58 protein-coding genes (1 of these 58 running past the window's edge) are annotated in these 57671 nt (G+C 39.9%); 30 read left to right on the top strand and 28 right to left on the bottom strand.

Annotation, left to right across the window (positions count from 1 at the left end; translation table 11 throughout):
- The 7 genes from ispD to rpoS all read left to right on the top strand — a co-directional run.
- Window positions 1–593, top strand: partial view of a 2-C-methyl-D-erythritol 4-phosphate cytidylyltransferase gene (gene ispD, locus ABJE44_RS16500; RefSeq protein WP_348112669.1) — the 3' portion only. It extends 118 nt beyond the left edge of the window; 593 of the gene's 711 nt are visible here — the last part of the coding sequence; its start codon lies beyond the left edge, outside the window; it ends in the stop codon at window positions 591–593.
- Window positions 594–617: 24 nt separating this feature from the next.
- Window positions 618–1109 (top strand): 2-C-methyl-D-erythritol 2,4-cyclodiphosphate synthase, encoded by a 492-nt coding sequence (ispF, locus tag ABJE44_RS16495; RefSeq protein ID WP_348112668.1) that lies wholly within the window; start codon window positions 618–620, stop codon window positions 1107–1109.
- Window positions 1109–2155, top strand: a complete 1047-nt coding sequence (locus ABJE44_RS16490) for a tRNA pseudouridine(13) synthase TruD (RefSeq protein ID WP_348112666.1) — start codon at window positions 1109–1111, stop codon at window positions 2153–2155. Before ispF ends, ABJE44_RS16490 begins: the two co-directional genes overlap by 1 nt.
- A gap of 145 nt (window positions 2156–2300) precedes the next feature.
- Complete coding sequence (locus ABJE44_RS16485; RefSeq protein ID WP_348112664.1) at window positions 2301–2939, top strand: protein-L-isoaspartate(D-aspartate) O-methyltransferase; 639 nt, start codon at window positions 2301–2303, stop codon at window positions 2937–2939.
- A 50-nt stretch (window positions 2940–2989) separates the two neighbouring features.
- The gene (locus ABJE44_RS16480) at window positions 2990–3874 is read left to right on the top strand and encodes a DUF368 domain-containing protein (protein ID WP_348112662.1); all 885 of its coding nucleotides are present in this window, start codon (window positions 2990–2992) and stop codon (window positions 3872–3874) included.
- Window positions 3875–3934: 60 nt separating this feature from the next.
- Window positions 3935–4729 carry a peptidoglycan DD-metalloendopeptidase family protein gene (locus ABJE44_RS16475; RefSeq protein ID WP_348112661.1) on the top strand — a complete coding sequence of 265 codons (795 nt, stop codon included), beginning with the start codon at window positions 3935–3937 and terminating at the stop codon, window positions 4727–4729.
- Window positions 4730–4791: 62 nt separating this feature from the next.
- The gene (rpoS, locus tag ABJE44_RS16470) at window positions 4792–5763 is read left to right on the top strand and encodes an RNA polymerase sigma factor RpoS (RefSeq protein ID WP_348112660.1); all 972 of its coding nucleotides are present in this window, start codon (window positions 4792–4794) and stop codon (window positions 5761–5763) included.
- Window positions 5764–5816: 53 nt separating this feature from the next.
- On the opposite strand, the gene tpx is transcribed toward rpoS, so the two are convergent.
- A complete protein-coding gene (tpx, locus tag ABJE44_RS16465) occupies window positions 5817–6311 on the bottom strand; it encodes a thiol peroxidase (RefSeq protein ID WP_348112659.1) in 495 nt (164 codons plus the stop codon).
- A gap of 121 nt (window positions 6312–6432) precedes the next feature.
- On the opposite strand from tpx, the gene ABJE44_RS16460 reads away from it, so the two are divergent.
- Window positions 6433–6963 carry a hypothetical protein gene (locus ABJE44_RS16460; RefSeq protein ID WP_348112658.1) on the top strand — a complete coding sequence of 177 codons (531 nt, stop codon included), beginning with the start codon at window positions 6433–6435 and terminating at the stop codon, window positions 6961–6963.
- Here the strand turns inward: ABJE44_RS16460 and folA are convergent.
- The 4 genes from folA to rplU all read right to left on the bottom strand — a co-directional run bounded on the left by folA (window position 6932) and on the right by rplU (window position 9440).
- Complete coding sequence (gene folA / locus ABJE44_RS16455) at window positions 6932–7444, bottom strand: type 3 dihydrofolate reductase (RefSeq protein ID WP_348120841.1); 513 nt, start codon at window positions 7442–7444, stop codon at window positions 6932–6934. The genes ABJE44_RS16460 and folA overlap by 32 nt on opposite strands.
- 102 nt (window positions 7445–7546) lie before the next feature.
- Window positions 7547–8716 (bottom strand): Obg family GTPase CgtA, encoded by a 1170-nt coding sequence (gene cgtA, locus ABJE44_RS16450; protein WP_348112656.1) that lies wholly within the window; start codon window positions 8714–8716, stop codon window positions 7547–7549.
- A gap of 139 nt (window positions 8717–8855) precedes the next feature.
- Complete coding sequence (gene rpmA / locus ABJE44_RS16445) at window positions 8856–9113, bottom strand: 50S ribosomal protein L27 (protein ID WP_133471404.1); 258 nt, start codon at window positions 9111–9113, stop codon at window positions 8856–8858.
- Window positions 9114–9128: 15 nt separating this feature from the next.
- Complete coding sequence (gene rplU / locus ABJE44_RS16440; RefSeq protein ID WP_133471403.1) at window positions 9129–9440, bottom strand: 50S ribosomal protein L21; 312 nt, start codon at window positions 9438–9440, stop codon at window positions 9129–9131.
- Between the two features lie 248 nt (window positions 9441–9688).
- Here rplU and ispB point away from each other — a divergent pair, with 248 nt between their 5' ends.
- Window positions 9689–10660, top strand: coding sequence for an octaprenyl diphosphate synthase (gene ispB, locus ABJE44_RS16435; RefSeq protein WP_348112655.1), 972 nt, complete (start codon window positions 9689–9691; stop codon window positions 10658–10660).
- A gap of 44 nt (window positions 10661–10704) precedes the next feature.
- On the opposite strand, the gene ABJE44_RS16430 is transcribed toward ispB, so the two are convergent.
- The 3 genes from ABJE44_RS16430 to ABJE44_RS16420 are packed head-to-tail and all read right to left on the bottom strand — an operon-like array spanning window position 10705 to window position 12742.
- Window positions 10705–11661 carry a DUF4097 family beta strand repeat-containing protein gene (locus ABJE44_RS16430; protein ID WP_348112654.1) on the bottom strand — a complete coding sequence of 319 codons (957 nt, stop codon included), beginning with the start codon at window positions 11659–11661 and terminating at the stop codon, window positions 10705–10707.
- Between the two features lie 24 nt (window positions 11662–11685).
- Window positions 11686–12183, bottom strand: a complete 498-nt coding sequence (locus tag ABJE44_RS16425; protein ID WP_348112653.1) for a hypothetical protein — start codon at window positions 12181–12183, stop codon at window positions 11686–11688.
- Complete coding sequence (locus tag ABJE44_RS16420) at window positions 12176–12742, bottom strand: RNA polymerase sigma factor (protein ID WP_348112652.1); 567 nt, start codon at window positions 12740–12742, stop codon at window positions 12176–12178. Before ABJE44_RS16420 ends, ABJE44_RS16425 begins: the two co-directional genes overlap by 8 nt.
- 163 nt (window positions 12743–12905) lie before the next feature.
- Here ABJE44_RS16420 and ABJE44_RS16415 point away from each other — a divergent pair, with 163 nt between their 5' ends.
- Entirely contained in the window at window positions 12906–13436 is a 531-nt protein-coding gene (locus ABJE44_RS16415) for a DUF5655 domain-containing protein (RefSeq protein ID WP_348112651.1), read from the top strand.
- Window positions 13437–13500: 64 nt separating this feature from the next.
- Window positions 13501–14133, top strand: a complete 633-nt coding sequence (locus tag ABJE44_RS16410) for an MOSC domain-containing protein (protein WP_348112650.1) — start codon at window positions 13501–13503, stop codon at window positions 14131–14133.
- A 72-nt stretch (window positions 14134–14205) separates the two neighbouring features.
- Here ABJE44_RS16410 and rplI read toward each other — a convergent pair whose 3' ends face one another.
- Genes rplI through rpsF form a run of 3 tightly spaced genes read right to left on the bottom strand, consistent with a single transcriptional unit; the run spans window position 14206 to window position 15314 of the window.
- Window positions 14206–14658, bottom strand: a complete 453-nt coding sequence (rplI, locus tag ABJE44_RS16405; RefSeq protein ID WP_348112649.1) for a 50S ribosomal protein L9 — start codon at window positions 14656–14658, stop codon at window positions 14206–14208.
- 15 nt (window positions 14659–14673) lie between these two features.
- The gene (rpsR, locus tag ABJE44_RS16400) at window positions 14674–14901 is read right to left on the bottom strand and encodes a 30S ribosomal protein S18 (protein ID WP_133471395.1); all 228 of its coding nucleotides are present in this window, start codon (window positions 14899–14901) and stop codon (window positions 14674–14676) included.
- Entirely contained in the window at window positions 14901–15314 is a 414-nt protein-coding gene (gene rpsF / locus ABJE44_RS16395) for a 30S ribosomal protein S6 (RefSeq protein ID WP_133471477.1), read from the bottom strand. The genes rpsR and rpsF overlap by 1 nt, the downstream gene beginning before the upstream one ends.
- A gap of 334 nt (window positions 15315–15648) precedes the next feature.
- Here rpsF and ABJE44_RS16390 point away from each other — a divergent pair, with 334 nt between their 5' ends.
- Complete coding sequence (locus ABJE44_RS16390; protein WP_348112725.1) at window positions 15649–16005, top strand: pyridoxamine 5'-phosphate oxidase family protein; 357 nt, start codon at window positions 15649–15651, stop codon at window positions 16003–16005.
- Window positions 16006–16116: 111 nt separating this feature from the next.
- Here ABJE44_RS16390 and ABJE44_RS16385 read toward each other — a convergent pair whose 3' ends face one another.
- The gene (locus tag ABJE44_RS16385; RefSeq protein WP_348112648.1) at window positions 16117–17241 is read right to left on the bottom strand and encodes a membrane dipeptidase; all 1125 of its coding nucleotides are present in this window, start codon (window positions 17239–17241) and stop codon (window positions 16117–16119) included.
- A 404-nt stretch (window positions 17242–17645) separates the two neighbouring features.
- Here ABJE44_RS16385 and ABJE44_RS16380 point away from each other — a divergent pair, with 404 nt between their 5' ends.
- The 4 genes from ABJE44_RS16380 (at window position 17646) to ABJE44_RS16365 (ending at window position 22638) form a co-directional block, all read left to right on the top strand.
- Entirely contained in the window at window positions 17646–19709 is a 2064-nt protein-coding gene (locus ABJE44_RS16380) for an amidohydrolase family protein (protein WP_348112647.1), read from the top strand.
- Between the two features lie 242 nt (window positions 19710–19951).
- Complete coding sequence (locus tag ABJE44_RS16375; protein WP_133471987.1) at window positions 19952–20503, top strand: RidA family protein; 552 nt, start codon at window positions 19952–19954, stop codon at window positions 20501–20503.
- 2 nt (window positions 20504–20505) lie between these two features.
- Complete coding sequence (locus ABJE44_RS16370; RefSeq protein WP_348112646.1) at window positions 20506–21450, top strand: MBL fold metallo-hydrolase; 945 nt, start codon at window positions 20506–20508, stop codon at window positions 21448–21450.
- Window positions 21451–21465: 15 nt separating this feature from the next.
- Window positions 21466–22638, top strand: a complete 1173-nt coding sequence (locus tag ABJE44_RS16365) for a VCBS repeat-containing protein (RefSeq protein ID WP_348112645.1) — start codon at window positions 21466–21468, stop codon at window positions 22636–22638.
- A 174-nt stretch (window positions 22639–22812) separates the two neighbouring features.
- Here ABJE44_RS16365 and ABJE44_RS16360 read toward each other — a convergent pair whose 3' ends face one another.
- The 3 genes from ABJE44_RS16360 to ABJE44_RS16350 form a co-directional block, all read right to left on the bottom strand.
- Entirely contained in the window at window positions 22813–24297 is a 1485-nt protein-coding gene (locus ABJE44_RS16360; protein ID WP_348112644.1) for a DASS family sodium-coupled anion symporter, read from the bottom strand.
- Between the two features lie 161 nt (window positions 24298–24458).
- On the bottom strand, window positions 24459–25505 hold the full coding sequence (locus tag ABJE44_RS16355) for a FecR domain-containing protein (RefSeq protein WP_348112643.1): 1047 nt from the start codon (window positions 25503–25505) through the stop codon (window positions 24459–24461).
- Complete coding sequence (locus ABJE44_RS16350) at window positions 25502–26059, bottom strand: sigma-70 family RNA polymerase sigma factor (protein ID WP_348112642.1); 558 nt, start codon at window positions 26057–26059, stop codon at window positions 25502–25504. Before ABJE44_RS16350 ends, ABJE44_RS16355 begins: the two co-directional genes overlap by 4 nt.
- A gap of 290 nt (window positions 26060–26349) precedes the next feature.
- Between ABJE44_RS16350 and ABJE44_RS16345 the strand changes: the two genes are divergently transcribed.
- Both ABJE44_RS16345 and ABJE44_RS16340 read left to right on the top strand, forming a co-directional pair.
- Window positions 26350–29268 (top strand): TonB-dependent receptor plug domain-containing protein, encoded by a 2919-nt coding sequence (locus ABJE44_RS16345; protein WP_348112641.1) that lies wholly within the window; start codon window positions 26350–26352, stop codon window positions 29266–29268.
- 570 nt (window positions 29269–29838) lie between these two features.
- Window positions 29839–30972 carry an AI-2E family transporter gene (locus ABJE44_RS16340; protein ID WP_348112640.1) on the top strand — a complete coding sequence of 378 codons (1134 nt, stop codon included), beginning with the start codon at window positions 29839–29841 and terminating at the stop codon, window positions 30970–30972.
- A gap of 69 nt (window positions 30973–31041) precedes the next feature.
- Here the strand turns inward: ABJE44_RS16340 and ABJE44_RS16335 are convergent, their stop codons facing one another.
- Window positions 31042–31617 carry a CBS domain-containing protein gene (locus ABJE44_RS16335; RefSeq protein ID WP_348112639.1) on the bottom strand — a complete coding sequence of 192 codons (576 nt, stop codon included), beginning with the start codon at window positions 31615–31617 and terminating at the stop codon, window positions 31042–31044.
- Between the two features lie 56 nt (window positions 31618–31673).
- Entirely contained in the window at window positions 31674–31991 is a 318-nt protein-coding gene (locus tag ABJE44_RS16330) for a hypothetical protein (RefSeq protein ID WP_348112638.1), read from the bottom strand.
- Between the two features lie 661 nt (window positions 31992–32652).
- Here ABJE44_RS16330 and ABJE44_RS16325 point away from each other — a divergent pair.
- Window positions 32653–32811 carry a hypothetical protein gene (locus tag ABJE44_RS16325; RefSeq protein ID WP_348112637.1) on the top strand — a complete coding sequence of 53 codons (159 nt, stop codon included), beginning with the start codon at window positions 32653–32655 and terminating at the stop codon, window positions 32809–32811.
- 267 nt (window positions 32812–33078) lie between these two features.
- Here the strand turns inward: ABJE44_RS16325 and ABJE44_RS16320 are convergent, their stop codons facing one another.
- The gene (locus tag ABJE44_RS16320) at window positions 33079–33945 is read right to left on the bottom strand and encodes a MipA/OmpV family protein (RefSeq protein ID WP_348112636.1); all 867 of its coding nucleotides are present in this window, start codon (window positions 33943–33945) and stop codon (window positions 33079–33081) included.
- Between the two features lie 310 nt (window positions 33946–34255).
- On the opposite strand from ABJE44_RS16320, the gene ABJE44_RS16315 reads away from it, so the two are divergent.
- On the top strand, window positions 34256–34546 hold the full coding sequence (locus ABJE44_RS16315) for a co-chaperone GroES (protein WP_348112635.1): 291 nt from the start codon (window positions 34256–34258) through the stop codon (window positions 34544–34546).
- Window positions 34547–34584: 38 nt separating this feature from the next.
- A complete protein-coding gene (gene groL, locus ABJE44_RS16310) occupies window positions 34585–36237 on the top strand; it encodes a chaperonin GroEL (protein ID WP_348112634.1) in 1653 nt (550 codons plus the stop codon).
- Window positions 36238–36503: 266 nt separating this feature from the next.
- Here groL and ABJE44_RS16305 read toward each other — a convergent pair whose 3' ends face one another.
- The 6 genes from ABJE44_RS16305 to ABJE44_RS16280 all read right to left on the bottom strand — a co-directional run bounded on the left by ABJE44_RS16305 (window position 36504) and on the right by ABJE44_RS16280 (window position 43448).
- Window positions 36504–37718, bottom strand: coding sequence for a Xaa-Pro peptidase family protein (locus tag ABJE44_RS16305; protein WP_348112633.1), 1215 nt, complete (start codon window positions 37716–37718; stop codon window positions 36504–36506).
- Between the two features lie 49 nt (window positions 37719–37767).
- On the bottom strand, window positions 37768–38385 hold the full coding sequence (locus ABJE44_RS16300) for a LysE family translocator (protein ID WP_348112632.1): 618 nt from the start codon (window positions 38383–38385) through the stop codon (window positions 37768–37770).
- 864 nt (window positions 38386–39249) lie between these two features.
- Window positions 39250–40134: a LysR family transcriptional regulator gene (locus ABJE44_RS16295; protein WP_348112631.1), complete on the bottom strand. Its 885-nt coding sequence runs from the start codon at window positions 40132–40134 to the stop codon at window positions 39250–39252.
- Between the two features lie 165 nt (window positions 40135–40299).
- A complete protein-coding gene (locus tag ABJE44_RS16290) occupies window positions 40300–41382 on the bottom strand; it encodes a methionine synthase (RefSeq protein ID WP_348112630.1) in 1083 nt (360 codons plus the stop codon).
- A gap of 55 nt (window positions 41383–41437) precedes the next feature.
- Window positions 41438–42415 carry a DUF1852 domain-containing protein gene (locus tag ABJE44_RS16285; RefSeq protein ID WP_348112629.1) on the bottom strand — a complete coding sequence of 326 codons (978 nt, stop codon included), beginning with the start codon at window positions 42413–42415 and terminating at the stop codon, window positions 41438–41440.
- A 283-nt stretch (window positions 42416–42698) separates the two neighbouring features.
- Window positions 42699–43448: an SDR family oxidoreductase gene (locus ABJE44_RS16280; RefSeq protein WP_348112628.1), complete on the bottom strand. Its 750-nt coding sequence runs from the start codon at window positions 43446–43448 to the stop codon at window positions 42699–42701.
- A gap of 122 nt (window positions 43449–43570) precedes the next feature.
- On the opposite strand from ABJE44_RS16280, the gene ABJE44_RS16275 reads away from it, so the two are divergent.
- Window positions 43571–44479, top strand: coding sequence for a LysR family transcriptional regulator (locus ABJE44_RS16275; protein ID WP_348112627.1), 909 nt, complete (start codon window positions 43571–43573; stop codon window positions 44477–44479).
- 42 nt (window positions 44480–44521) lie between these two features.
- Here ABJE44_RS16275 and ABJE44_RS16270 read toward each other — a convergent pair whose 3' ends face one another.
- Complete coding sequence (locus tag ABJE44_RS16270) at window positions 44522–45415, bottom strand: LysR family transcriptional regulator (RefSeq protein ID WP_348112626.1); 894 nt, start codon at window positions 45413–45415, stop codon at window positions 44522–44524.
- A gap of 123 nt (window positions 45416–45538) precedes the next feature.
- Here ABJE44_RS16270 and ABJE44_RS16265 point away from each other — a divergent pair, with 123 nt between their 5' ends.
- Both ABJE44_RS16265 and ABJE44_RS16260 read left to right on the top strand, forming a co-directional pair.
- A complete protein-coding gene (locus tag ABJE44_RS16265) occupies window positions 45539–46525 on the top strand; it encodes a zinc-dependent alcohol dehydrogenase family protein (RefSeq protein ID WP_348112624.1) in 987 nt (328 codons plus the stop codon).
- A gap of 67 nt (window positions 46526–46592) precedes the next feature.
- Window positions 46593–47420: an SDR family NAD(P)-dependent oxidoreductase gene (locus tag ABJE44_RS16260; protein WP_348112622.1), complete on the top strand. Its 828-nt coding sequence runs from the start codon at window positions 46593–46595 to the stop codon at window positions 47418–47420.
- 223 nt (window positions 47421–47643) lie between these two features.
- Here the strand turns inward: ABJE44_RS16260 and ABJE44_RS16255 are convergent, their stop codons facing one another.
- Entirely contained in the window at window positions 47644–48210 is a 567-nt protein-coding gene (locus ABJE44_RS16255; RefSeq protein WP_348112621.1) for an acyloxyacyl hydrolase, read from the bottom strand.
- Between the two features lie 98 nt (window positions 48211–48308).
- Window positions 48309–48569 carry a glutaredoxin 3 gene (grxC, locus tag ABJE44_RS16250; protein ID WP_348112619.1) on the bottom strand — a complete coding sequence of 87 codons (261 nt, stop codon included), beginning with the start codon at window positions 48567–48569 and terminating at the stop codon, window positions 48309–48311.
- 141 nt (window positions 48570–48710) lie between these two features.
- Between grxC and ABJE44_RS16245 the strand changes: the two genes are divergently transcribed.
- A complete protein-coding gene (locus tag ABJE44_RS16245) occupies window positions 48711–49571 on the top strand; it encodes an AraC family transcriptional regulator (protein ID WP_348112617.1) in 861 nt (286 codons plus the stop codon).
- 55 nt (window positions 49572–49626) lie between these two features.
- Here the strand turns inward: ABJE44_RS16245 and ABJE44_RS16240 are convergent, their stop codons facing one another.
- Window positions 49627–50511, bottom strand: a complete 885-nt coding sequence (locus ABJE44_RS16240; protein ID WP_348112615.1) for a LysR substrate-binding domain-containing protein — start codon at window positions 50509–50511, stop codon at window positions 49627–49629.
- 112 nt (window positions 50512–50623) lie between these two features.
- On the opposite strand from ABJE44_RS16240, the gene ABJE44_RS16235 reads away from it, so the two are divergent.
- The 5 genes from ABJE44_RS16235 to ABJE44_RS16215 form a co-directional block, all read left to right on the top strand.
- Entirely contained in the window at window positions 50624–51973 is a 1350-nt protein-coding gene (locus tag ABJE44_RS16235; protein ID WP_348112613.1) for an aminotransferase, read from the top strand.
- A 199-nt stretch (window positions 51974–52172) separates the two neighbouring features.
- Window positions 52173–52910: an ATP-binding cassette domain-containing protein gene (locus ABJE44_RS16230; RefSeq protein ID WP_348112611.1), complete on the top strand. Its 738-nt coding sequence runs from the start codon at window positions 52173–52175 to the stop codon at window positions 52908–52910.
- Window positions 52907–54355, top strand: coding sequence for a DUF3526 domain-containing protein (locus tag ABJE44_RS16225; protein WP_348112609.1), 1449 nt, complete (start codon window positions 52907–52909; stop codon window positions 54353–54355). Before ABJE44_RS16230 ends, ABJE44_RS16225 begins: the two co-directional genes overlap by 4 nt.
- On the top strand, window positions 54352–55656 hold the full coding sequence (locus tag ABJE44_RS16220; RefSeq protein WP_348112607.1) for a DUF3526 domain-containing protein: 1305 nt from the start codon (window positions 54352–54354) through the stop codon (window positions 55654–55656). Before ABJE44_RS16225 ends, ABJE44_RS16220 begins: the two co-directional genes overlap by 4 nt.
- A 35-nt stretch (window positions 55657–55691) precedes the next feature.
- The coding region (locus tag ABJE44_RS16215) for a TonB-dependent receptor (protein WP_348112605.1) at window positions 55692–57671 on the top strand (1980 nt) is incomplete at its 3' end.

The following is a 57671-nucleotide window of genomic DNA, read 5'->3' as shown; positions in this document are numbered from 1 at the left end:
CACTCGATAATTTATTATCTCATCCTCAAATAAAAAGCATAGTGGTAGTGTTAAACCCCGAGGATACAACTTTTAAAGAGTTGCCCATTTCCACACACCCACAACTTGATATAGTAATGGGGGGAAAAGAGCGATGCGATTCAGTTTTAGCTGGTTTGAATCACCTGTCAGCTACAGAGCAGTGGGTATTGGTTCATGATGCGGCTAGACCTTGTCTAGAGCATACTGATTTGAGTGCTTTGCTCAGTCTGGCTACAAGTGGTAAAGATGGCGGGATCTTAGCGGCACCGGTACGAGACACGATGAAAAGAGGCTCGGCTATAATCAATAAAAAACATAGCAGTGTGAAACATACCGAATCTAGAGATAATTTATGGCATGCCTTAACTCCTCAATTTTTCCCATTAACTTTACTAAAACACGCTCTTAACTTGGCTATAGATGAAGGGGCTGAAGTAACAGATGAAGCTTCAGCAATTGAGTATGTATCAGAGACAGTTATGTTAGTCGAAGGTAGCGCTTCCAACATAAAAGTGACACGACCAGAAGACCTGCTTTTAGCGGAATTCTATCTCTCACAAACAAAAGTTTAATCAAATGTTAACAAGGATCATTTAATGAATATGCGTATTGGTCATGGCTATGATGTCCATAAATTTGGCGGAGAAGGTCCAATTGTTATAGCTGGAGTTAACATTGATTACGAATTAGGGCTGATAGCTCACTCTGATGGAGATGTGGCCATACATGCATTGTGTGATGCATTACTTGGTGCCGTCGCTTTAGGAGACATTGGTAAACATTTTCCAGATACCGACCCTAGCTTTTCAGGTGTCGATAGTAGAGAGCTACTTAGGCATGTACAACAATTAGTTGCGGCAGAAGGCTATCACTTAGCAAACTTAGACATGACTATAGTTGCACAGGCCCCCAAAATGGCACCTCATATCCTTAAAATGAGAGAGAATTTAGCAGCTGATCTATCGGTAGACATTAATCAGGTAAATGTAAAAGCAACCACAACCGAAAAATTAGGATTTGCTGGGCGAAAAGAAGGGATAGCAGCCCACGCGGTAGTATTATTGACAGCAATAAAAGCTAGTTGCTAATGCAAATACATCATTGGAGCTATCAATACCCTAAGCTCAATATCAATGGGATATTTAAAAGTATACCCGAGGACTTTCAGGTTACAGAATTATTGGGCTACGCGCCTATTGGCGAAGGTGAGCACATTTATTTATGGGTTCGCAAAACTGGATTGAATACTGCTTTTCTAGCAGAGCAAATTGCTAAATATGCAAAACTTCCTTTACGTGCTGTAACCTATGCGGGCCGCAAGGACAAACACGCCCAGACTGAGCAATGGTTTGGTGTACACCTGCCAGGTAAAGAAGACATAGACTGGTCCAATTTTGCAGTGCAAGGCGCTGAAATACTTAAGTCAATTCGACATAATAAAAAACTTAGAACAGGTGTACTTAAAGCTAATCGATTTAAAATTACCATTAGAAACCTTAGTTCAACTGTTGGTTTGGAAAATAGATTACAGCAGATTGCGTCACTAGGAGTGCCAAATTACTTTGGTGAACAACGTTTTGGCGATACACGATACGATCCAAGGGGAGGCAATCTAGTCCTAGCTGAAAAGATGATAGCCGGTGAAGAAATTCGTAATCGTAATAAACGCTCAATGGCAATTTCTGCGTTACGCTCCTGGCTCTTTAACGAGGTGGTACACCATAAAGTCCAAAACAATACCCTAGATACACCACAACTAGGTGACGTAATGCAACTTGCGGGAAGTAATAGCTTTTTCTGTGTTGATGATATAGATAACAATCTAAGAACCAGATTAAAACAAAGAGATATATTTATTTCTGCGCCAATGTGGGGCTCAGGTCACTTATCAAGCAAACATACAGTATTAGAATTTGAAAAGGCCATCGCATCAAAACACAAAACTATAACTCAGACCCTTGAAAATATCGGATTAAAACAAGAGAGAAGAGCTGTTCACTTGTATCCTGCTGATTTGCATTGGTCAATAAGTAATAACAACTTAACCCTTAATTTTTCTCTACCTTCTGGAGCTTTTGCTACCTCAGTAGTGCGCGAGTTACTTAATATCCAAAAAAACAGTGTTACAAGTTAAATTTTGCTAGCACATTAAAACATGTCATTGATATGATAAATCAGACGCGATATCTATGAAGTAACTTGCTTACCAGCAATTAAGACATGTGCGGAAACAAACAAGAACAATATTAAAACCATATATTAATAAAAATAGGTAAGTTATGAGAGCAACCTCACGCAAAGGTGAAAACCTAGCTCAACTTTTACATCAAGAAGGCATAATAAACTCCAAAGTATTGACTGCTATCGCTAATATCCCCAGAGAAATATTCCTGCCAGATGCACTAAAACATAAAGCTTATCAAAATACAGCCTTACCGATAGGGCAAGGCCAAACCATTTCACAACCTTACATAGTGGCTAAAATGACAGAGTTATTGCTTGAATCTGACAATAATGCTGAAAATGTATTAGAAATAGGCACAGGTTCTGGTTATCAAACGGCCGTTTTGGCACAACTATTTAAACAGGTCTTCTCTGTAGAAAGAATTAAAACTTTACAATTTCAAGCTAAGCGTCGTATGAATCAATTGGATTTACACAATGTCAAAATGAAACATGGTGATGGGTGGCAAGGATGGTCTAGTAAAGGACCTTACGATGCAATAATTGTTACCGCGGCCGCCAGCTCCGTTCCTGAAAAGCTATACCAACAATTAAACGATGGGGGAAGATTGATTATTCCAGTTGGAGAGTCTAACCAACAGTTACATTGCATTACACGCCAACAAGATGAGTTTATTTCATCGATTATAGAAGCAGTACGGTTTGTGCCACTAGTGGCTGGAGATATAATTTGAAACCAAAAAACTCAAAATCTTATGTTGGGCTTACCCTAAAAGGAATGTTAATGGGTGCAGCAGATGCCGTTCCAGGAGTATCTGGCGGTACCATTGCATTCATGACAGGTATCTACGAAGAATTAATATATTCACTTAAACAGTGTGGGATTTCGGCTCTTCAAATACTTTTGAAGGAGGGCATAAAGGCGACGTGGCAACATATTAATGGCAACTTTTTATTAGCAGTTTTTGGTGGTATTTTACTCAGCCTATTGACCGTTTCACGGGTTGTTCTGTACCTTTTAGATAATCACCCAATACTATTATGGTCCTTCTTTTTTGGATTAATATTAGCAGCTGTATGGTCATTGATACGGCATATTGAAAAATGGAATTTATCTATTATTGCAATATTTATCACAGGTGCAGTAAGTGCTTACTATATTACTATAATGAGTCCTACAAGCATTGAATCTACACCACTCGTTGTTTTCATATCAGGAATGATTGCCATTTGTGCAATGATACTCCCTGGGATTTCCGGGAGCTTTATTTTACTTCTTTTGGGCATGTACGCGCCTATGTTAACGGCAATAAAAGAGCTTCAGTTTTTCACTTTAGCAATATTCGCGACAGGCTGTGCTACTGGACTTATCAGTTTTTCACATGTTTTGAGTTGGATGTTTAGGCACCACAAAACTAAGACTTTAGCCCTGCTTGGTGGATTTATGTTAGGTTCTTTAAATAAAGTATGGCCCTGGAAAGAAACAATAGAATCTATAATTGACCGCCATGGTAAAGAGGTACCGCTAGTCCAAGAAAATATTTCACCTATTGCCTTTGAATCATTAAATAGTCAACCTTCTTACCTGTGGTATGCAATATTCTTATCACTGTTTGGAATGTTTTTAGTTATTCTATTAGAGAAAATAGGCTCTGCAGATAACCATTAAGCGATGAAAAAAACTCCCACCAAACGTCGTACATACAGTTATGCCAATCTGGGATGTCTATTGCTTTTTGTTAGTATTTTTCTTTGGAGCTGCAGTAGCAGAAAAACACCCGCTCCTGTTGTAGAGTTATATCAAGGTAAAACCTACAAAGACTTTGAAAAACAAGGGTATGAAGGAAAATATTATAAAGTACAAACTGGCGACACCCTATTCTCTATCGCTTGGTATAGCGGCCAAGATTATAGAGATCTAGCGAAACTAAATAAAATAAGCTCACCCTACAATATATATCCAGGCCAACGATTGCGGTTAAGCAAGGGTAAAAAAACAAACCCTAACAAAATAACTAAAATAACGACTACTTCCCCACAAAAAATTAAGAAACAAGCTATTGACCCACCTAAAAAGCAAGCGTATGGTAAAAGTGAAGAAATTGTTAACAAAAGCTCAGCGCAAGTTTTAACAGGTAAGTTTCCTGACCAAGTTAAAAATTGGTCTTGGCCAACGAAAAGTATAATCTCTAGAGGCTTCTCTTCTAAAGATGAGGGCAATAAAGGCTTAGACTTTAGTGGCAAACGTGGTGCTTCTATTTTAGCGGCAGCTGATGGAAAAGTTGTTTACACTGGCGATGCTTTACGAGGTTTCGGGAAGTTAGTCATAATTAAACATTCTGAAGCTTATTTAACAGCCTACGCTCACAACGACACAATTTTGGTTAAAGAACAACAATGGATAAAATTAGGCGATAAAATCGCCACTATGGGTAAGAGCGGGACCGATAAGGTCAAGCTTCATTTTGAAGTGAGATACAAAGGAAAATCTGTTAATCCTTTGCGTTATCTACCCAAACGATAATAACTATAAATAATAATAATTGAAAAAAGGAGACCAAAACACAATATTGAGGAGTCAACATTATGAAACAAGATCAATTAGACACAGCTGAAGAAAGTGCAGTTAAAGATATAGAGCTCGAACTACCCGATGATATAAAAAGTAGTAAAGGGCAAGCGAAAGAAGAACTAGTTAACCTAGAAGATACCCCCAAAAACCTTGATGCTACCCAGCTATATTTAGGTGAAATTGGGTTCTCACCATTATTATCAGCTGAAGAAGAAGTCTACTTTTCAAGGAGAGCCTTGAAAGGTGATGAAGCAGCGCGAAAACGCATGATAGTCAGTAATTTACGATTAGTCGTTAAAATTTCAAGGCGTTACAACAATAGAGGATTAGCTCTCCTCGATCTCGTTGAAGAAGGTAACCTTGGTCTAATCCGCGCTGTTGAGAAGTTTGATCCAGAAAGAGGGTTTAGGTTTTCAACTTATGCTACTTGGTGGATTAGACAGACAATTGAACGGGCTATTATGAATCAAACTAGAACTATTCGATTACCCATTCACATTGTCAAAGAACTTAATGTTTACTTAAGAGCCGCTCGAGAGTTATCCCAGAAATTAGATCATGAACCTACCGCTGAAGAAATCGCAGAAGCGCTAGATAAACCAGTCAAAGATGTCACAAAAATGCTGCGTTTAAATGAAAGGATTACTTCTGTCGACTCACCCATTGGTGGAGAAAATGACAAGGCTTTGCTCGACCTCATAGCAGATGAAAAAGCAGATGGACCAGAAGAGTGTTTGCAAGATTCAGGAATGAAACTAAACATAGTTAAATGGTTGCAAGAACTTAACCCTAAACAAAGAGAAGTTTTAGCTAGGCGATTTGGATTATTAGGCTATGAGCCATCAACCCTAGAAAATGTAGGTTTAGAAATTGGCTTAACAAGAGAAAGAGTGCGTCAAATTCAAGTAGAAGCATTACGAAGACTAAAAGATATGCTGGGCCATCAAGGGTTAAACTTAGAAGCTATATTTAATAAGCTGACCTAACAAAAAGACAATAAAAAAGCCTCAAATGAGGCTTTTTTTATAACTAGAAAAAGCTATAGAACAGCTATTGCAGCTTCGTAATTTGGCTCTTCAGTAGTTTCAGAAACCTGCTCGGTATATAAAACCTTACCTTCCTCATCTATCACAACAACACTACGAGATAACAAACCACTTAATGGGCCAGTAGTAAAAGCCACTCCATAATCAGTACCAAAATCGCTTCTAAAGCTAGAAACAGTAGCAACATTTTCAATACCTTCAGCTCCGCAAAATCTAGCTCCAGCAAATGGTAAATCAGCAGAAACACACAGTACTTTGGTGCTATCTAACTCAGTCGCCTTTTCATTAAATGTACGAATTGATGTGGCACAAACACCCGTATCTACAGAGGGGAAAATGTTCAAAATCAATTTTGCCCCCGCATAATCTGCTAAGCTTGTTTCTGATAAATCAGTTTCTACCAAAGTAAAATTAGGGGCTTGTTCCCCCACTAAAGGCAGTTCACCAACTGTTTGAAAAACATTACCTTTTAAAGTCACATTAGCCATTTAGACACTCCAAGTTTATTATGAGCGAAAAGTGTAACGCAAAATGCAGTCATGTATCGTATTAGTTCACAAGTTTCCATTGTAAGATACTCACTTACTTCGAATAAGAGGCAATACATTAATGTCGTCCAATGTCCGATTAGCGCTTTCAGCCATCATATCTTTTGTATTTTATTTTGCATGGTCATATTGGGCAAATAGTTTAGTCACTGATAATGTAAATGTATTACTAAGGTCTGCCTTTGTGCAGGGCTCTCTGAGTGCAACTATCACTATTCTATTTACTTTTATTTTAGAAAAAACGGTAGGGAAATTTGAAAAGAGTTATGTTTCTTTAGTTTTTATCGTTCCAATAATCTGTACTGTCCATTCAAGAACAAAACAGAATATAGCTATATTTAAAACATTCAAAAGCATATTAGATAAGTCAGCAACCTATTTAAGCAATAATTCTTTACCGGGTGCTGCTTTCGCCCCCTTACTCCCCATAGGAATTCAAGGTGCGATTGCTATTACTGTCAATATAGCCAACCAAACACCTAATTTATGGCTAACAGTGGCGCCTAGTATAATCATTACAGCTATCTATGGTTACATTTACACGTTTACGTTATTGCTGTCTAAACCAGTTCAGCCTGTTTCACAAGATTAATGAAATGATGTGAATAAGGATTTTTATCATCACTGTCGAACGACTCTATACTCTCCTCTACCCATGAGTAATTAGCTCTATAGTCTGGGAAATAAGTATCTCCTGCGACCGCTAAGTCAATATGAGTTAAGTAAAGGCGATGACATAAAGGTAAAAAATGCTGATAAATGGTACCGCCACCTATAATCATTACTTCTGGGTTGGTTATCTCCTCAGCTTGACTATGACCCTTTGCCACTTCGATAGCTTGTTCACAACTATTCACGACAGTAGCGTCGGGTAAAGTAAAAACAGGATCTGAACTCACCACAATATTCAAACGCCCTGGTAATGCTTTTCCAATCGACTCATAAGTTTTTCTACCCATTACTATAGGTTTGCCCAGCGTCACTTTTTTGAAATGCTTAAGATCGGCGGGAAGATGCCAAGGCATAGTATTATTCAAACCTATCACTCGATCGTTAGCCATAGCGGCAATCATTGAAACTTGTATCATGAGTATTTTACACTTTTGAATTTATCAGGATAAAAGGGGTAAGTTATACATAAACTCCCCCCTTCTGCTCAAAGGGCTCGGTAGGAGTTATTCTTTAGTATAAATCACTTCGAAATCATCATCGCCATCGAAGTCATCGTCGTCATCATCAAAATCGTCTTCGTCACTTGCATAACCTGCTTCAAATGAATCCTTTTGCGGGGTGTCCCACTTAAAACCATCATCGGTTGGCGCTTCTTCTACTTCTTCAGGTAATGTATCAATAAAGTCCATTGCATGATGACATAGCTCTTGAGTTCCGAGTTTCTGAAACGCTGAAATTTGGTAATACTCGCCTTCCCAACCTATAGCCTTGGCTATACGCTCGCACTCGGCTTCAGCCTCATCTTCTAACATCAAGTCAACTTTATTGAAGACTAACCAACGAGGTTTAGCGGCCAATTTAGGGCTGTACTTTTCTAACTCAGCAACAATAGCCTTAGCGTTATCCACAGGGTCAGTACCATTGGCAGGCATTAAATCAACTAAATGTAACAATACTCGGCAACGCTCTAAATGTTTGAGAAATTGTATACCAAGCCCGGCACCTTCCGCCGCACCTTCAATTAGTCCTGGAATATCAGCAATAACAAAGCTACTCATTGCATCCAAACGTACCACACCTAAATTAGGTACTAAGGTTGTAAAAGGATAATCGGCTACTTTAGGTTTAGCAGCAGAAACACTTCGAATAAAAGTCGACTTACCCGCATTTGGCATACCTAATAAACCAACATCGGCCAACAGCATTAACTCTAATCTTAAGTTTCTGATTTCGCCTGGTGTACCATTTGTTTTTTGTCTAGGCGCTCGGTTAGTACTAGTTTTAAAGCGCGCATTACCTAAACCATGATACCCACCTTGAGCAACTTTCATGCGTTGCAAGTGTTTGGTCAAGTCACCTAAGACTTCACCAGTGTCACTGTCTGTAGCTCGTGTACCTACTGGGACCTTAACTTCTAAGTCAGAGCCACCTCTACCTGTACAATTCGCACTTTGACCGTTTTTACCTCGCTCAGCACGATGAAAACGCTCAAAACGGTAATCAATCAAAGTATTTAAGTTTTCGTCTGCGACTAAATAGACACTACCACCATCACCACCGTCACCGCCATCTGGACCACCATCAGGGACATATTTTTCTCGGCGAAAACCCACTACGCCATTGCCACCATCACCAGCTTCAACGCGGATATCAGCTTCATCTACAAATTTCATGACTTACTTAACACCTTGATAATCAAACTACCTAAACCAGTATTGTTGTAAAACTTTAAAGCAAGTTGAACACAATTTATACAATTCAAATAAAAAACCCCGCATAAAGCGGGGCTTTTAAAAATAATACACTTATTACTTATTCAGCAACAATGCTCACAAATTTGCGATTTTTTGGACCTTTAACTTCAAATTGAACTTTACCATCAGATAAAGCAAATAAAGTATGGTCTTTACCGATACCCATGTTGTTACCAGCGTGGAATTTAGTACCACGTTGACGAACAATAATGTTACCAGCTAATACAGACTCACCACCGTAACGCTTAACACCTAAACGTTTACTTTCTGAATCACGGCCGTTGTTAGTACTACCACCAGCTTTTTTATGTGCCATTTGTAATTACTCCTATTAAGCGCTAATGCCAGTGATTTTCACTTCTGTGAACCACTGACGGTGACCCATTTGGGTACGTGAATGCTTACGACGACGGAACTTAACGATTTTTACTTTTTCGCCACGTCCATGAGTTACTACTTCAGCAGTAACCTTTCCACCATTAACAAAAGGTGTACCAATCTTAATATCGTCACCATTGCTCACCATTAAAATATCATCGAATTCAACTGACTCACCAGGAGCCACTTCGATTTTTTCTAGGCGAACGGTTTGGCCTTCAGCCACACGGTGTTGTTTGCCACCACTTTGGAAAACCGCGTACATAATTAAACTCCGCTCTGTGTCTCTTGACACTATATATTCAAAAACAGGGCGCGAATTGTACGTGAAGCTATATCACCAAGCAAGTCCATTTTTTAATTAATTTGATTAAATAACAATCGTTTTACGTTTCCCCTGCATTATTGTGACATATATGTTTAAGTGTGACTGGATACCCTACTAAAATTCTGTAGAATCCTTTTGCGAATTTAACCGTATGGATACTTAAGCTTAATCAAAAAAGTGAAGGCATGAAATTAGAAGACATCAATAACCTAGCGCATCAAGATATGATGGCTGTAAATGAGTTAATTCAACAGCAAGTCAACTCTGATGTTTCACTGATCAATCAACTCGGATTCTACATAGTTAATAGTGGTGGAAAACGCTTACGGCCATTGATAACGGTACTTGCAGCAAATGCGGTTAACATTCCTAATCAACAACATCATACGTTAGCGACTATAATTGAGTTTATACACACTGCGACTTTACTCCATGACGATGTGGTTGATGAATCCACTATGCGCCGTGGTAAAGAAACCGCCAATGCAGTGTTTGGTAATCAAGCCAGTGTGCTGGTAGGAGACTTTTTATATACCCGCTCTTTTCAGATGATGGTCAGTCTAAAAAGAATTCGAGTAATGGAAATTTTATCGGATGCCACTAATGTGATTTCTGAAGGTGAAGTATTACAGTTAATGAACTGCAATGATCCAGACACCACAGAAGAAAATTACATGCAGGTTATATATAGTAAAACGGCACGCTTATTTGAAGCGGCGACTTTATTGGCCGCAGTACTAGCTGAGCAGCCCAAAGAAATTGAAATCGCTATGCAAAACTATGGCAAATACTTAGGTACAGCCTTTCAACTTATTGATGATGTACTTGACTACGATGCCGACCCAGATGAAATGGGTAAAAATGTGGGTGATGACCTAGCAGAAGGCAAGCCAACCTTGCCACTGTTACATGCAATGTGGAATGGCAACGATGCGCAAGCCAGTATGATAAAACAAGCCATTGAAACTGGTGATGGTATGCAACACTTTGATGAGATAATGGCGGCAATGCAACAAGCAGGCTCTTTAGAATATACTAAAAATTTAGCAGTTAAGGCATCAGAACAAGCTATTGATGCCTTACAGCCAGTTCCTGATTCTGATTATAAAGAAGCTCTGATAGGCCTCGCGAACATCTCTGTGCAGCGGTCAGCTTAAGAACAGCTCACCGCTAATAACCCACCCTTTATTAGTCGACTTAATTATTTTGTACTTAGTTTTACTCTGCCACTCACTGTAGAAATATCCACTGCACCATGGCCTCCATTCACAGAAAACTCTAACCAACGACTTGGGCCGTACTTAGCTTTCTGCATTTTGTCATCTGATAATAAATTACTAATAGACCCACCGGCATGGGCTTGGATATCAAACCTTGCTGAGACTTCTTTTTGAAAGTTTAAGTTAATTCCCCCACCAACCGAGTAAGCATCAATATCACCGTTCTTTTTCAGGCTGAGGCTGGCATCAATATCACCATTAACAGTACTTACATTTAATTGCGATATCTCCCCAAGATCCAATTTGATATCGCCATTAACGGTTCCTACATTAATTTCATGACTGCTACTTTTCACCTCAATATCACCATTCACTGAATCATACCGATCTTCCCTTCCATCTGAATTTGTAGAGTAGATATCACCATTAACAGTTTCTACATTAACGTCTCCAGCTAACTCTTTCGCAGTTACATCCCCATTGACCGATTGTAAGTGAATGCGCCCTGCTAACTTTGCAACCTCCATATTACCGTTAATAGTTTCTATAGAGACCCCCCCGCTTATGCTCTCTACATCTACATCTGCATTCATTGAGTTATATTTGATTCTACTTTGATAAGGCACAAAAATTTCAAGTTTGTCACCAGCATTTTCTTCCCATTTATTCCATCGTCTGAGGCTTTTAGCTTTAACTTTGACCTCAATCAAAACTTCATCATTATCATGCTTAAAAATAAATCGGTCAGTATGTTTGCTTAAGGTGCCTCTGACTAATACTTGGTTTTTATCCCAGCCTTTTATCGTTGCCTCACCATTAACATGCTCAATTTTTATAAATGCATCTTCATCTACATCTACAGTGCGGTCTACCAGCTCAGAAGCCCAAGCAGTTATGCTTAAGCAACAGACCATTACACCTATAATTAATTTATTCATTTATTACTCCTTAAACTTTACAGCTTAAATTTGTGACCATTTTGGCGAATGTACTCGCTCAATAAGACTAATTTGTTGTTGATGCACGCTTTGTAACATCTTTAATAGCGCCATATTATTTGGGTCGTTTTCTAACGCCAATTTAATCGCATTTGCCGCATCATCTAACTCTGCAAGTTGGTCTTGCCAATTCTCTGTCAACGCAGGCTGGCTTTGTAATTTTACTAGCAGTTCGTGTTTTTGTTGTTCGTGTTGTGCGCTTAACGAAGCAACCAAATCATCTCCAGTTAACAGCTCAACCTGTGGGCTAAACGTCAACCAGCCAACTAAACCTAAAAACGCTATACCTGCTACCCACTGAAACTGCTTTCGTCCACTATTTGTTTTAAATAAATCGCTTTCATGGGTTTCTTTAGAAATAGCTAACTCAATACCGGTCCATAAGTCTCTTTCGGGTTGCTTTTCTTTTTTAAGAGCATTAATTTGTTCTCCGAGGCTTTTGTCAAAATTAGCGTTATTCATTGCTCATCCACTCCTTTAGCAGTTGCTTAGCCCGATGAAACTGGGATTTACTCGAACCAACTGCCATATCAGTCATTGCTGCTATCTCTTCGTGGCGATAGCCTTCAATAGCATGTAATACAAATACAATTCGCGCTCGCTCAGGAAGCCTAACGACATAACTTTCTAAATCAACACTTGCACTTGACCCTTCAGCCTCTTCATTCATCGCGGCTGAATCTTCGATGTTAAACATCTTTTGTAACCAGCCTTTTTGCCTACGAATGTAAGAAATCGTGACGTTAGACGTCACTGTATGTAACCAAGTAGAAAACTTACTCTGCCCCCTAAAGTTACCTATTTTTCTCCACAACTGTATAAAGACCTCTTGGGCTGCATCTTCGGCCAAGGTTTTTTCACCGGTTAGTCGATAACATAACCCATACACTTGCCCAATATATTGGGAATATAAAGTGTTATAAGCCTGTTTATCGCCGTTCTGCACCGCCTTAATTAAGTCTGCCTCACTTTTAGAGGCGAACTTATGTTCGGCAGCAACAACGTTTCCTTGGTTAGTCAATGTAAGGTATTACTCTTGTTTAGTTGACAGATTAGTCGCAGAGTAAAGCCTAAAAGTTTAAAACGCCAAATAAAAAATACGCTAGTATTCTAGAGCACTCGACTTGGCAGCTAACCATGAAACTCGTTACTTACTCTCTATAAAACTTAAGATAGGCATAATCATGGAACAAAACTTATTAGAAAAGACTGGTAAAACCTTAGAGCAGTGGAAAACTTTATTGGCAACACAATCCTTTAGCAAACATGGAGAGTTTATGAACTTCTTAAAAAAGGAACATAATGTTACCCATGGCTTTGCAAACTTTATTACCTTGAAATATCGTGAAGCTGATGCAGCCTCATTCAGTACTGGGGATTTAATTACTAACCAATATTTAGGAAAAGACAGTCTAAAAGCTGTCTTTAACCAGCTCAACCAAACAATACAAAAATTTGGACCTGATGTGACTATTGCCCCCAAAAAGTCAGCGGTCAGCTATAAAGTACAACGGCAATTTGCTTTGATTAAACCCAGCACTAAAACACGGATAGACCTCGGCTTAAAGTTTAATGACAAAGCACATACACAAAGGTTAGAAACATCGGGACCATTTGGAGCGATGTGCACCCATAGAGTTCAAATAACTGATATAAAACAGGTAGATGATGAACTCGTAAACTGGCTTAAAGATGCCTATCAAGAAGCAAAATAAATAAAGGTTCGAGAGACTGAACTTCACACCCAATCCATATCAATCATTTTAAATAAGGGTAGTAATGAAAGTTATTGGTTTATACAAGGCGCAACTTAAAAGAATTGGGCCAAGAAGTGAATTAACGGGGATCTACAAATACCCTACTACCTCTGTAATCGTCAATAAGCTAGGTATTGAAGGTGATATACAGGTAGATAAGCGGTTTCATGGTGGCCCCGAAAGAGCCTTGCACCAATACGCCCTAAGTAGTTATGAAAAAATAATAAAGCACTACCCATTATTATATAGAAAAGCCAATGTCGGCTCTATTGGCGAAAATATCAGTATAACCACCATGAACGAGACGAATGTTTGTATTGGCGATACATACCAAATTGGCACGGTCACTATACAAGTATCCGGCCCTAGAATGCCTTGTTTTAAAATTTCCGAAAAATTCAGTACGCCTGGATTAGATAAATTTGTCGCTAAGCATGGCATTCATGGTTGGTATTACCGTGTACTAAATGAAGGCTCGTTTTCAATCGACGATGACGTTTTACTTGTCTCCAGAGAGAACCCTAGTGTGAGTATTGCAACGTTCTTAAAAGTAGTACAAGGCAAAACAACAGCAGAAGACATCATAAAGAATGCAATAAATGCCGAGGGATTAGATCCCGAATGGAAAGAAAAACTTGAAAAGAAATATCAATAATTCATGAATATCAGACATAAAAAAACACCGCTAATTTAGCGGTGTTTTTATAAGTGTTACAACAAGTAGCAATTAAGCTTCTTGAATGATAACCAACTTGATAACAGCAGTAACGTCTGTGTGAATTTGCAAATCGATATCGAATTCGCCAGTTTCACGTAAAGTACCTACAGGTAATTTAACTTCAGATTTAGTTACTTCAACACCAGCAGCAGTAATTGCATCAGCAATGTCGCGAGTACCGACAGAACCAAACAATTTACCTTCATCACCAGCTGGAGAAGCGATAGTCACTTCACCTAAAGCAGCGATTTTATCTGCACGAGCTTGAGCTGCAGCGTGTTGTTCAGCGATTTTCGCTTCCAACTCAGCACGGCGCTGTTCAAATTTCTCTACATTTACTTTAGTAGCGGGAACTGCTTTACCTTGTGGGAACAAGAAGTTACGCGCGTAACCTGATTTTACAGTGACTTTGTCACCCAAGCCGCCTAGGTTAGCGATCTTGTCTAATAGTATAATATCCATCTCTGCTACCTACGATTACTTGTGAGAATCAGTATATGGAAGCAACGCCAAGAAGCGCGCACGCTTGATAGCAGTTGACAACTGACGCTGATATTTCGCGCTAGTTCCAGTGATACGGCTAGGTACAATTTTACCACTTTCAGTGATGTAATTTTTTAACATAGCGATGTCTTTATAATCGATTTCAGCAGCACCTTCTGCAGAAAAACGACAAAACTTACGACGTCTAAAAAAACGAGCCATTATGCGTCTCCTTTTTCTTCTGCAGCTGGAGCTTCTGTAGCAGGAGCAGCGGCAGCAGGTTTGTCATATGATTTTTCTTCACGCTTTTCACGACGTTCTTCTTTAGCCATAGGCGACTGTTCAGTAACAGCAGCTTTGGTACGCATAACAAGGTTACGCAAAACAACATCATTAAAACGGAAAGCAGTCTCTAGTTCTTCAACAGCTTCAGCAGTTGCTTCAGCATTGATCAAAACATAGTGTGCTTTATGAAGTTTATCGATAGGGTAAGCCAACTGGCGACGGCCCCAATCTTCTAAACGATGAATTTGACCACCCTCTTGGGTAAGAATTCCGGTATAACGCTCGATCATACCTGGAACTTGTTCACTCTGGTCAGGGTGAACCATGAATACGATTTCGTAATGACGCATCATATTGCTCCTCACGGTTGTAGTCTCGATAGCACAGTCAAGCTATATAGAGACAAGGAACTAAAGTTAGTGACTGTTTTAAGCGGCGCGGATTGTATATAAACTGGGCGCTAGGCACAAGGTTTATTTAGGTTCTAGCCTAAAAAATGTCATTTCATGACGAAAAGCTTAAAACTCAAAGAAAGGCATCGCTACGGCAATGAGCATTCGCTTCGTTCACAACAATTGTGACAACGTCACTTTTGAATCAATTGGGGTCGTAATAAAGTTACTCTAGCGTTATCAATGTAAGAACTAATTTTGATGTCAGGTACTGAGTCAATAAAGGGCTTTCATTTGTAAGTCGTCCTTTAGGGCGTCAATTTTTTACACCAAAACCGATAATAGAATTGCTGAAAGTGGCCCAGCTATGGCGCAGTTCTCTAGCTTAGACCATAACTTTCTTGCTTGTATTTCTGGCTTACTGGTTAAAGAAACCAACCAAGAGGTTATTAACCGCTATTGGTCAAAACCTGTTGAAACATGGTATGAGAAAGGTCGAGATGACCGCTCATTACTGATGATGCGCTTTGAACTAAAATCAGCTGAAATGTGGGCAGTTGCCCCCGGCGTAGTAGAAATGCTCAAGCTAACCTCAGGCTCTACTATCTCTCCTGCAGAAATGGGCGGTCATCAAAAGATTGCATTTTAACGTTTAGCCTGTAGTTTTAGGTTTATATGGCCCAGAGGCTTGGGCCAATCCATTAGCCATTTCGGAACATAAAACTAGCATGCAAGAAGCCACACATATAGTTACGTCTTACTATTTTAAAACCTCATCAAAATAGCGTAGCCAGTTTAGACCTAATATCTTTTCAATATCGCCAGTGCTATAGCCTCTTCTATCTAGAGCTTTAGCTACATTTAAGAACCTTTCTGGTTCGTCTAGTTCAGGGATCCATGCGGGCCACTGAACTTTATAAGAAGGTTTAAAGCGAGTTAGCCTCGGGGTATACCAATTTTCTTTAGTCGCACCTGTTGCTTCGAGCCCTTGAATAGCGAAATCCGAAGCAACACCTACGTGGTCAATCCCACCCACCTTAACTGCATGATCAATATGATCGATATAGGTTTCCAATGTAGTCTCTTTTCTTACCTTTGGCCCAAGCATATAACCCAACGAAATAATTCCAACCACTCCACCTTTATCAGCTAATGCCTTAATTTGCTTATCTGTTTTAGCTCGGGGGTGATTTCTGTGAAGCGCCTCGCACATTGTGTGATTGCATGAAGCCGGAGCTTTACTAAAATGAATCCCGTCGTCAGTGGTTTTTGGCCCACAATGCGATAAATCAACAATAATACCTAGTTCATTCATTCTCTCCACCGCTTCAATTCCAAAATCGGAAAGCCCTGAGTTGGTTCTTTCAGTAGAGCCATCTCCTAGCAAGTTTCGCTGGTTATAAGTTAACTGAATCCATCTGGTGCCTTTTTCATAAAGAAGATTTATGTTGTCGATAGACCTTTCAATCATGGTTGAGTTTTGGAAGCCAAACAATACCGCGGTTTTATTCTCTTTTTTTGCCTTAATAAAATCTGCTGCAGTTGTTGCTAAAAGTAATTTATTTGGATTGTCCTCAATTCTTTGATGCCACTCATTTATAGAGTTTAAAGCAAGTTTTAGGTTGTAAGACGTAAGTGAAGTAGCGAACCCTGTATACCCTGATTTGGGCAATGCCTCAAAAGAATCTTGATTCCAGCCCTTTGGTATAACTAATCCATCAATAACTATCGATTTTCTGAATAGCTCTTCTATGTGTTTTTGATTTGAAGAATCAACACCTGATAAGGCCTTTCCTGCAGAGCTTGCGAAAACATTGCTTATCTGACTTTGGGCAAGTGCACCTATGGATAACATTTTTAAAATACTTCTGCGTTCATTATTCATTGTTTACTTTATATCCCATCTATTTAATTTAAAAATTAGGTAACCCATTAACTATATGCACACGCCAACTTGTTGATAAACTAACGGTTTCAGTAACAACATTTGCGCAAATCTTCTGCAGTAAATGAATATTAAGAATTACAATTTTTCGAAAATATACTTTGTACCCCTGCCCATTCAGTTGTTAGACACTTTAGCTTTAGAAATCCCCCCTTGTCATAGAATAAATTTTTATCATTGTTACTTACTAATATGATTGATTTTGATTACGGAGGGGGGATAAACAGGTTTCAAGTGTCAATGCATTATAATTTACTAAATTGATGTGTATTCGTTTTGTTAAAGTCTTTTGGCTAAATACTCAGAACGGCTACCTGTCACCTAACAATAATAAGAGGCTATTTGTGAAATTTTTGTTGAAAAATAAACTGAGTTTATTAGTTACTAAATTAGTTCTAATACTCATACCACTAGGATTAGTTAGTTGTGCTAATGATTCTAAAGAAAAGGCTTGGCAAAACATTAACGAAGAGTCTTCATTTCAAATTTATAGGAGACAGTCACTTATAGGTGAAGAGACTTACAAGATAATTTCTGATCAAGAAAAAATAATTGTTACGTCCTTACAAGGAGAAAATGAAAGAGGTCGAGTATCTGGAACCATTAGCGAGCTATATCTTACTAATACACTTGAGCCCTTATTTTATTCAAGTAAAAGAGTGAGAGGAGAGCAAAGCCAGCCTATATTTATTTTCAATGGAAAGTCTGAATCAGTCACTTTTACTGAGAAAAATTTTGACTCAGTTACAGTTAAGAAACCCGAGTTGTTTTTTCCTGTTCATAGCAACATTTCCGCAGCCGCAGAGATGATGTTGTATCACTACTTTTTAGAAAAAGGCAAACCTAAAACCATTCAAACATTTCCCCGAGGTGAGGTTTCCGTCACGTTTTCAAAGCAAGATGAAGTGGTTGTTAATGGTAAAAAGGAAATGCTCGATAGATATGTTGTTACAGGAATAAATTGGGGAGGCAGAACAATATGGTTAAACCAACAAGGCGATTTGGTGGCGCTGGTAAAAGCCAACACTCAAATAAGAGAGATGGTACGCAAAGGGTATGAAGATGCTTTACAGACTTTCATTGATGGAAATGTAGAAGAGCAAATCAAGCAATTAGTGGCATACACTAAAGAAACTAAGACAGAAACAGCTCCATTAACTGCATTAGTTGGTGCGGATATAGTTACCGGCCTTAGTGAAGACGTCATGAAAGACATGACTTTAATTTATCAAGGCAAAAAAATAATCGATATTGGCAAACGCAACCAAGTAGTCATTCCTAGCCATGCTAAAACGATAAACCTAGAAGGTAAAACTTTAATTCCAGGGCTTTGGGATATGCATGCTCATTCGAATCAAGTTCAGTGGGCGCCAGCATATTTAGCCGCGGGAGTAACAACCATACGTGACAACGGCAATGAAGTAGAATTTGCGACTGCATTTAGAGATGCTGTTGCCGGGGGCCTTGTTGGACCAGATATATTACTAGCAGGGATGACAGATGGAGCAGGTAAAAGAGGGAATGGCGTGATTAGAGCTAGATCACCTGAAGAGGCTCGAAGTGTTGCCCAAATGTACCATTCAAAAGGGTACAAGCAGATAAAAATATATAGCTCAATGGATCCAGATATAGCAAAAATATTGATAGATGAAGCTAAGAAATTAGGCTTGACTATTACCGGCCATATTCCAACCAAAATGCCAAGTATTCGTGCTGGAATTGAGATGGGAATGAATCACTTAAGCCATCATAGTATCTTTTTGAAAATTCTTTACCCAGACAGAGAACCATCATCATTAAAAAGGCCCTATCTGGTAGACAATGAGTTTACACAAGAGGATCTCGCAAGTGCCACTGAGTTCTTGTTAGAACATAATGTCGCCCTTGAGCCAACGGTTGCCTTAGATGTGGCGAGGACAATGGAATGGGGGGCAAAAATTGAAGAGTTAGAACCAGATGCTTATAGGATTGCTTATGAACTATGGGAAAGCAAACGCCTCAGAAGCGGTCTTTCTCCAGAAGCAACGGAAAAAGGGATTAAGAATTATAAGATCGCTATGGATATAATTGGGCACTTCCATCGAGCCGGGATTCCTATAATTGCAGGCACGGATAACGTCGTACCCGTTTTTAGTCTTTGGCTTGAACTAGAGTCATTTCATAAATTGGCTAAAATGTCAGCATTAGACACTATCCGAGCCGCGACTATTGTTCCTGCACAATTGATGGGAATGGATAAACTAACGGGTACCCTAGAAGTAGGAAAAGAGGCGGATATAGCAATACTAGACAAAAATCCATTAGATAAAATTGAAAATTTACGTTCAGTATCTGCTGTTATAACCAATGGAAATTATTATCAAAGTAAGCCTCTTTTTAAAGCGGCAGATTTTAAACCTACAAGGTAGTAAACCTCAAAAGGTAAGTTAATTCTTGTTAACTTACCTTTTTCATTTTTGTATTCACATCTAGCTTTAAATTTCTAACTTTAGTTATTTTCTTCTCGTCACGTTAAAAATTATTCAGCGTCTTTAGAATAATTATTTGTGGGGGGATCTTAAGCCTAGAGTGTCTATTATTCTGAACTACTTCAATTGTGTTTGATTACGAATACATTGAGGTTAATTATAAAACAATGAAAGGATAGCCCATGAGAAACTCAAAATTTTTAAAGTCCCTAATTACAGGAACTTTTATTACTATTATAGGGCTCAGCGGTAGTGTTAACGCTCAACAAAAATATGATCCAGAAGCACGATTGAAAGAACTGAAAATAACATTACCTCCAGCGCCAAATCCAGTTGCGAATTACGTAAATGGGGTGAGGACAGGCGACTTAATCTTTCTTGCAGGCAAAGGGCCTTACTACCCAGATGGCACAGAGCTGAGAGGGAAAGTAGGAAAAGATGTGTCAATCGAACAAGCATACGAAGGTGCTCGCCAAACCGCCATCAATCAAATGGCGGTATTGAAAGAAATGTTAGGTGACTTGGACAAGGTGGTTCGCGTGGTGAAGGTTTTAGGAATGGTTAACTGTGAACCCGACTTTATTCAACAACCCGCGGTAATTAATGGCTTTTCGGATCTCATAGTAGAAGTGTTTGGCGAAAAGGGAAAGCACGCCCGGGCAGCAGTAGGAATGGCTACATTGCCTCGTGGCCAATCTGTTGAAATTGAAATGATTGTAGAAGTGAGAGACTAAGTATGAAAGTTAATAATCTGTTTCACCGTTTTATTTTCTCTTTCGCATTGGTATTTATAACAAGTGCTGGGGCAGTTGAAGAAAAGACAAATACCCCCTCGTTAGAGATGACTTACTTAGGGACTGCTGGATGGATTATTAAGGATGGAGATATTACCGTTCTTCTTGATCCTTATGTATCTCGCTTGCAGCTTAAAGGTCGCGAGCTTGATGGAGATGACCGTAAAGTTTATTCAGGTGACGATGTAGGCCCAATAGATAAGACGCAGGTAGACAAACTTATTACTGATGCTGACTATATATTAATACATCACAGTCACCATGACCACTTAGGCGACGTGCCCTATATTGCAAAAAAGACCGGAGCCAAAATAATAGGCACAGAGACAACACAAAGGATCTTGTTAGCTTATGGAGTACCAAAAGAGCAAATATATGTGGTTGTCGGAGGAGAAGATTATCAATTTGAGAACTTTTCTGTGCGTGTTATGCCGTCAATTCACTCTGCTCTAAACAATAAGCTATATCATGATTCAAGCAGGTATGATGGTAATACTGAATTGAAAGCCCCACTTACAATAAACCAATTTGTAGAAGGTGGTTCACTTATGTTTCTCGCAAGGTTCAAGAATAAAACAGTGTTAACTATGGGCTCAATGAACTTCTTACAGCGTGAAATGACAGACCTAACCCCTGATATTCTGTTAGCAGGAGTGAATGGTTCTAGACTAAATATTTACAATTATGATGAGCGACTAATCGAGTTAACTGGGAAGCCCCCTGTTGTGATCCCAACCCATTGGGACTCCTTTAGTTGGCCTTATGGGGTTTCCCAAGAGGTAAATGTGAATAAAAAGCTCATTCCATTTAGAGAAAATGTTCTTAAAGTCGCACCTAAAACTGATGTTATTTTCCCGATACACTTAAAAACGATAGTTATAGACTAATCAACAGGATATTTTATGAACTTAAATAGACTCAATCTAGGTTTGGTATTTCTAGCCAGTACGTTAAATTTACTCTCTTTCTATAGCAGTGCTGCAGACAGTAAAATTAGTTATCCTAAAAGAGGAGGGGCATACCCCATTTCTGTGGAAAACTTTTTCACCGGCGGCGTAGCTTTAGGTGACTTAGACAATGATGGGGATATTGACTTAGTTGAGTCTAATGGCCGTCATTGGGCACAGGCAAACTATGTTTATTTAAATGCTGATAATAGAGGGTTTAGTAGTAGAGTTAAGCTCGGAGATATCGACACGACATCCTATAGAGCAATTCTAGCAGACATTGACTCTGATGGTGATTTAGACATTATTCAACCCAATGATAGGCTTGAAAATCAGATATATTTTAATGACGGCAGTGGCAATTTCAACGTTATTAAAAGCTTCGGCAGTGTTCACTCAGCCACTCGAAGTATTACCGTCGCAGATATAGATGGGGATAATGATTTAGATGTTCTAGAAAATTGTAGAGGTACACCCAATCTTATTTTCTTAAATGATGGCAAAGGTAATTTATCTTCAAGATCTAAAAATAATGAACAATTAACCTATGGTAATTTAAAGGATAGAACACTGGCGGTTGTGGTTCATGATATGAATGACGATGGTTTTGTTGATCTAGTCCAAGCTAATCGAAACGGCGACCAAAATAAAATATTGCTAAACGATGGAAGTTTAAATTTCGTTAAATCCATAGACTTTGGATCTGGTGAGGATGATACCCGAGGCGTCGCGGTTGCCGACATGAATAATGACGGTTTACCGGATATTGTGACGGCTAACATTGGTGAAAAAAATACTGTAATTTTAAATAAAGGGAATGGGAACTTTACGATTTCTCAGTCTTTTAGTTATGAAAAAAGCAGGAGTTATGCGGTTTTAATTCACGATCTCGATAAGGATGGGGACAGTGACGTGGTTATCGCTAATGACTTAGATTACAACCAAGTATTTTTGAACAACGGCTCAGGAAAACTAACATTGCTTGCAGAAATTGGCGAAAAAGAAGATAAAACCTACGCACTTGCCGTAGGAGATATTAATGGCGATTCGCTTCCAGATATCGTTGCAGGTAATTCAGGTTCGGCTAATTATATGTATCGCCAAAAGTTAGTAACATCAAAGAAATAAACTGCTACTTCCCTTGCAATTGCCACCTCAAAAATGGGACCTAAACCTGTATTTAGATCCCATTTTGTATCTATCTTCTACTCCTGTCCTTTCACCTAACGTAGAATAGAACACCTGAATTCAAATAATCTGTATAAGTGTCTTTACACACCTTACTTTTTAAATATTTGGCAACTAGCCCCAAATATGAGGCACCCAATAAATTGATAATAATGTCAGTAACAACACTCCGATAATATTCATAAGGATGCCTGCCTTAGCCATTTGAGGTATTTTAATAAAGCCTGACGAAAAAACAATAGCGTTAGGTGGTGTTGCAACAGGTAACATAAAGGCACAACTTGCTGCCATGGCAATTGGCACACAAAGCATTAGCGGGTCTATGCCTGCCTCTATAGCAATTGCTCCCATAATCGGTAATAGAGTCGCGGTTGTTGCTAAGTTACTAGTTAACTCCGTAAGAAGCACAACTAAAAGTACTGACGCTAAGACCAACATAGAAACCCCCAATGTACCTAGAGGAGCTAAACTATGACCTAACCATAACGCCAAACCACTATCGGCAACAGCTGCAGCCAAGGATAAACCGCCACCAAACAAGAGCAACACTCCCCACGGTAACCTTCCTGCTTCGTGCCAAGTCATAAGCTGTGGTTGATGTCTATTACCACTAGGAATGATAAATAAGAGTATGGCAGCAGCCATCACAATTCCTGGGTCAGATAGTCCCGGAATATCCCAAAAAATAGCGATTGGCTTTCGCAGCATCCAAGCGACGACAACCACTGAAAATATTATGGCCACGCGTTTTTCTGCTAAAGTCATTGGTCCAAGCTCATCTCTAAGCTTTTGTAAGTAAGCCGAGGTTTCTTTGCTTTCTGGAATATTTACTGGATATAAGAGTTTAGTTAAGGTTAGCCAAGCAATAGGTAGCAATATCATTGACACTGGAAGACCAACAGCCATCCACTCCAAAAAGCTAATTTCATAGTCATAATTTTCATTCATAAATCCAACCAACAACGCATTAGGTGGCGTGCCTACCAAAGTAGCAAGACCACCTATAGTTGCTGAGTACGCTAACCCGAGTAGCATAGCAATCTGAAAATTACTTTTTTGTTTTTCAGTTAGGTCAGGCTGATTGTCGAGTATCGTTCCCACCACAGATAGCGCGATAGGCAAAAGCATCAAGGTGGTACTTGTGTTTGTCATCCACATAGATAAAAACGCGCTAGCTAGCATAAAACCACCGATAAGCTTTACGCCATCGGTTCCGGTTAAAGATAAAAGAAACAAAGCAACCCTACGATGCAAATTCCACCTTTCAACGGCTAATGCCAATAAAAAACCGCCTAAGTATAAGTAAATAATAGGGTTGGAGTAAGGTTCCGCCGCTTCTCTTAAAGACTTGATACCAAGAGGTTCAAATACAACTATTGGAAGACAAGCAGTAACTGATACAGGTAATGCTTCTGTCGCCCACCATGCAGCCATCCACAGACTTATAGCTGCAGTTTTCCAAGCCACGGGCTCCATTATGGTTTGGGAGCCTGAAAACAACATCATTAACGCAAATAATGCTGGGCCAAGGGCTAATCCAACATTTTGATAGGTAGGCCGCTCTTCGGTTATTGCTGATGCTTGTGGATTACTATTCATAATTCTATATTTCTCTGCTTGAACCCTGTTTTACGAAGTTACTCATCTATTAACCTTTACCTTTAATAGCACTATCTTATCTATACGAATCACATAGGCCGCACATTGACTATTTAGAGCAAATATTACTTCTCTGATATAGTTTGACACTTGCATATCAGTTATTCCCCATTACTCTGTATTTTTTTACTTCTTAATATATATCTGCCAGGGCGATACTCGTTTGCTTGAATACCTTGCTTTTGCAACATATCAATAAATGTTTTCACGTCACCAATTTCTATGGTTCCACTAAGATAAACATTGGGTAAATTGGTTGATGCGATTAGAAATCCCCCTTCAACATATCTGCTGAACTCTTCAACAGCTAGGGAGAGAGGTACCTGCTTCCAAACAAGAACCCCTTTGGTCCACGTAGGCTTTGTATTTAGATTGGGGGCCTGTTGTTCTGGATATACTTGCCCTGCGACTAACTCAAACCCTTTACCTTCAATAACGTGATTAGCTTTATAGTCATACTCTGAAAGAATGGCTTTGGCGACGGGTGGAATAACCTCTATCTGACCTGAGTATACTTGGATTTTTTTTGATGAAGGCAAATCTGCTATGCGAAAAGTAGTATGTGTTGAATGAATACTCCCGAAGCTAGTATTAACATTGAAGGGACGCGCGTCATTTGAAACATCAAAAATAGCTTCACCTTTTAACAGTGTTAGTTGACGAATGTCATCGGTCATGCGTACTTCTATAAGACTATCAGTGTTCAGAGTAACGGTGGATTGATCAGAAAGCGTTATGGTTTTTTGCTCTCCTTTTACCGTAAAGTAAACATCGGGTTTTGGTTCAAAGAATATAAGTGCTAAGAATCCAATTATTAAGAAACATAAGGTCGCTTTAATACTCCAACCTGGTGCACTCCCCCTTGCACCTATTGTAGATTCAATTGTTAGTGTTTTAGCTTGAAATAAAGGAATAATATCTTCGTGATCTACTAGATCTTTGAGCTCACTCAAAGTACTTAACCTAGCCCAAACCGGGGTAAGCTCTTCATAAGCTTTAGCATTTATGGGATCACTCTGGAGCCATTTAGCAAAATCACGATGGTTTTTTTTAGTTACTTCTTCTGAGTCTAATCTGGCAATCCATAGTGCTGCTTCATCAAGCTTGTCGTCTGGGATGTTATCTACAACCCATTCGTATATTGTCATGAAGCCGTTTTCTTGATCGTCGTTTCGGTATCGCTACCTTTCTTAATAGACTTAAATAGTAGGTGTGTGTAGCGAACTCCTTTGGCTAAATGCTTTTCAACGGTCCCTATAGAAACTTGTTGGCGTTCTGCGATTTCTTTATAAGAGAGCTGTTCAACATGCCGCAATATGAAAGTTTCTCGACATTTTGGAGGGAGGGTATTAATAGCTTCAAGTACCTGCTGAAGATCTTGCTGAGCTTCAATTGCGTTTTCTATATTAGCAGGCTGACCTTGGCCTTCTTGAACCTTTATGGTATCGATGGCTTTTTGCTTATTTTTATTACGTCTAAACTCATTTAACGTAATATTTTTCGCAGTACTGTACATATAAGCTTTGAGATTAATCACATTATTAATCTTATCTGTAGATTGTGCTCGTATTAACCTTTCACAGGTATCTTGAACAACATCTTCGGCTTCAGCCGCATTTAATGACATTCCACGCAAAAACCTGAATAGTCCAGGTAACGCCTCTATGATGAGTTTATCAAATTTATTATTTTTATTAAGCATGACAACTGTTTTATTTTTATACCGCAACTAGCGGACTATTTTTCAAGCAAGGACTCTAAGCGCAGTATTTTTACTGGATATTAAAAGTAAATTCAAGAATAACTTTAAAATTAAAATCAAATTCAATGCAAACAAAAATTTCTAATTTATTTTTTTATAGGTGGGGGGTAAGCCTTTCACATGTGTCTTACTTATGCATGTTAATTGAATTTTTATGCACTTACTGAGGCATATAAAACCTTTCAACTGTTTAGGTTAAATAAAAATAATAAGTTCTGGAGGCACATAAAGTGGTATTTAAAAAAAGTTTACTCTGTAAAAGTATATTAGTAGGAATGTCTTTAACGGCATTTCAACTGAAAGCGGCTGAAACCTCTAATGGGGAAGAAGTTGGTAACACTGAAAAAATTGAAGTTACAGGCTCTAGAATAAAACGAACAGAATTTTCTTTACCTGTACCGGCACAATCTCTCACCATAGATGATTTAGAAGCAATCGGCGCGAACGAACTTAGCGAGGCAATCACAGAGATTCCAGCGGTAAGCCCAGGTATCACTACTGAAACATCACAAAGTAGTGCCCAAGACAGTGGCCTTTCAACCATTTCATTAAGAAACCTTGGTTCAGAGAGAACCTTGACCTTAATTGATGGTAGAAGAACCGTAGGTAATACTTCAACTGGAAGTACGGTTAGCTTATCGACTATTCCTGATGCATTTGTTGAGCGAATAGAAGTCATTTCTGGAGGAGCTTCTGCGCTATATGGCTCAGATGCGGTTACTGGTGTGGTTAATATTATCACGAAGCGCAATTTTGAAGGGCTCACCTTTGACTATCGCTATGGTACATCCGAAGAAGGCGGAAATGATGAAAAAGGCATAGAGATTGCTGCTGGTGCCAATTTTAATGATGACCGCGGCAACCTGATGTTTGCTTTTGAATGGGATGAAGAAACAGCTATCTACGAACATCAACGTAGTAAAATGATAGATCCCCGTACAGTATCAACGTCTTCTGATAGCCCCGATGAGTTTACAGAAACCCTGAGCACTCATATTTTAGGTGGCCTTTTTCCTGGTAACTCTGGAACAGCAGCAGATCCTAGCAGTGATTCACAATATTGGTTCTATGATAACGGTGGTACCGGAGAGCTAACTGAAGATTTTAATCGTTCGGAAGATGGGTATTTTGCTCTAGGGCCAGAAACTGCATCAATTCCTAGAGAGCGATTTTTATTGGCAAGTCACTTAACATTTGACTTGACTGACGACGTTGAGTTTTTTGCTAATGCCCATTATTCAACTGTCTACACTTACTCAAATCGTACTCCTGATACAGCAACCTCAACTCGACTGTTTGAAGACTTTCCGCTTTATTTATCAGACGGGGTCACTCCGCACCCTTATGTTCCGCAAGAAATCTTTGATGATGCTCTTGAACTTGGTAATGACTCCATCGCTTTTCGTCGCAGATGGGCAGAGCTAGGCAATCGTTATCGTGACGCCGACAATGACACATTACGAATGTGGACAGGTTTAAGGGGATACTTTGCTGATACATGGTCATGGGAATTAAACTATGGCTATGGCGAATGGCGTCGGTCCCAAACCAAAGCCGGCGATTTACTTGTGGCAAACTACCAACAGTCTATCGATGTTGAATATGTCGATGCGACCGACACTTCACTAGGACTGCAATGTGCGAATGAGTTTGCCAGAGATTCTGGTTGTGTAGCCTTGGATATATTCGGTTTAGGCGCGGTAACAGATGATGCTGTTGATTGGCTTAAATTAACAGATAAGTTATTAGCAAAAAATGAAACAACTACGGTTAGTGGCTGGTTAACTGGTGACCTAGTTGATTTATGGGCTGGTCCTTTATCTATGGCAACAGGTTTTGATTACCGTGAAGAAAAAAGTCAAACCCGTTGGGATAACATTAGTACTTCAGGCGGAAGTACAGCCACTCAACAAGTAGACCAAACAGGGCAACAAGAAGTTACTGAAGTATTTGTAGAGTTAATCATGCCGTTGGTTGAAGATACCTTTTTTGCAGACTATATTTCGGTTGAAGGCGCTTACAGGGTAAGTGATTATTCAACGGTTGGTAGCATAAGCAGTTGGAAATTTGGTGGTTCATGGGTCCTAAATGATCAACTTACATTCCGTTCTGTTATTGCCGAAGCAAATAGAGCGCCGAACAACATCGAATTATTTAGCGTAGGCTTGGGTAGTCAAGGTGGTCTAGATGACCCTTGTGATTTAGTAACAGCGACGTCAACTCAGTCTTATGCAGATACTTGTCGACAAGATCCAAACGTCGCCTCAATTATCGCATCAGAAGGCATATTCGAAGATGACTCTAACCAAGTGCAACAACCAACATTTGGTAATGAAGGCTTAGGTGTAGAAACGGGTAAAACCTTCACTGCAGGAGTTGTTTACTCTCCTGACTTTATTCCAAACTTAACTGTCGCGCTAGATTATTATGATATTAGAATCGAGAATGCTATCAGTGAAATAGAAGCAGAAGATATTTTACAGCTTTGTTATTCATCAGGAGATTTTAATTCAACTGAGAGCTGCAGTATTCCAGTAAGAGATGTTACTACAGGCCAACTTACAGAAGTTTCACAAACATCTTTGAATACCGATGAGTTGAGAACCAAAGGTTATGATGCAACCTTCTCATATAACTTTGACGGTGAAGATATTGGTCTGCCGGGCTCTTTTAAAGTTTCGGGAACTTATAATATTATTAAAGAACTAGAAGAGGAGTCACCTGTACCAGGTACTACTGAAACTTTCATTAATGACGAGCTTGGCTTATTAGGTTCCCCTGATAGAACAGGACGATTCTCTGTCAGCTGGAAAGATGGGCCACTAAAAGTATCATGGAGAACCCTATATATTGGCAGTATGTTAAATGACAATTATGCTAGAGACCGTCTTAACGCTTGTCATGAGTATAGTAACTGTAGTGATAAAATAAATCTGTTTATCAGAGACGTGACGACTCATAACTTACGTATTTCTTATAAAATAGAAGACGTTTTGGGTGGCGATCATAATTTGTACTTTGGTATAAATAATATCACCAATGACCAGGGCCCTAATTTATTCGGAGATGGGAATGTTGGTGAAAACCATAGCTCATTGCATGATTTGACAGGTCGGTTCTATTATGGCGGTATCAAAATAACTTTCTAAGTAATAAGCCAATTTAATACTTTATTTAACATAAAGTTTAAAAGAAACTAATCTTTTTTATTAAAGCCCTTTTTTAAAAGGGCTTCTTTATGTAATAAAGTAGGTGAAGCTCATCAACTTGATGAATAATCCACGAATATCAGTATAACAACCGACCAATTTACTTTTTTCACTCGGCGGGTTGACTCACTTTATTAAGTTAAAAATGATTTGTGCCCACTTCAATACATTAGTTTTTCTATACAATCTTACAATGTAAATTTTACACCACCTTCCATCTAGAACGCATATTTAGAAAACTAGAATACAAATAGTTCTTTTAAATACAGAAACTTAACTTCATTCACACTAACGGCTTAGTAGTTGCAACTGTCTTATTTGTAATATTATCTCAATCAAAAAGGAGTAACAGATGTCTAGTGCTCAAGCTAACCTCAGGCTCTACTATCTCGCCTGCAGAAATGGGCGGTCATCAAAAGATTGCATTTTAACGTTTAGCCTGTAGTTTTAGGTTTATATGGCCCAGAGGCTTGGGCCAATCCATTAGCCATTTCGGAACATAAAACTAGCATGCAAGAAACAACAACCAGTAATCACAGCGATAAAAACTCAAGTAACGCTAGGTTAATAAATATTCCTAATATTCAGTGGATATTAGTTTTAGCAGTTATCTATACCTTGTACTTTGCTCAAAGCCTTATTATTCCTCTAGTTCTAACTGTTTTAGTTGCCTTATTGCTAAGCCCTTTGGTTTCACTTTTACAAAATTTCTTTATACCCCGAGCAATTTCATCTATCGCGCTTTTGGCTATGTTAGCCACTCCTTTTACCTTGGTAGGAGTTGAATTAGTGGAACCCGCTCAAAGGTGGGCAAAGCTAATTCCACAATTATCTGTGCAAGTAACTAAACAGGTTGAGTCCATAAGCAGTGCCTTTGATGAACAAACTAAAGCGCAACCTACTAAAAAATCGAGCATCTTCGATTGGTTTTCAAATAGTAAAACTTCAAGACCTACAGAAAAAAAATCGGCAACTGTGGTCACAGATCGAATAAAACAAAATAGTATGGAATTACTTGTTGATGCATTGGGTGCCGCCCCGCTATTTTTTGCACAATTACTGGCGAGTGTAATTTTAATATTGTTTTTACTGATATTTGGGCCTGGACTATTTGAGGCTTTCGTCAAAGAAATGCCAACACCAGAGCAGCAGAAAAAGGCTAAACGTTTAGTCACCATGACTCAAAAGCAACTTTCCAAATATATCATCACAGTGAGTGTCATTAATTTAGGTTTAGGCTTAACAACTGCCAGTGCTCTGCATTTCATAGGTTTAGAAGATGCATTGTTGTGGGGGGTCATAGTGGGGCTGCTTAATTTTATTCCCTATGCTGGGTCTGTGATTGGTTTAGTCATTCTCTCTTTAGCTGGAGTTGTACAATATGGTGTAACCCTTGCTGTATTGTTTCCGGTAGGGGCTTACCTTGTATTAAATCTATTAGAGTCACAATTTATCACCCCAACCGTTATGGGTAAACATATGCTAATAAACCCCTTAGTTATTATGGTGTGGTTATTAATATGTGGATGGATATGGGGGTTAGTTGGGGTACTTCTATCCGTCCCGATTTTGGTATGTATTAAGCTAGTATTGTCAGAACTTAATATTTGGAAGAATTGGTTGCGTATCATTGAAGCGGCTTGATAACTGAAACCTTAGGTCCTTAAGAAACACTGCCATGCCCTAGTTTGAGTCTAGGGCATGGGTAAATCTTTACCTACCTGCCACGGCTAGCATTACATCTTTAAAGTTTTTAGGCTTAGGTGTAATTTGAATAGGCATGTGTAGCGTTTTAGCTATATCAATAGCTGAGATCATACCGATAATTTCTTTACTCACACCAGAAATGACTAATAAGTATAAAGTACCTACCTCTTCCATGGTTTCTAACACATCACCTATAGTTGAAGTCATGACACTTTGTAACTGCAACCCAGTGCATCCTACTTTAGGCGTCATTAAGTGGGCTACAGTTAACTCACTTCTGGGCACGCCAAGTTGATTAGCCGTACTTAAGACTCGCGAGCTCTGTAAATCAGCTAGAGTAATCATACCTAAAAATTGCTCTTGGTCGTTTCTCACTAAAGCTTTGCTCATATGGGTATTTTTAAGCAAGCTTGTAGCCTGCTCCACAGACATATCATCAAACAACATTAATGCTGTGTTGTTTGAAAAATTAGCCATAATCTCAATGGCTGGGCTATCTAATTGTAATGGGGTGGTTAAAGATTTTCGGCTAATTTCATAACCATCCAAACTACATACAGGTAATTTTTTGTAAGTTGACATTGTGTGTCCCTCTTAAAACTAAAATAAAGAATATAAAATATATAAATTTCAATGGTTTAGTTTAAAGGCGGAGCACGGGCCTCGGTAAAGTGACGGTGTTGGAAAACACTCGTATCAAAGAAGTAGATAACAGCTTTATTTTCAACAATATCAAAGTCGATATTATTATCATAAAATAAAGATGGATCTGAAGAGTCGTTATCATCTAACCCAACTTCGACACTATTAAACTCAAGATTAACAACACCAGCAATCGCACTAGTGTGCGTCTCGTTTATTGCAAAACTTTTAGTAGAAAAAAGACAAATCAAACACATCACTAAGACGCTATATAGCGACTTATGTATGTATGAATTTTCTTTTAAGTTTTCCATGGGTTCAATGTTTAAATATCTTATTGTTAAAAGTTACGACACAGAAACTAACTATAAGTTTCAATTTTTTTGAGTCACCAAATCGGGCAACAGCAACTAGCGAACTTTAAAGTGAAATAAATAACTCTATTTATGCACCACCGGCAATTAAAGAGTTTTTATATTGTCGCTCTAGATTTCATGAAAGCGTTGATAAAAGACGATAACATTTAAATTATATCCTTCCCTTTACTAAATCTAGCTTTATCAATCGAAGTCTGGCTAACACTCTAGCTATTAGTGACTAAGTATTATCGCTATTTGTTAAATGATGTGTCAAAAGGCTGGTTACTACAACTGTCGTAACATTAATACACGCTAAATTACATATTTAGCTGCCATCATTTGAGGCAGCTACAACAAGGCAAGACGTATTCAAATTTGATCAAGCAACTAGAATAGGAGCCACCGCAGTTAGAAACAAGAATTATGACAAAGCTTATAAACATCTTGAGGAAGCTTCAAAACTTGGAGACAAAGTATCTCAGTACACTCTAGCTTTATTATATATGGAAGGATTAGGTGTTGAACAAGATTATGGAAAAGCTTACTTATGGCTCAATGTCGCAGCAGAAGCTAAAGAAAAAAATGGCGTAATGCAAGGGATCAAATTAAAAATGCAATGTCTAAAGAACAACGCGCTGCTTTTCAGCCTTTAGTTGATGAGTATATCGAAAAATATGGATCTTTTACCCAAGGTGTTATTTGTTTTAAACAAACAGTTGAAGCAAGCAAACGCAAAGTGATGAAGTGTTCAAAAGAAATTAAGTCTGGGCGCTAAAAATTTCATATTATTGAAAGGAATCAAGTAAATTCCCCTTGATCCCTTACCTAACCTCAACTTTGGATAAGCTATATTGAAAAGTTAATTTTCAAAATTCATGCTGTTACCTAACATTCAACTTGGCAAAACCTTTAACGCAGAAACAATAGCAGAAATTTTTGTTCCTATATGGGCTTCTAATTGTGCACTAACCTTTTAGAGCAAACCATATAGGCACAAAAGGACTATTTTGATGGCGTTACTCGGTACTGAGGTTACCCAATTTTACCTGCCAGCTACTTTTTCTTCGCTCTCCCATAAACGCCAGACCATACCTACACCAATTGAATAAGTGCTGTTTTCTATAAATAGCGGACTATCTTCGTTAGCACTACCATTATGAATCGATGTACTGGCTCCTAAAAATATTCTTAAATCATCAGTCGCATTAAACGACACGCTCACTAATAAGCGCGTACCTAAGTATCCAGCCTTAGCGTCAAATTCGTTACGTTGCTCGGTTACAAACCTTTGGTCTACCTGATAAAAGTAATCATGTAACTTTTCGCTAGCCCAAGTAGGTGAAAGGCTAATTGATAACGCGGTTTTTTCGCTAAGCCAGCCTCTTTGCCTGTATCTCAAGTCTGGCTGAAATACATATCCTCTATGATCAATTCCAGAAAAATCAGTAGAAAATACCGCTCGGGTTTGCAGATTAAGAAACAACTCTCCTTTACCATGATCGTCAAATTCAAACTTTGATAAACGCAGTCTCAATTGCGGCCCAAGTTCAAAATTAAAGTCTAAGTCCGGCATACCGGCTCGAGCTTCATTATCTTCTGAATTTGCCCCAAATGATGCAGCCAAAGACAGATCTAACTCATACCAACTTTTATCTACAGCCACAGCTCTGGCAATAGAACCATCACCTATCCGCAGGGTTTTACCACGATATATAAAATAGGGTGCTGGTACCACATTGGTATTACTTTGATTTGACGCTGGATACTCAGGCGCATTAAATACACCTAAAAATGTACCGGCCTCCCATACTGGACGCATGTCATCCTCTAAAGTGATTTCTTCTTGAGCGACAGCTTCTAATGATAAAACCATTAACATTAATAATAGATAGCGAACATTAACTTTCATTATTTTTCTTATTTTCAAAATTACGTTTTCAACAAAAATAGTCGTTCATTGTAAGGTTAAAACAACTTGTCTTAGTAACGAAGACACTGCAGTAAATTGATTTTGCTTTGTTATAACAGAAATAAACAGCAAATTTTCTAACAAATTTCTTTCAATACCCTTGATCTCAAATCTGTAAACCCCATCTCTGGACGCAGAACACAGTTCTATTAACAGAATTCTGGCTTGTCGCAAATTCGGCAACTCAAAAACCGCCTAATACGATTAGGCACTAATAATATTAACATTGGAATTTTCAGGAGATTTGAAAATGGCAATTCGTCCTTTAAACGATCGCGTGATCGTTAAACGTCAAGAACAAGAAAGCAAATCTGCAGGTGGCATTGTATTAACAGGCTCTGCAGCAGAAAAATCTACTCGCGGTGAAGTCGTAGCAGTAGGTAATGGTCGAGTACTAGACAACGGCGAGCTTAAAGCTGTTGACGTTAAAATCGGCGATATCGTTATTTTTAACGATGGATATGGCGTAAAAACTGAAAAGCTAGACGGCGAAGAAGTGCTTATCCTTGGTGAAAGCGACATCCTAGCAGTAGTTGAATAAATCCAATCCATTAACAGAATTTTAGAGGAAACATTATCATGGCAGCAAAAGAAGTTCGTTTTTCTGATGACGCACGCGTCAAAATGCTTGCAGGCGTTAACGTTCTAGCTAACGCAGTAAAAGTTACTTTAGGCCCTAAAGGTCGTAACGTAGTTTTAGACAAATCATTCGGTGCACCTACCATCACTAAAGATGGTGTATCAGTAGCCAAAGAAATCGAATTAGAAGATAAATTCGAAAACATGGGCGCACAAATGGTTAAAGAAGTGGCGTCTAAAGCGAATGACGAAGCTGGTGACGGAACAACTACAGCAACTGTACTTGCTCAAGCTATCGTAACTGAAGGTTTAAAATCAGTTGCAGCAGGTATGAACCCAATGGATCTTAAACGTGGTATCGACAAAGCTGTTGTTGCTGCCGTTGAAGAACTAAAAGCACTATCTGTACCTTGTGCAGACAGCAAAGCTATCGCCCAAGTAGGGACTATCTCTGCTAACTCTGATTCAGAAGTAGGCGACCTTATCGCTGAAGCAATGGACAAAGTAGGTAAAGAAGGTGTTATCACTGTTGAAGAAGGCCAATCTCTACAAAACGAATTAGACGTTGTAGAAGGTATGCAATTCGACCGTGGTTACCTATCTCCTTACTTCATGAACAACCAAGAAAACGGCACAGTTGAATTAGACAGCCCATTCATTCTTTTGGTTGACAAAAAAGTATCTAACATCCGTGAATTACTACCTACTCTTGAAGCGGTAGCAAAAGCGTCTAAGCCTTTGCTTATCATTGCTGAAGACGTTGAAGGTGAAGCACTAGCAACACTAGTAGTGAACAACATGCGTGGCATCGTTAAAGTTGCAGCTGTTAAAGCTCCTGGTTTTGGTGACCGTCGTAAAGCTATGCTTCAAGACATCGCTACACTAACTGGTGGTACTGTAATTTCTGAAGAAATTGGTCTAGAGCTAGAAAAAGTAGCACTAGAAGACCTAGGTACAGCTAAGCGCGTTGTTATCAACAAAGACAACACAACCGTTGTTGACGGTGCGGGTGAAGAAGACATGATCCAAGGTCGTGTCGCGCAAATCCGTGCACAAATCGAAGAATCTACTTCTGACTACGACAAAGAAAAACTTCAAGAGCGTCTAGCTAAGCTAGCTGGCGGTGTTGCAGTCATCAAAGTAGGTGCTGCTACTGAAGTTGAAATGAAAGAGAAAAAAGACCGTGTTGAAGATGCACTTCACGCAACACGTGCTGCAGTAGAAGAAGGCGTAGTAGCCGGTGGTGGTGTTGCTCTAGTACGTGCAGCGTCTAAAGTTAACGACCTTACTGGCGAAAACGAAGACCAAACTCACGGTATTAAATTAGCACTACGTGCTATGGAAGCGCCACTTCGTCAAATCGCAGCTAACGCCGGTGCTGAAGCATCAGTAGTAACAAACGCTGTTAAAAATGGTGAAGCTAACTTCGGTTATAACGCAGGTAACGACACTTACGGCGACATGATCGAAATGGGTATCCTAGATCCAACTAAAGTAACGCGCTCTGCACTACAATTTGCAGCATCAATCGCAAGCTTAATGATCACCACAGAAGCTATGATAGCTGACGCACCTGCTGACGACGCAGCAGCACCTGCAATGCCTGATATGGGCGGCATGGGTGGAATGGGCGGCATGGGTGGAATGATGTAATTTTACTGGTCTAAAACGTTGATTACGGCGTTGTTATATTGCTCACGTACAAACAACCGTACGCTACGCTCATAACGCCTTGTACTAAACGTTTTACTCTGCGTAAAACATCACGCTTCACTCAAAGCTTTGCTTTGAAATAATAAAAAACCCGCTTTATGCGGGTTTTTTATTGTCTTAATTTTAATGGACTGTGACCCGTTATCCGCTGCGCTTTAAACAAAAAACTAACTGGCCTTAATTTCAGCGTGTTTAACGTTTGCCCATTACAACCCAAACGGATTATCAATGCTTTCGCTGGGCTCGGTAAACCAGCGGGGGCCTTTGTCGGTCATGTAAAAATGGTCTTCTAAACGAATACCAAATTCATCGGGTATTACCAGCATGGGTTCGTTACTAAAACACATGCCTTTGGCAAGTGGAGTTTTGTTACCACCCACTAAATAGGGCCATTCGTGAATGTCTAACCCAATACCGTGGCCTGTACGATGGGGGCAACCCGGTGTTTGATATTCTGGGCCTAAGCCTTGTGTGGCTAGGTATTGGCGGGCAGCTTTATCCACATTTTCACAAGGTTCGCCAATTTTAGCGGCGTTAAAGGCTGCTTGTTGCGCGGCTTTTTCGGTATCCCAAAACAGCCGTTGCCTAGCAGTTGGCTCTCCAAATACATAGGTACGGGTAATATCTGATATGTAGTCATGCACTTTGCAGCCAGTATCAATTAATACCACATTGCCAGCTTTTAAAGTTTGCGGGTCTTTAACCCCATGTGGGAATGATGTCGCCACCCCAAACAAAACAATACAAAAATAGTTACCGGGCGCGCCCACTTTTTGGTGAGCTTGCTTGATAAAGGCTTCGACTTCTGTGGTGGTGATACCCGCATATAACATGCTTGCGGTGGCTTGATGTACAGCCAATGTCATATCCATGGCTGCCTGCATGAGTGCTATTTCGTTATCAGACTTATGCATTCTGCAGTGGGCTGTTACCTCTTGTGCATTAATTATATTTAGCCCTGTTTGGGCTTTATTGATACCGTCAAATATAAAAAATTGGGCACTCTCATCAATGCCGATTGTGGCGGTAGCCGCTATGTTTAATTGATTTAAAACCTCAACAAATAAACGATAAGGGTTTTCATGTTCTTGCCAGCCATGTATGGGGCCGTCTATGACTTTAAACCCGTTCAAGCTACCAATTTCAAAATAAGGGGCTATATATTGCACCTCACCTTTAGCAGGTAATATTGCCCCTACCATACGTTCACTGGCATGCCATTTCATTCCGGTAAAGTAAGTTAGGTTAGTACCCGCATTAAGGTAAATTGCATCTATATTGTGAGATTGCATATAAGCCTGAGCCTTAGCCATTCTCGCTAAGTGCTCTTGGGGCTGAATAGGCTCAAGATTATTGGTCATATCACTTAATGTCGCTAACGCTTGTTCTGGCGTTTGCGTACCAATACCAATAGCTGTCATGTTTTCTCCAAATTGTTAAAACTTTATAGTGCTGCGTACAATTGGGCCGCTAGCTTAAGGCCAACCAAATACCCACAGCAATTAATAAGGTGCCAGAAATAGCATTCATCCAGCGAATGTTGTTACCTTTGTTCAGTAAGGTTTTTAACCCCCTGCCACCACTTGCATAAATTAACATACAAGCAAATTCGCTTAGCATAATAATTGCCACCAGCACCAAAAGTTGAAATGTAATTGGTCGGTTTGTATCAATAAAAGGTGGCAAAATCGATAACATAAAGGCCCAGCCCTTGGGATTTGCTATAGCAGTAATAAACCCCTGTGACATCAGCGCATAACGACTAAGGGTTACATCAGCCTCAGAGTTCAGGCTTAGGTGCCTGCCTGCCCAATACATTTTTAGCCCTAAATAAATAAGATATAAGCCCCCTATCCATTTGAACCAAGTAAATAGCGATGGATAATTTAGCATAAGCGTGGCGGCACCCATCACTGCAGAGACAGAAACCACAGCCACGCCAAATACCTCTCCAAGCATCATCCATAGTGCTCTTCGTAGGCCAATTTTTAGGCCCAATGTCATAGCCAAGGTCATACACATACCTGGCGTTATTGAGATAAAAAACATAGTGGGGATAAATACGGCTAGGGTGGCTAAAGTTGGCATAGGCTGCTCTTATAATTATTTAATGGGGACTTTACAATGCAGTGAATACTTTTTGAAACAAAATACATTATTAAATTGAAACTGCTGCTTTAAGCGACTACGAGTAATGTAGTTACAGCTCAGAGACGAAAAAATCTTACTTTATTCACTTAGTTATGATGTTTTATGAAGTGAGAGGTGTATTGATTTTATGGGTAGTATCCATTATTTTTGTGTTCTCCTTTGGGTTACCAGCAAATACACTGAAATTCATTTAATTTGACTACTTACCCAGTATTAATAGGAAGTCTGCATGATTGATCAAGTTTCCCCCAGTATCAACTTTCGTCATGAACTATTCTGGCTAATACGTGAGGTGCCATTTTCACCTTACCAACATGGCATAGGAGCTTATGAATGAAATACTGCAGAGACGCTAGGCTTTAATGCCAGCTTTGAAGTTATCGATGATTATTTATTTTTAAAAACACTCATCACTACTCATGATGACAAGTATGTCGCCAGGCTTCACGAAACACCCAATCAAACTAACGAAATACCTGCAAAAACTAATATCAATGACCCCTTCAGTCTTGCTGTAAATACAGCTAAATCCGGCCCTCCTCCTATCTTAAACAATCTAAAACCGCAAAAAATTGATGGCCAACAATGGGCTTATGAAAATATAAATATGCCTCTAAATTACACAGGCTCTTTACTACTTTCTTCCCGAGAGATGACTGAATCTACTTATTATGACGAGTCTTTTCAGGCACCCGATGGGTGGTTGTTAACGTGTAACAATGGGCAAATTACCAAGCTCACTAAAATAGAAAATATCGATACATTTTTTGTTAGTCAGTCATGATAGCAATGGCTCTTTCATCACTTGGTATTTTTAGCTTGCTGTATAAAATCCCTTAAGTAATCAATATTCTGTTCGTTGTTACGAATACCCACAAAGATTTGTTTACTAATTCCCTTTTTACCAAAACGGAGACTTTTAATGGGTAGTGATTTTGAATGCTCATCCACAAGCCAACCAGGTAAAGCGCATATCCCTCGTCCTGCTGCCACCATCTGTAACATGATCTCTGTAGTTTCGATATTCTTATGTTTCTTCACTGAGCATTTTGCTGGGTTCAGAAATTGGCTAAAAATATCTAGCCGCATCGATTCTACTGGATAACTAAACAACACCTCATTACTAAGTTGCTCGGGTAACACAAAATCTTGATCTGCCAATTTATGGGACTCAGCCACCACCAGCCTGTGTTCGTAGTCAAAAACGGGGATATAGTCAATTTGTGGCTTAAAAAGCGGGTCGGGAGTAATCAGTACATCTATTTCGTAACTAAGTAAGGCACCTAAGGCACCAAACTGAAACTCTTGCTTTACGTCCATATCAATATCTGGCCACTGCTCTAAATAAGGCTGAATAACCCTAAGTAACCATTGATAACAGGGGTGACATTCCATACCAATCCGTAGCGATCCCATTTCACCTTTGGCAATTTGACTAAGCACTAATTCGGTATGGGAAAACTGCGGTAATACTCTATTGGCCAAGGTCTGAATACGCTCTCCAGCGGCAGTAAGGCGCAGGTTTCGACCGTCTTTCTGCCAAATCTGAGTGGCTAGTTGGCCTTCTAACTTTTTGATACTGTGACTCAATGCTGACTGGGATAAATGCAACGAGTCAGCGGCTTTGGTCAAGGTGCCATGCTCTTTGATTGCAGTGAGTATTTCTAAATGGATCCTCTCTAGCACCTGTTAACTCCTAACTTAAGTTTCATTCATGAATTAAATTCATCAGTATGCAAGGTTAAATCATTTTTGTTCATTAATAAAATGGCTTATCGCAATGGGAGTTAAGTCCCACTGCGTAACTCAATAAGCACCTAAACTAGCGGCATTTTATAGATTACTTACTGCTTATAGTTTACTTGCAGATAACTCTCTGCGAATAATTTCAGCGCCGGCACTTAAAGCATTCAGTTTGCCTCTAGCAACATCACGAGATAAAGGGGCCATACCGCAATTTGTGCAGGGGTAAAGCTTATCCGCATCAACATACTTAAGGGCTTCTCTTAAAGTATTGGCGACTTCTTCTGGGGTCTCAATGGTATCGGTTGCCACATCAATGGCCCCTACCATGACTTTTTTGCCGCGAATAAGTTCTAACAACTCAATTGGCACATGAGAGTTGTGACACTCTAATGAAATAATATCGATATTCGATTTTTGCAGCTTAGGGAAGGTTTCTTCGTACTGACGCCACTGTGAGCCCAGTGTCTTTTTCCAATCAGTATTGGCCTTAATGCCATAGCCATAACAAATATGTACTGCGGTTTCGCACTTAAGTCCTTCAATGGCTCTTTCTAAACACGCAATCCCCCAATCATTTACGTCATCAAAAAACACATTAAATGCAGGCTCATCAAATTGAATAATATCCACCCCAGCAGCCTCTAACTCTTTGGCTTCTTGATTAAGAATTTTGGCAAATTCCCACGCCAGTTTTTCACGACTTTTATAGTGGTCATCAAACAAGGTATCTATCATTGTCATAGGACCTGGCAAGGCCCATTTTATTGGCTTATCAGTTTGCTGCCTCAAAATTTTAGCGTCTTCTACAAACACGGATTTTGGGCGAGATACCGGCCCAACAACAGTTGGCACACTAGCATCGTACCGGTCACGAATTTTTACGGTTTTGCGATTTTCAAAATCGACACCGGTAAGGTGTTCGATAAAGGTGGTCACAAAGTGTTGGCGGGTTTGCTCACCGTCACTCACAATGTCAATTCCTGCCTGTTGCTGCTCGTGCAACGACACACGTAGTGCATCATGTTTGCCGTCGATTAACTCCTGCCCGTCTAGTTTCCAAGGAGACCAAAGGGCTTCTGGCTCTGCCAGCCAAGAAGGTTTAGGTAAACTACCTGCCGTTGCCGTAGGTAGTATGTTATTCGAAATATGCGGTTTCACACTGTGGTTTTCTAACGTAGATGTTTTCATAATACTTGCTGCTATACCTTTTATTCTTTGAAGCGTGCTGGTGAGTTTTAACTAATTACACGGCGTAATTAGCAGACCACTGTTCAAGCACTGCCTGATAGGGTTTGATGAAATGCTCTTCAGCATACTTACCCTGCTTAATCGCCAATTTACTGCGCTCTTCTCTGTCATACACTATGTGTGTTAGGGAATGATCTTGGTTCTGTAAATTCGGTTGATAGCAGTTACCAGCCACCGCGTTCGCATTGTAAATTTCAGGGCGATAGATTTTTTGAAACGTTTCCATCGTGCTGATGGTGCTAATCAACTCAAGGTTGCTGTAATCATTCAGCAAGTCTCCAAAGAAATAAAACGCCAAAGGTGCAACACTGTTGGGCGGCATAAAATAACGAACTTGTAAGCCCATTTTTTTGAAATATTGCTCAGTTAATGAGGAGCCATTAGGTTGATACTCAAACCCCAAAACTGGATGTCGGTTATCTGTGCGGTGATAGGTTTTGTTATCCGAAACACTCAAACAAATAACGGGTAACTTTTTAAAATGCTGTTTATAAGCATTTGAGTTCACAAAATACTTAAAGATTTTTCCATGAAGTTCACCAAAGTTATCAGGCACACTAAACTGAGCTTGTCCTTTATTATGAGCACCCAACAAAATACTAAAGTCATAATCTCGTACATAAGAAGAAAAGTTATTACCTACTATGCCTTCAATACGCTCGTTGGTTTGATGGTCAACAATATTAGTTTTCAATACCTCAATTGACGGAAAGCTCTCACCACTATTCTCTATGTCCATTCCAACAGAAATAATTTCAAGCTCAACAGAATAGCGATCTGCTTTGGGGTTATCCCAGTACGCTAAGGCATTAAAACTATTGTTGATCATTTTTAAGGCATTACGTAAATTCTGCTGACGACTTTCGCCTCGAGCTAAATTAGCAAAGTTAGTGGTGGCCCGAGTGTTGTCAGCGGGATGATAGTTTTCATCGAGACAAACGTTATTAATTGTAAATGTAAACTCTGTATTCATGATGAATGGGTATCCAATATCCTGTAGTCAATCTAAACCTATTACTCGCTGTTACTGCCTATAAATAAGAGTTTGTTATTCTCTAATCCATAGCCGCTAGCTATTGAAGGTGATTTATACGCACTTAATTACATGAATAAAATTGATATTACTTCATCATTACATGAATAATTCTCATAGATTGCAATAGTCACCGCTTTTCCCCATATCTCAATTGCATTCAGTTGAGTTGAAATTTGCACAAACAGCCTTAAAAGCTGCTTCGATTGATACTTGACACCACTTACACTATTCCCCCATTAGCTCTTAACACTTGCCCGTTTATCCAATTACCTTTTGGACTGGCCAAAAAAGACACCACATTTGCAATGTCTTCTGGTTCACCAAGGCGTTCAAGGGGCGGCATTTTTGCTAATTTTTCTATCACTGCAGGCGGTTTATTATTTAAAAACAACTCTGTGGATGTGGGGCCTGGAGCCACACAATTAACGTTAATTGATTTACCCCGTAACTCTTTTGCAAGAATAGCTGACATGCTTTCTACTGCAGCTTTGGTGGCAGCATAAACGCCGTAGGTTTCTAATTTAAGCCCCACAACACTGGTTGATAAATTGATAATACTGCCGCCACTGGCAATGTATTCAGCGCTTAGTTTAAGTGTGTTAAACGTACCTTTGAAATTAATGGCTACCTGACTGTCAAACAATTCATCACTGCTTTGCTTGAGTGTGGCCAACTCCATAACGCCAGCATTATTCACTAACACATCAATGGGCCCTAATTCCCTTTGCACAGCATCAAACATTTCGCTTACTTCAGTGAATTTTGCCACGTTGCACTTTACTGCAATTGCATTACCGCCACGTGCTTTAATCTCCAAAGCTAACTCCCCGGCAGCTTCTGCACTAGCCAGATAATTGATAGCAACAGCATAGCCATCTTGTGCTAACTCTCTTACGATGCTTGCGCCAATACCTCTTGTTCCACCGGTGACCAAAGCGACTTTTTGCTTTGCTGTAATTTGCTCAGACATAAGACATTTCCTAATGAGTTGTTATAAAAGAATGGCAAGTATAATATGAACATTAGGATTAATAATGATTCATAAACTGCCATCACAATTCCATTTTAACCAACAATACACATGGGTAACCTATGGACCGATTCAAAGAAATGCAGGTATTTGTGCGAGTCGCAGAGCGCAGTAGTTTTGCATGGGCTGCAGCTGATTTATTACTGCCTCGCTCAACTGTGACCAACGTAATCAAGCGCATGGAAGCACGTCTGAATGCAAGACTATTAGAGCGCACCACCAGAAAGGTTAGACTCACTCTCGATGGCGAGGCTTATTATAAAAAATGTTTACGCCTGCTAACGGACTTAGATGATATGGAGTCATCTTTATCAGGCGCCACACCAAAAGGAGTTTTACGAATTAATCTACAAGGTACATTAGCCAGTCACTTTGTCATGCCAAACATCAAAAAATTTATAGTGCAGTACCCCGAAATTAATTTACAGATAGGCGAAGATGATAGACTAGTTGATTTAGTTACCGAAGGTATTGATTGTGTATTGCGAGCGGGGGAGCTTAAAGACTCATCCCTCATAGCGAAAAAGTTAGCAGACTTAACACAACTGACTGTCGCCAGCCCCGACTATCTAAAAGAACATGGCAAGCCACTATCATTAGACGATTTACAAAGCCATGTTGCTGTTGGTTATTCCTTAGATACCGCATCAAAACCTACAACCTTAGATTTTAAGGTGGATAACACATACATTGATGTTAACTTACCCTCTATCACACATGTTGCTGGAGCCGACTTATACACCAATGCTTGTCTAGCAGGACTGGGGCTTATTCAAGTGCCTAAATATAGAATTTTAAAAGAGTTAGCTTTAGGCGAACTTATTCCAGTGTTGCCACAATATACACCACCACCTATGCCTGTTTCGGCTCTATACCCACAAAATCGTCACTTATCTCCAAGAATTCGTGCTTTTGTAAATTGGCTACAGGAAATTTTCAATCAATTAAAATCAATGCCAGAAATTAGCTAAAAATTATTAATGGCTGTAGCGATAATGAAAAACATAACTCAATTATTTATCCCAATAAGGGGTATCGCCAAAATATCTTAGGTAATAATCAATAAAGGCTCTGACTTTTGGGGCAAGCATTCTTGAGCTAGGATACACAGCCCAAATTGCGGTGTTAGCGACTAAGGGAAAGTCTGACAATACTTCAACTAACTCACCACTTTGTAACTGCTTGTAGGCACTCCAGGTTGAATTAATGGTAATGCCTATGCCATTGGTACAAGCATCTCGTATAGCCTCACCATTGTCGGTAGCAAACGAACCTTTCGCTTTTACAGAAATGGTATTAGTGCCGTCTTTAAAACTCCAATGATCCAATCCCATTAGCGAGATACAATTAAAGTTTGTTAGCTCTTGCGGTGTTTTAGGTACTCCGTGATGAGCTAAGTAGTTGGGAGAGGCACACAAAATACGTTTATCGGGTGCAAGCTTTCTGGCAACCAAACTTGAGTCTTTTAAAGCTGAATTACGCACCGCAATATCAAAGCCGCCTTCGACTAAATCAACAATACTGTCTGATAGCTTTAAATCCACTTTAAGTTGAGGGTTGTTTGCTAAAAATTGTGTCAGCGCAGGTAAAAGGTGTAGCCTGCCAAATGATGCAGGGGCAGCAATGCGCAAGGTACCACTTGGGGATAAACTCCCTGCCCCCACTGACGCCCTCGCGGCTTCAACACTATCGAGCACATCTTCTGCATGATGCAAAAAGGCTTGGCCGTCTTCGGTTAAAGAAACCTTGCGGGTGGTTCTATAGATAAGCCTCGCCCCTAAGTTCTCTTCAAGTTTATTAATATGGGCACTGGCCACAGCGGGCGATAAACCCAGTTCAGATCCAGCCAAACTAATATTATGTGTTGCGGCAATACGCACAAAAAGCTTGAGGTGTTCAATATTCATTGGCCGCCCTTATTATCAATAAAATCTATATAGTGATTCTACATATATAGCAATTATCAAAATAAACAACAATAACTATACTCGCTTTACTTAATTGAACTCCCCAATACAGGACCAATAACAATGAAAGCAATGATAGTGAAAGAATTTGGTAACAGTGACGTATTTGAATTGGCTGTTGTGGAAAAACCAACTGTAAAGCAAGGCCATGTGCTGGTTAATATTAAAGCCACCAGTATCAATACAGTAGACACTATGATCAGGCAGATGGGACCTGATCTACCTCTTTCTCCACCAGCGCCAGCTATTTTAGGTATGGACTTCGCAGGTATAGTTGAAGCAGTAGGTGAAGGAGTTGACGATTATAAGGTTGGCGATGAAGTATACGGCTGTGCCGGTGGATTAGCAGATTTACCGGGCACCTTAGCTGAATACATAGTGGCTGATGCTAACCTTATTGCACTAAAGCCTGAAAATTTAACTATGGAGCAAAGCGCGGCCATACCTCTAGTGGGTATTACTGCCTACGAAGGGTTACAACGTGCTGGTATCAGCCAAGGCCAAAAAGTATTAGTGCATGGTGGTTCTGGCGGTGTGGGTCATATTGCTATTCAATTAGCTAACTACTTTGGCGCAGAAACCTTTTCGACGGGCGGCGGTGATAAGCAACTAGCATTAATTGAAAAGCTTGGCGCTACAGCCATTAATTATAAGAACGAAGCGGTTAGTGATTACGTTAACCAATACACAGACGGCACAGGTTTTGACCTAGTATTCGATTCAGTGGGTGGTGAGAATATGACTAACTCATTTGAAGCTGCAAAACTCAACGGACACGTAGCCTCTACCGTATCTTTGGTTAGCTTTGACCTATCTACTGCGCACTTTAAAGGGCTGTCACTGCACGTAGTATTTATGCTCATTCCTATGTTACACAATGTAGGTCGTGGGCAGCATCACACTATTTTGAAAGCCCTTACTGACATAGCAGAAGCTGGAAAACTAACGCCTGTGCTAGATGAGCAAACATTTTCGTTAGAGCAAGCATCAAGTGCTCACGCTCGTTTAGAAAGTGGCAAAGGTATGGGTAAAGTAGTGGTTTCAATTTAAATACATTAAGTTCAAAACCAGACAAGGGTAGGCTCTGCCCTTGTTTATCAACAGAGAAACTTACAACATGAAAACAATACTAATAACAGGTGCAACCGATGGCATTGGCCTAGAAACCGCAAAATTACTTGCCTCACAAGACCACCATTTACTTATGCATGGTCGTAATTCAGAAAAACTAAAAGCTGCTGTGGAGCAGGTTGAACAAGTATCTTCAGACACAAAAATCGATGTCTACCTAGCTGATTTATCTAATTTTAATGAGATAACTCTGCTAACCAGCATGATTAAAAAAGAACACCAAAGCATTGACGTCATCATCAATAATGCAGGGATATTTAAAACTCCTTTGGCCATTACCAATGATGGTTTAGACATTCGCTTTGTGGTGAATACCTTTGCGCCAGTGATTATCACCCAATCTTTGTTGCCAATTTTAAGCGACCATGGACGCGTTGTGAGTTTATCTTCTGCCGCACAAGCACCTATAGACCATAGAGCCATGACAGGTGAACTCACCCTAAATGATGACTTTCAAGCCTACGCTCAAAGCAAGTTAGCTCTTACTATTTGGTCTCATCAAGAGTCTAATATACTTAAACCCAACCAAGTGGCTGTGGCGGTAAATCCTGGGTCACTATTAGCGTCAAAAATGGTAAAAGAAGGCTTTGGCATGGCAGGTAACGAATTGAGTATAGGCTCTGAAATTTTAGTTAAAGCTGCGTTATCAGATGAGTTCGCTGATGCATCTGGCAAGTACTTCGACAACGACTCTAAACAGTTTGCAGCACCCCACAACTTTGCAAGCTCGCAAGATAATTGCCATCGAGTTATAGCAACTATCAATTCGGTTATTGAAAAGTACATAGATACAAAAGAAACCCAGTTACACTAACTCAACTTAGATTAACTTACTGGATTCGTTTCCTTGATCAGTTTGAATTATGTACCTAACTTAGTGCCTTCCCCAATTTTGTAAAACTTGACTGCTCCCATTGGGCATTAATGGTTCAGTCACAACAAAAAGAGAAAGCTACTTTGCAATAACAGCTAGAAAACAAGGTAGAAACAAAGGTCTCCTTCGCCACCCACTTCAACTCTAAAAAACCAAATGATTATTAAAATTTATAGGCATATGAAAAGTTAAGAAAATCGACGCCAGGGTTTCTCGTATTTAGGCCGCCATTACTGTAGTGCATATACCTAAGAGAAAGAGATTGGCGTAAACCTTCACCAAAATCAGTAACCAGCCCTAGTCGGTCTTCAAATTGATAATGGGAACCAATGTTTTTACCAGCAAATCTAGTGTCATTTACCAGTGAAACACCAATACCAAATTCCCATTTAAGCGGGTATTTATCTTGTATGTGATAAAACGTTTTGCCTACAACGGGCGACAAAGCTAAAACGAAATTTGTTTCGTGATTATTGTCTTGGCCATATTCCCAAAAATTGGCACTAACTTCCCAATATATATCTAAAGAGTCAAAGAAAGGGACATCATTTAATTGGTAAATGTAAGGACGATAAGCCAAACGAACCCCGGTAATATCATCAGAGCCAATTAACAAATCTACTGCAACAGCTCTGGTATGTTGAGTTTCAGATGCTTGAACTGACCCAGAACCAAGAATAATAGAGGTGGTTAATAAGAAGAGGCGGAGTGTGGTATTTATGAAGTTCATTATGGTTCCTGATGTACTAACTGAGCATGTAAGCTAAAAAATGTTTCGTATATGTTGGTGAATAAAATAAAGGCCAATAGCGGCCTAACCTTAAGTGTTTACTTAGTCAGAGCAATTAAGTGTGTTAGTGCGCCACTGCGTAATGCATCATGAAACTCATCACAACCACCAATATGCTGATCATCGATAAATATTTGTGGCACAGTTTTACGGCCACTGCGCTCAAGCATCTCAGTGGTTAGTTTTTGGTTTTGGGTTATTTCATATTCTTCAAATGCTAAACCTAAGCTATTAAGAGTGGCTTTAGCTCGCTTGCAATATGGGCAGTAGCTTTTGCTGTATATTTCAATTTTAGTCATGGCGATATTTTTCCGTGCGTTATTCTTTGTTGTTGATGTAGCTATTATCCCCTAAGAAAAAAACTCAACAATGCACGAAAGTCTTTACTTTATACACCAATCGTCTACATTTGGTGTACGATAAATGTCAGTAGTAATAAAATGGAAGTTCTCAGTGATGTACTTAACTCTTTACGAGTAAGTGGTAGTGTCTATTTTTGTAATCATATAGAACCGCCTTGGACAATTGATTTTTTGCAAAAAAAAACGGCATGTTTTCATCTTGTTAGACGAGGAGCTTGCTGGGTAAAAATTGGCGATAAAATAGAACAACTTTTTACTGGTGATTTAATATTTTTAGGTCCGGGCACAGATCACACGCTCACAAGTGAAGCCCCTGAAGGTCAAATGTCTATCAGTGGCGAATCCACTTTATTACTGTGCGGAACTTGCTCCTTCGAGCAAGACATATTGTCGCCATTAAAAGATATGTTCCAGCAAACCACCATTGTTCGAGAAGATGAGTTAGATAAGCACCCATGGTTAAAAAGCACCTTTTCTCAACTCAGTTCAGAATATATGGCGCAAAATATTGGCAATGAAATTATTGTAAATAAACTAACAGAAGTAGTGTTAGTAGAACTCATCCGAATTAATTTTGGACGTCAAAAACAACATTCTTTTTTACATGCACTTAAAGATAAACGCATTAAAAAAGCGTTAGAACTTATGCATGAATCCCCCCAAGAACAGTGGACTATTGACACATTAGCCTCACGTATTGGAATGTCTAGGGCTGCATTTGCAAAAAAATTCACCTTACTGGTAGAACAAACCGTATTTAATTATTTGTCTAACTTACGTATTCAAAAAGCAAAAAAAATGATTACAACAACGACACTTTTTATTGACGATATTGCATTAAGTGTAGGTTACGAATCAGAACGGGCATTTACCAAAACATTTAGTAAATATGTAGGTAGCACACCTAAACAATACCGTAAAAGCCAGAGTAAGCTTTAAACAATAACATGCGGCTAGCCACAAAAAAATGTTAGCGAGTGGTTCCGCTTGTGGGTTATTTACCCATGGCTTTTTTAATCCAATCAACAAATACCCTCACTCTTAAGGATTGTTCTGGTAGGCTTTGTGAAACGATAAATAACTGACTACTTGGTGCTATGGTGTGATCCCACAAACCTATCAATCGACCTTGGCGGATATCTTGGGCGACTTCTAACTTATCAGCTAGGGCAATGCCGAAACCAGACAATGCAGCATTAATGGCTTGGTGAGCATTGACTAATTGAAAGCGCTTTGTGGTTTTAGGGATATCAATATTAAGGCTGCTAAACCAGCTGTCCCAAAGATTCGATTGGTCCACAATCAAGGTAAAATCGAGCAAATCTTGCGGCGCTTTGATGTGCTTATTGTTATCTAATAACTGCGGCCTACAGATAGGAAACAGCTGCTCTTGATATAAAAGCTCGGTGTACTTCACAGTTTGGCTAGGCTTGCCGTAACAAATTGCCACATCGATGCTGCTGTCTAAATCCACTGCGCCCGGTTCAATCATCTTTAAGCGCGTAGTGACGTCAGGGTATTGTAATTGGAATTCACCCACCGCATCTAACAACCAAGTAGAGACCTGTGACTCTGTGCTCGCCCACACTAACGGCCCTTTCAACTCTTCAGGGTCGATATTTAGTGCACCTTGAATAATAGTATCTAAGCCTTCGGTCGTGGCTTGTAACAGGCTCTGCCCCGCAGACGTTAACGAAACTTTGTTGTGTTTTCTATCAAATAACAGCACACCAAACTTATCTTCTAATAACCGAATTTGGCGGCTCACCGCAGCATGGGTCACACCTAATTCTTGCGCTGCCGCTCGCATGTGTAAGTGCCTGCCGCACACTTCAAATGCTCGCAGAGCATTCAGGGGTAAATCTCGCCTTGTGATCACAGCAGCCTCTTGGTTAGTTTTTATTACCAGAAAGGTAACAATATATAGATTGTGGTAACTAAAACAAACAAATAATATCTACAAATGAGCACATCAAAAATAGGAGAACGCCATGTCTGCCATGATTTACCCCACCTCTAACTTTGCCGATGAACATAAACTATGTTTTGAGCGCGCTGAAGGGGTGTATATCTATGATTCTAATGATAAGAAATATTTAGAGGGCATGTCTGGACTTTGGTGTACGGCATTAGGTTACGGTAACCAAGAATTAATAGACGCCATTTCAAGCCAATTACACACGCTCTCTTTTAGCCACCTGTTTGGCGGTAAAAGCCACGCTCCAGCAGAAGAGCTAGCCGCTAAGTTAGCAAAAATGGTACCTGTGACTGATGCCCATATCTTTTTTGGCAACTCAGGAAGTGATGCCAACGATACCCATTACAAAATGTTACGTTACTATTTTAATGCCATAGGTAAGCCAGAAAAGCGTAAAATCATCACCCGCCAACGGGCCTATCATGGTGTAACCGTAGCTGCAGGCTCGTTAACCAGTTTACCAGTAAACTTAACCCACTTTGATGCACCATTGGATGCCCTGCATATTCTACGTACCGATGCTCCCCATTATTATTCAGGACACCAAGTAGGCGAATCTGAAACCCAATTTGTTGACCGTATTATTGGCAATTTAGAAAAACTCATTTTAGAAGAAGGCGCAGATACCATAGCCGCCATGATAGTTGAGCCTATTACTGGCGCGAGTGGCGTTATCGTACCTCCCGAGGGTTATTATGAAAAACTACAAACCTTACTACGCAAACACAACATTCTAATTTGGGCAGATGAAGTCATCACAGGTTTTGGCCGCACAGGTAACGATTTTGGGTGTACCACCATGGGTATCAAACCCGATCTCATGACCTTTGCTAAACAACTTTCGTCTGCGTATTACCCTATTAGTGCTTCGGTTATTCCTGGTTTTATGTACGACGCAATGATTGAGCAAACTCAAGCCAATGGAGTATTTGGCCACGGTTATACCTACTCTGGGCACCCTGTAGCTTGTGCGGCCGCGTTAAAAACCTTAGAGATATTTGAACGAGATAACCTATTCGAAAAAGCCGCAGCAGCCGGCCGTTACCTTCATCACAAACTAAGCACCCTAGAAACCCATCCTCTAGTAGGTGAAGTACGCGGTGAAGGTTTATTAGCAGCCATTGAACTTGTGGCTAATAAACGTAAAGAGAGCCACTTTAAAGACGCAAAAGTAGGCACGTTTGCTCAAAAAGCATGTGAAAAGCATGGTTTGATTGTGCGCGCGGTAGCTGGTAATTCTTTAGCTTTATGCCCACCATTAATTATTACCCATGAACAAATTGACGAAATATTCAATAAACTAAGCTTAGCGTTAGAAGACACCCTTACTTTTGCTAAGCAGCAAAAACTCCTGCTACCTTAGCCTCACAACCTATACAGATAGATAAAACACAAGGGCCGCCTATTGAAACTCATTAAGGCGGCTTTATTACATAAGTATTCGGCTAATTTACTGTGGTTATACCCTAAGGTGAAACTACGCCTAATAACTCATTGCCAGGCATTGATGTTATAATATAACATACGCTCAATTTTGTTATAACATAACAACGGAGCCGAGAGTGGTCACCCTAGATTCATCCAATGCATTAATCAAAGCAGATTCTTTATGCGTCAGCATTAAAAACAAATCTATTTTAAAAAACCTTAATTTTCATGTGGATACAGGTGAAATATATGCACTACTTGGAGGAAATGGTGCGGGTAAATCAACTACCTTAAAAACCTTACTGGGCTTTAATGCTCCAAGTAGTGGCTCAGTAACAATAGAAGGTAAAGAGGTTACTCAAGCGCTCAATTTTGTAAGAGGTAAAACCGCTTATTTACCCGAGTCCGCTACTTTATATTCACACCTTACTGCCCGTGAAAATGTTAATTACTTTTTATCATTGGCTGACATAAAAAAGACCGATGATGAAGTTAACCAAGCATTCGACCGCGTTGCTCTGCAAGCAGATGCTCGTGATCGCCATATGCAAACCTACTCTAAAGGCATGCGCCAAAAAACTGCAATTGCCTTAGCCATACTTCGCGAGGCTCCAATATTTCTATTAGATGAACCCACCTCAGGCTTAGATCCAGTAGCAATAGACGAGTTTAACCAGTTGGTACGAGAACTTGCCTCCACTGGCGCCACTATTTTAATGGTAACCCATGATGTATATGGAGCCTGTCAAGTAGCCAACCGCATAGGATTATTACGAGATGGTGAGCTTGTAGGTGAGTTTGCAGCTGCAGGAAACAGCCGAATCGACACCGAACAAGTTCATGCGGCATTCGCACAAAGAGGCACAGCGTGAGTCCAAATAACCTATCGAAAATCATCATAGTCGCCAAAGACGAATGGCGTTACTGGTTGCGATCTAAATTAGCTATATCGGTAATGGCAATCGGTTTATTATTAACCCTGTCCTCCGTGATTGTCACCTCTATCAATATGATGGAGCTAAGCCATGCTAGACATGAGCTTCAAGACAATGCTGAAGAAACATTTATCGACCAACCCGACAGACATCCCCACAGAATGGTGCATTATGGCCACTATGTCTTTAGAACACCTGCACCTTTAAGCATACTCGACCCTGGCATTGATGCTTACACAGGTAATTCAATTTTTCTTGAAGGTCACCGCCAAAACAGCGCCATGTTTGCTGATCAAAAACAAGGGACCGCATTAACCCAATTAGGCAGCTTAACCCCAGCGTTTATCGTGCAAACCTTAGCGCCATTATTATTGATTCTGATTGGTTATAGTTCGGTGAGTCGAGAGCGTGAGTCCCAAACCCTTACTTATTTACTATCTCAAGGTACCTCTGGCAATACCTTGATTTTAGGTAAAGGACTAGCACTGCTATCCGTTATTGGCCTGATTTTAGCGCCTCTAGCTGTGGCAGCCTTAATTAGCCTACATGATGGCGAAAGCATCACAGCAGTATTCGCATTTATATTGGGTTATGGCCTGTACTTAAGTGTTTGGGCTTTACTGGTTTTATTTTTTTCTAGTGCCCTATCTAAAAACAGTGAAAGCTTCACTGCATTAGCGTTTGTGTGGATATTACTCTGTGTAGTAATGCCAAGAGTCGCAAGCACCACAGCGGCAACGTCTGTTCCTTCTGCAGGCAAACTCGAAACCGACTTTGCGGTCATTGCTGAGTTACGAAAACTTGGAGACGGTCATAATGCCGCAGATCCTGCCTTTGACAAATTAAAAGCCTCACTATTAGAAAAATATAATGTGGACTCAATCGAGCAGCTACCAATCAACTATAGAGGTGTCATAGCGAGTTCAGCAGAAGCCGAGTTGACCCATGTTTTAAACGAATTTGCTGAACAACGTATGCAAACCGAACTGTCTCAAACTCATGTATCTAGGCAGTTTGGTTGGTTATCCCCTATGGTCGCTATTCGCACTTTATCCATGCTTGTTGTGGGTACCAGTATTGAAACCCATCACAGATTTTTACGTGAAGCCGAAGCCTTAAGGTTCGAGTTTGTTCAGGCCTTAAATAAAGTACATGTAGAAAAGCTCAGCTATGAAGACGACATGAATCGTAATAAGGATGCAGCCGCCACCCAAAAAGCCCGTGTAGGTGCTGAGAACTGGCAAGTCTTAGAAGACTTCAACTTTGAAGTAGATAAAGCCAAGCAGCGTATGCAAAGAAGTTTAGCTGCATTTTTACAATTATTACTGTGGATAGTTCTGCTTGTGGTAGCCATCAGAACAATTGGGAAGCGTTTGATATGAATTATTTTTTTCAACAACTCAATCGAGAATGGCGTTTTATGTTACGCCAAAAATACATACTAATTTTGCTAACTTGTACATTTCTAATCTCTAGTTTCTCGGTACTCAGTGGCTTAAATGAAATTAGTCAGCAGCAGCAAACCCTAGAACGTTTAAAAGCTGCCGATACCGTAGACCGCGAAGCGGCTCAAAAAAAGCATCATGATCCTGGCTCAATTGCCTACTACAGTTTTCACCTCACCTCTGCTGCGCCTTCAAACTTAGCCTTTGCAGCTTTAGGTGAGCGCGATATTTATCCGTGGAAACACCGCATCAAAATGCTAGCCCTAGGAGGCCAAATTTACGAAAGCGATACCCAAAATGCAGAGCTTGCTCAAGCAGGTAAAATCGACTTTGTATTTGTGCTAAGTGCACTTTCACCTTTGCTGATTATTCTGTTGTTTCATGATTTATATGCCAGTGAGCGTACTAGCGGCAGACACGATTTATTAGTCACCACAGCCAAATCTTCATGGGCACTATGGGGAGCCCGTGGAGCTATTCGTTTCATCTCACTTTTACTGTGCCTAATGGTGCCATTTTACTTTGGAGCTTGGCTTAGCGGCACTAACCTATCCAATGTTGTGATGGTGTCTTTCTGGAGCGTAATCTACTTGATTTTTTGGACAATTCTCAGTGTTTATTGGGGTAAAAATGTCAGCAGTGCACCAAGAGTTGCATCAGGTCTTATAGGGATATGGGTGTTGTTTGCTTTTATTATTCCTATTTTAGGGGACTTAACTATCAATAAGCTTGTTCATTCACCTGAAGGTGGTGACATAGTCTTAACTCAACGTGAAGCCGTAAATGATGCTTGGGATATCCCCAAAGAAACAACCATGAATGCCTTCATCGCAAGCTACCCCGAATGGAAAGATCACGTTGCCATGGAAAGCGAATTTGAATGGAAATGGTATTACGCTTTTCAACAAGTGGGAGACCAAACCGCTGCGCCTTTATCACAAGCATACCGAGATGCAGCTCAGAAAAAATATCAGCTAGCCGGGATTGCATCATTGCTTTCGCCTCCTTTGTTATTACAAAGAGTGTTAACCCGTCTTGCCGATACCGATGCAGTGGCAGCCTTTCAATACGAACAGCAAATAAGAGACTTTCATAAACGTCTTAGACTGTTTTATTACCCGTTTTTATTCACCCAACAAAAACTCGGTGAAACCCAGTTAGCTACTATGCCTAGCTTTGAAAAACTCACTCAAACACAAAAGGCTGAACTCAATAGCAATATTGACACAAGCCAGTAAGTCATTAACACATAACAAACTAAAAAGGTTTTACAATGAACACCTCTACAAAAGGGCTAAAGCTCACTTACCTAAGTATCTGCTTAGCTAGCTTATTTATACCACAAGCACTTGCTGCGGATGAAAACAGCGATGAAATCGAGACTGTTGAAGTGGTAGGCACTCGTCAAGCTTACCAAGGGGATTTCAGCCCCCTAGAAACACCACAGTCTGAATTAAGAATTAACTCAGAAGCCCTTCAAAACGCTGGTGCCTTTGACCTAAATCAAGCCTTAGACTTGTCAGCCTCTGTGGCACGTCAAAACAACTTTGGTGGCCTTTGGAATAGCTTTGCGGTACGCGGTTTTGTGGGTGATGAAAACCTACCAAGCAACTACCTAGTAAATGGATTTAATGCAGGCCGTGGTTTTGGCGGCTCTCGTGACTTGTCTGGCATTGAGTCAGTTGAAATTTTAAAAGGTCCTCGCGCGGCCTTATTTGGCCGTGGTGAACCAGGCGGCACAATAAACCTAGTAACCAAACGTGCCAACTTTAATGAGAAAGCTGAGATCAGCCTATCAGCAGGCAGCTACAGTACTGTCCGCGCTGACCTAGATGTCAACCAAGTATTGTCTGATGATGTAGCCGTGAGATTTGTAGGGTTTTATGAAGACGCTGAAAGTTTTCGCGATACAGTAGAGACCACAAAGCAAGGTTTTAGCCCATCCGTATTATGGGCAATCAGCGACGAGAGCCAGCTTACTTATGAACTAGAATACAGCCATCAAGAAACCCCATTCGACCGTGGTGTTATTGCTATTGATGGCGTGCTTGGTCTTATTCCTGAAAGTCGTTTTTTAGGAGAGCCTGGCTATGGCCCCATAGAAACCGATGTACTGGGTCATCAAGTTGAATTTCAAACAGACATTAACGAAGATTGGAGTGCACTAGTAGGCTTTAACTACCGTGACACCTCCCTTGAAGGACTCGCTTCTGAAAACGGCTTTAGCGCACCAGACGAAGATGGAAATTTTGGCCGCTTTAGCCGTTATCGTGACTATGATGCTATCTATCAGGTATTTCGCGCTGAGTTAAGTGGTAGTTTTGAGACAGGATCATTAACCCATAGCCTTATCGTAGGGATAGATTCAGATAAGTTCGAGAATGATCAATTTGCTCTTAGAGACAGATCAACTGACCAAAGCATTAATATTTATGACCCTGTTTACGGACAGTACCCAGAATCATCTCTGGAACTTGCAAGCAACATCGACCGTGTTGAAACACAAGAAAGTATGGGCTTGTACATTCAAGATCAGATTAGCTTGACTGATAAATTAGATATCCGTATCGGTGTTCGCTTTGATGACTACGACCAGGGCATGTTAAACCGTCTTTCAGATAGCACCTCTAAGTATTCAGAATCAAAAGTTAGTCCACAATTGGGTGTTGTTTATAAGGCGTCAGACGCCTTATCTTTCTATGCAGCATACGGTGAAAACTTCCGCCCACTTTCTGGTGCAACTGAAGACAACGACTTAGATCCTAACCTATCAGAGTCTACCGAGGTAGGAATTAAATTTGCCCTGAATGACGGCGCCCTTTCGGGAACATTCGCCGTATTTGATGTAAAACAATCAAACATTGCTACCTTCGATGCCGATTTTAACCCAACAGCAATAGGCGAAGCAGGAAGTAGAGGGGTTGAGCTCGACCTAACCGGTGATATCACTGATACCTTAAGTTTATGGCTTTCATATTCATACATCGACGCTGAAACCAAAAATGGCTATACCGATTATATTTCATACGCCTATGTTCCTGCCGGATCAGACCTTCTGAATATCGCAGAGAATCAATTGAGCTTACAGTTAGTTCAACAAACCGAGTTAGCTGGTAAAGATTTGGATTTAATCGCGGGCTTAGTTTATGTAGGTGAAAGAAGTGGTGAATTTGGTAGCCCAACCTTTACGTTACCAGAATATACAACCATCAGAATCGCATCTAACTATCAGGTCACTGATGCTTTGACTGTA

It is taken from the genome of Paraglaciecola sp., assembly GCF_039942875.1.
Lineage (GTDB): Bacteria > Pseudomonadota > Gammaproteobacteria > Enterobacterales > Alteromonadaceae > Paraglaciecola.
This window is presented reverse-complemented; position numbering and strand designations above follow the sequence as displayed.

What these genes read in the sequence shown, in the direction of transcription:
- ispF (WP_348112668.1), top strand. Translation starts at nt 618, where the DNA reads ATGAATATGCGTATTGGTCATGGCTATGATGTCCATAAATTTGGCGGA.
- ABJE44_RS16490 (WP_348112666.1), top strand. Translation starts at nt 1,109, where the DNA reads ATGCAAATACATCATTGGAGCTATCAATACCCTAAGCTCAATATCAAT.
- ABJE44_RS16485 (WP_348112664.1), top strand. Translation starts at nt 2,301, where the DNA reads ATGAGAGCAACCTCACGCAAAGGTGAAAACCTAGCTCAACTTTTACAT.
- ABJE44_RS16480 (WP_348112662.1), top strand. Translation starts at nt 2,990, where the DNA reads ATGGGTGCAGCAGATGCCGTTCCAGGAGTATCTGGCGGTACCATTGCA.
- rpoS (WP_348112660.1), top strand. Translation starts at nt 4,792, where the DNA reads ATGAAACAAGATCAATTAGACACAGCTGAAGAAAGTGCAGTTAAAGAT.
- tpx (WP_348112659.1), bottom strand. Translation starts at nt 6,311, where the DNA reads ATGGCTAATGTGACTTTAAAAGGTAATGTTTTTCAAACAGTTGGTGAA.
- ABJE44_RS16460 (WP_348112658.1), top strand. Translation starts at nt 6,433, where the DNA reads ATGTCGTCCAATGTCCGATTAGCGCTTTCAGCCATCATATCTTTTGTA.
- folA (WP_348120841.1), bottom strand. Translation starts at nt 7,444, where the DNA reads ATGATTGCCGCTATGGCTAACGATCGAGTGATAGGTTTGAATAATACT.
- cgtA (WP_348112656.1), bottom strand. Translation starts at nt 8,716, where the DNA reads ATGAAATTTGTAGATGAAGCTGATATCCGCGTTGAAGCTGGTGATGGT.
- rpmA (WP_133471404.1), bottom strand. Translation starts at nt 9,113, where the DNA reads ATGGCACATAAAAAAGCTGGTGGTAGTACTAACAACGGCCGTGATTCA.
- rplU (WP_133471403.1), bottom strand. Translation starts at nt 9,440, where the DNA reads ATGTACGCGGTTTTCCAAAGTGGTGGCAAACAACACCGTGTGGCTGAA.
- ispB (WP_348112655.1), top strand. Translation starts at nt 9,689, where the DNA reads ATGAAATTAGAAGACATCAATAACCTAGCGCATCAAGATATGATGGCT.
- ABJE44_RS16430 (WP_348112654.1), bottom strand. Translation starts at nt 11,661, where the DNA reads ATGAATAAATTAATTATAGGTGTAATGGTCTGTTGCTTAAGCATAACT.
- ABJE44_RS16425 (WP_348112653.1), bottom strand. Translation starts at nt 12,183, where the DNA reads ATGAATAACGCTAATTTTGACAAAAGCCTCGGAGAACAAATTAATGCT.
- ABJE44_RS16415 (WP_348112651.1), top strand. Translation starts at nt 12,906, where the DNA reads ATGGAACAAAACTTATTAGAAAAGACTGGTAAAACCTTAGAGCAGTGG.
- ABJE44_RS16410 (WP_348112650.1), top strand. Translation starts at nt 13,501, where the DNA reads ATGAAAGTTATTGGTTTATACAAGGCGCAACTTAAAAGAATTGGGCCA.
- rplI (WP_348112649.1), bottom strand. Translation starts at nt 14,658, where the DNA reads ATGGATATTATACTATTAGACAAGATCGCTAACCTAGGCGGCTTGGGT.
- rpsR (WP_133471395.1), bottom strand. Translation starts at nt 14,901, where the DNA reads ATGGCTCGTTTTTTTAGACGTCGTAAGTTTTGTCGTTTTTCTGCAGAA.
- rpsF (WP_133471477.1), bottom strand. Translation starts at nt 15,314, where the DNA reads ATGCGTCATTACGAAATCGTATTCATGGTTCACCCTGACCAGAGTGAA.
- ABJE44_RS16385 (WP_348112648.1), bottom strand. Translation starts at nt 17,241, where the DNA reads ATGAATAATGAACGCAGAAGTATTTTAAAAATGTTATCCATAGGTGCA.
- ABJE44_RS16375 (WP_133471987.1), top strand. Translation starts at nt 19,952, where the DNA reads ATGAGAAACTCAAAATTTTTAAAGTCCCTAATTACAGGAACTTTTATT.
- ABJE44_RS16370 (WP_348112646.1), top strand. Translation starts at nt 20,506, where the DNA reads ATGAAAGTTAATAATCTGTTTCACCGTTTTATTTTCTCTTTCGCATTG.
- ABJE44_RS16365 (WP_348112645.1), top strand. Translation starts at nt 21,466, where the DNA reads ATGAACTTAAATAGACTCAATCTAGGTTTGGTATTTCTAGCCAGTACG.
- ABJE44_RS16360 (WP_348112644.1), bottom strand. Translation starts at nt 24,297, where the DNA reads ATGAATAGTAATCCACAAGCATCAGCAATAACCGAAGAGCGGCCTACC.
- ABJE44_RS16355 (WP_348112643.1), bottom strand. Translation starts at nt 25,505, where the DNA reads ATGACAATATACGAATGGGTTGTAGATAACATCCCAGACGACAAGCTT.
- ABJE44_RS16350 (WP_348112642.1), bottom strand. Translation starts at nt 26,059, where the DNA reads ATGCTTAATAAAAATAATAAATTTGATAAACTCATCATAGAGGCGTTA.
- ABJE44_RS16340 (WP_348112640.1), top strand. Translation starts at nt 29,839, where the DNA reads ATGCAAGAAACAACAACCAGTAATCACAGCGATAAAAACTCAAGTAAC.
- ABJE44_RS16335 (WP_348112639.1), bottom strand. Translation starts at nt 31,617, where the DNA reads ATGTCAACTTACAAAAAATTACCTGTATGTAGTTTGGATGGTTATGAA.
- ABJE44_RS16330 (WP_348112638.1), bottom strand. Translation starts at nt 31,991, where the DNA reads ATGGAAAACTTAAAAGAAAATTCATACATACATAAGTCGCTATATAGC.
- ABJE44_RS16325 (WP_348112637.1), top strand. Translation starts at nt 32,653, where the DNA reads ATGTCTAAAGAACAACGCGCTGCTTTTCAGCCTTTAGTTGATGAGTAT.
- ABJE44_RS16320 (WP_348112636.1), bottom strand. Translation starts at nt 33,945, where the DNA reads ATGAAAGTTAATGTTCGCTATCTATTATTAATGTTAATGGTTTTATCA.
- ABJE44_RS16315 (WP_348112635.1), top strand. Translation starts at nt 34,256, where the DNA reads ATGGCAATTCGTCCTTTAAACGATCGCGTGATCGTTAAACGTCAAGAA.
- groL (WP_348112634.1), top strand. Translation starts at nt 34,585, where the DNA reads ATGGCAGCAAAAGAAGTTCGTTTTTCTGATGACGCACGCGTCAAAATG.
- ABJE44_RS16305 (WP_348112633.1), bottom strand. Translation starts at nt 37,718, where the DNA reads ATGACAGCTATTGGTATTGGTACGCAAACGCCAGAACAAGCGTTAGCG.
- ABJE44_RS16300 (WP_348112632.1), bottom strand. Translation starts at nt 38,385, where the DNA reads ATGCCAACTTTAGCCACCCTAGCCGTATTTATCCCCACTATGTTTTTT.
- ABJE44_RS16290 (WP_348112630.1), bottom strand. Translation starts at nt 41,382, where the DNA reads ATGAAAACATCTACGTTAGAAAACCACAGTGTGAAACCGCATATTTCG.
- ABJE44_RS16285 (WP_348112629.1), bottom strand. Translation starts at nt 42,415, where the DNA reads ATGAATACAGAGTTTACATTTACAATTAATAACGTTTGTCTCGATGAA.
- ABJE44_RS16280 (WP_348112628.1), bottom strand. Translation starts at nt 43,448, where the DNA reads ATGTCTGAGCAAATTACAGCAAAGCAAAAAGTCGCTTTGGTCACCGGT.
- ABJE44_RS16275 (WP_348112627.1), top strand. Translation starts at nt 43,571, where the DNA reads ATGGACCGATTCAAAGAAATGCAGGTATTTGTGCGAGTCGCAGAGCGC.
- ABJE44_RS16270 (WP_348112626.1), bottom strand. Translation starts at nt 45,415, where the DNA reads ATGAATATTGAACACCTCAAGCTTTTTGTGCGTATTGCCGCAACACAT.
- ABJE44_RS16265 (WP_348112624.1), top strand. Translation starts at nt 45,539, where the DNA reads ATGAAAGCAATGATAGTGAAAGAATTTGGTAACAGTGACGTATTTGAA.
- ABJE44_RS16260 (WP_348112622.1), top strand. Translation starts at nt 46,593, where the DNA reads ATGAAAACAATACTAATAACAGGTGCAACCGATGGCATTGGCCTAGAA.
- ABJE44_RS16255 (WP_348112621.1), bottom strand. Translation starts at nt 48,210, where the DNA reads ATGAACTTCATAAATACCACACTCCGCCTCTTCTTATTAACCACCTCT.
- grxC (WP_348112619.1), bottom strand. Translation starts at nt 48,569, where the DNA reads ATGACTAAAATTGAAATATACAGCAAAAGCTACTGCCCATATTGCAAG.
- ABJE44_RS16245 (WP_348112617.1), top strand. Translation starts at nt 48,711, where the DNA reads ATGGAAGTTCTCAGTGATGTACTTAACTCTTTACGAGTAAGTGGTAGT.
- ABJE44_RS16235 (WP_348112613.1), top strand. Translation starts at nt 50,624, where the DNA reads ATGTCTGCCATGATTTACCCCACCTCTAACTTTGCCGATGAACATAAA.
- ABJE44_RS16220 (WP_348112607.1), top strand. Translation starts at nt 54,352, where the DNA reads ATGAATTATTTTTTTCAACAACTCAATCGAGAATGGCGTTTTATGTTA.